Source organism: Bacillus sp. UMB0893 (assembly GCF_002858905.1).
Taxonomy (GTDB): domain Bacteria; phylum Bacillota; class Bacilli; order Bacillales; family Bacillaceae; genus Bacillus_P.
In genome coordinates, this window is sequence record NZ_PKLB01000001.1 from 979,945 (window position 1) to 1,037,615 (window position 57,671).

53 protein-coding genes and 1 pseudogene (2 of these 54 only partly in view) are annotated in these 57,671 nt (G+C 39.7%); 52 read left to right on the plus strand and 2 right to left on the minus strand.

Translation table 11 applies throughout. The features are described from left to right. The 20 genes from CYJ36_RS04985 to dapA form a co-directional block, all read left to right on the plus strand. Positions 1-870 carry the 3' portion of a PolC-type DNA polymerase III gene (locus tag CYJ36_RS04985; protein ID WP_101565353.1) on the plus strand. It extends 3,435 nt beyond the left edge of the window, so only the last 870 of its 4,305 coding nucleotides appear in the window; the start codon falls outside the window, past its left edge; it ends in the stop codon at positions 868-870. Positions 871-1,185: 315 nt separating this feature from the next. Next, entirely contained in the window at positions 1,186-1,659 is a 474-nt protein-coding gene (rimP, locus tag CYJ36_RS04990; protein WP_101565354.1) for a ribosome maturation factor RimP, read from the plus strand. 36 nt (positions 1,660-1,695) lie between these two features. Next, positions 1,696-2,829, plus strand: a complete 1,134-nt coding sequence (gene nusA, locus CYJ36_RS04995) for a transcription termination factor NusA (protein ID WP_224768296.1) — start codon at positions 1,696-1,698, stop codon at positions 2,827-2,829. Positions 2,830-2,842: 13 nt separating this feature from the next. Beyond that, positions 2,843-3,118 carry an RNase P modulator RnpM gene (gene rnpM / locus CYJ36_RS05000; protein ID WP_101565356.1) on the plus strand — a complete coding sequence of 92 codons (276 nt, stop codon included), beginning with the start codon at positions 2,843-2,845 and terminating at the stop codon, positions 3,116-3,118. Between the two features lie 4 nt (positions 3,119-3,122). After that, complete coding sequence (locus tag CYJ36_RS05005) at positions 3,123-3,425, plus strand: YlxQ family RNA-binding protein (protein ID WP_101565358.1); 303 nt, start codon at positions 3,123-3,125, stop codon at positions 3,423-3,425. Between the two features lie 19 nt (positions 3,426-3,444). Then, positions 3,445-5,640, plus strand: coding sequence for a translation initiation factor IF-2 (gene infB, locus CYJ36_RS05010; protein WP_101565360.1), 2,196 nt, complete (start codon positions 3,445-3,447; stop codon positions 5,638-5,640). Then, positions 5,637-5,915 carry a DUF503 domain-containing protein gene (locus tag CYJ36_RS05015; RefSeq protein WP_101565362.1) on the plus strand — a complete coding sequence of 93 codons (279 nt, stop codon included), beginning with the start codon at positions 5,637-5,639 and terminating at the stop codon, positions 5,913-5,915. Before infB ends, CYJ36_RS05015 begins: the two co-directional genes overlap by 4 nt. 15 nt (positions 5,916-5,930) lie before the next feature. Beyond that, on the plus strand, positions 5,931-6,287 hold the full coding sequence (gene rbfA / locus CYJ36_RS05020; protein WP_070877290.1) for a 30S ribosome-binding factor RbfA: 357 nt from the start codon (positions 5,931-5,933) through the stop codon (positions 6,285-6,287). A 71-nt stretch (positions 6,288-6,358) separates the two neighbouring features. After that, the gene (truB, locus tag CYJ36_RS05025; protein ID WP_308315266.1) at positions 6,359-7,276 is read left to right on the plus strand and encodes a tRNA pseudouridine(55) synthase TruB; all 918 of its coding nucleotides are present in this window, start codon (positions 6,359-6,361) and stop codon (positions 7,274-7,276) included. A gap of 39 nt (positions 7,277-7,315) precedes the next feature. After that, entirely contained in the window at positions 7,316-8,266 is a 951-nt protein-coding gene (gene ribF / locus CYJ36_RS05030) for a bifunctional riboflavin kinase/FAD synthetase (RefSeq protein WP_101565366.1), read from the plus strand. A 124-nt stretch (positions 8,267-8,390) separates the two neighbouring features. Beyond that, complete coding sequence (rpsO, locus tag CYJ36_RS05035; RefSeq protein ID WP_101565368.1) at positions 8,391-8,660, plus strand: 30S ribosomal protein S15; 270 nt, start codon at positions 8,391-8,393, stop codon at positions 8,658-8,660. A 186-nt stretch (positions 8,661-8,846) separates the two neighbouring features. Beyond that, positions 8,847-10,958 (plus strand): polyribonucleotide nucleotidyltransferase, encoded by a 2,112-nt coding sequence (gene pnp / locus CYJ36_RS05040; RefSeq protein ID WP_101565370.1) that lies wholly within the window; start codon positions 8,847-8,849, stop codon positions 10,956-10,958. Positions 10,959-11,084: 126 nt separating this feature from the next. After that, entirely contained in the window at positions 11,085-12,059 is a 975-nt protein-coding gene (locus CYJ36_RS05045; protein WP_101565373.1) for a polysaccharide deacetylase family protein, read from the plus strand. Positions 12,060-12,097: 38 nt separating this feature from the next. After that, complete coding sequence (locus CYJ36_RS05050) at positions 12,098-13,339, plus strand: M16 family metallopeptidase (RefSeq protein ID WP_101565375.1); 1,242 nt, start codon at positions 12,098-12,100, stop codon at positions 13,337-13,339. An 82-nt stretch (positions 13,340-13,421) separates the two neighbouring features. Further along, the gene (locus CYJ36_RS05055) at positions 13,422-13,679 is read left to right on the plus strand and encodes a YlmC/YmxH family sporulation protein (RefSeq protein WP_101565377.1); all 258 of its coding nucleotides are present in this window, start codon (positions 13,422-13,424) and stop codon (positions 13,677-13,679) included. Between the two features lie 210 nt (positions 13,680-13,889). Further along, on the plus strand, positions 13,890-14,792 hold the full coding sequence (gene dpaA / locus CYJ36_RS05060) for a dipicolinic acid synthetase subunit A (protein WP_101565379.1): 903 nt from the start codon (positions 13,890-13,892) through the stop codon (positions 14,790-14,792). After that, a complete protein-coding gene (gene dpaB, locus CYJ36_RS05065) occupies positions 14,786-15,388 on the plus strand; it encodes a dipicolinate synthase subunit B (protein ID WP_101565701.1) in 603 nt (200 codons plus the stop codon). Before dpaA ends, dpaB begins: the two co-directional genes overlap by 7 nt. Before the next feature lie 139 nt (positions 15,389-15,527). Next, positions 15,528-16,571, plus strand: a complete 1,044-nt coding sequence (gene asd, locus CYJ36_RS05070) for an aspartate-semialdehyde dehydrogenase (RefSeq protein ID WP_101565381.1) — start codon at positions 15,528-15,530, stop codon at positions 16,569-16,571. Between the two features lie 70 nt (positions 16,572-16,641). After that, positions 16,642-17,856, plus strand: coding sequence for an aspartate kinase (gene dapG, locus CYJ36_RS05075; RefSeq protein WP_101565383.1), 1,215 nt, complete (start codon positions 16,642-16,644; stop codon positions 17,854-17,856). Positions 17,857-17,889: 33 nt separating this feature from the next. Continuing rightward, positions 17,890-18,762 carry a 4-hydroxy-tetrahydrodipicolinate synthase gene (gene dapA, locus CYJ36_RS05080; protein ID WP_101565385.1) on the plus strand — a complete coding sequence of 291 codons (873 nt, stop codon included), beginning with the start codon at positions 17,890-17,892 and terminating at the stop codon, positions 18,760-18,762. Positions 18,763-18,845: 83 nt separating this feature from the next. Here dapA and CYJ36_RS24765 read toward each other — a convergent pair whose 3' ends face one another. Next, positions 18,846-19,067 carry an IS3 family transposase gene (locus tag CYJ36_RS24765; protein WP_101565386.1) on the minus strand — a complete coding sequence of 74 codons (222 nt, stop codon included), beginning with the start codon at positions 19,065-19,067 and terminating at the stop codon, positions 18,846-18,848. 291 nt (positions 19,068-19,358) lie between these two features. Here CYJ36_RS24765 and CYJ36_RS05090 point away from each other — a divergent pair, with 291 nt between their 5' ends. From CYJ36_RS05090 to CYJ36_RS05155, 14 genes and pseudogenes are all read left to right on the plus strand, one after another. Continuing rightward, positions 19,359-21,023, plus strand: coding sequence for a ribonuclease J (locus CYJ36_RS05090; RefSeq protein ID WP_101565388.1), 1,665 nt, complete (start codon positions 19,359-19,361; stop codon positions 21,021-21,023). A gap of 152 nt (positions 21,024-21,175) precedes the next feature. After that, a complete protein-coding gene (locus CYJ36_RS05095; RefSeq protein WP_101565390.1) occupies positions 21,176-21,931 on the plus strand; it encodes a ClpP family protease in 756 nt (251 codons plus the stop codon). Further along, positions 21,928-22,155, plus strand: coding sequence for a YlzJ-like family protein (locus CYJ36_RS05100; RefSeq protein ID WP_101565392.1), 228 nt, complete (start codon positions 21,928-21,930; stop codon positions 22,153-22,155). The genes CYJ36_RS05095 and CYJ36_RS05100 overlap by 4 nt, the downstream gene beginning before the upstream one ends. A 93-nt stretch (positions 22,156-22,248) precedes the next feature. Continuing rightward, the gene (locus CYJ36_RS05105; protein ID WP_101565395.1) at positions 22,249-24,594 is read left to right on the plus strand and encodes a DNA translocase FtsK; all 2,346 of its coding nucleotides are present in this window, start codon (positions 22,249-22,251) and stop codon (positions 24,592-24,594) included. A 267-nt stretch (positions 24,595-24,861) separates the two neighbouring features. Beyond that, positions 24,862-25,587 (plus strand): GntR family transcriptional regulator, encoded by a 726-nt coding sequence (locus CYJ36_RS05110; protein WP_101565397.1) that lies wholly within the window; start codon positions 24,862-24,864, stop codon positions 25,585-25,587. A gap of 104 nt (positions 25,588-25,691) precedes the next feature. After that, positions 25,692-26,738 (plus strand): BMP family lipoprotein, encoded by a 1,047-nt coding sequence (locus CYJ36_RS05115; protein ID WP_374702771.1) that lies wholly within the window; start codon positions 25,692-25,694, stop codon positions 26,736-26,738. A gap of 256 nt (positions 26,739-26,994) precedes the next feature. Beyond that, on the plus strand, positions 26,995-28,524 hold the full coding sequence (locus CYJ36_RS05120) for an ABC transporter ATP-binding protein (RefSeq protein ID WP_101565401.1): 1,530 nt from the start codon (positions 26,995-26,997) through the stop codon (positions 28,522-28,524). After that, positions 28,521-29,567, plus strand: a complete 1,047-nt coding sequence (locus CYJ36_RS05125; protein ID WP_101565403.1) for an ABC transporter permease — start codon at positions 28,521-28,523, stop codon at positions 29,565-29,567. The genes CYJ36_RS05120 and CYJ36_RS05125 overlap by 4 nt, the downstream gene beginning before the upstream one ends. A 15-nt stretch (positions 29,568-29,582) precedes the next feature. After that, the gene (locus CYJ36_RS05130) at positions 29,583-30,527 is read left to right on the plus strand and encodes an ABC transporter permease (protein WP_374702781.1); all 945 of its coding nucleotides are present in this window, start codon (positions 29,583-29,585) and stop codon (positions 30,525-30,527) included. 283 nt (positions 30,528-30,810) lie between these two features. Beyond that, positions 30,811-31,521, plus strand: a pseudogene (locus CYJ36_RS05135) (MFS transporter); the annotation flags it as partial. Between the two features lie 322 nt (positions 31,522-31,843). Then, positions 31,844-33,127 carry an EF-P 5-aminopentanol modification-associated protein YfmF gene (yfmF, locus tag CYJ36_RS05140; protein ID WP_101565408.1) on the plus strand — a complete coding sequence of 428 codons (1,284 nt, stop codon included), beginning with the start codon at positions 31,844-31,846 and terminating at the stop codon, positions 33,125-33,127. Next, positions 33,124-34,410 carry an EF-P 5-aminopentanol modification-associated protein YfmH gene (gene yfmH / locus CYJ36_RS05145; protein WP_101565410.1) on the plus strand — a complete coding sequence of 429 codons (1,287 nt, stop codon included), beginning with the start codon at positions 33,124-33,126 and terminating at the stop codon, positions 34,408-34,410. Before yfmF ends, yfmH begins: the two co-directional genes overlap by 4 nt. Before the next feature lie 49 nt (positions 34,411-34,459). After that, entirely contained in the window at positions 34,460-35,182 is a 723-nt protein-coding gene (gene ymfI, locus CYJ36_RS05150) for an elongation factor P 5-aminopentanone reductase (protein ID WP_101565412.1), read from the plus strand. A gap of 81 nt (positions 35,183-35,263) precedes the next feature. Beyond that, positions 35,264-35,521, plus strand: a complete 258-nt coding sequence (locus CYJ36_RS05155; RefSeq protein ID WP_101565414.1) for a DUF3243 domain-containing protein — start codon at positions 35,264-35,266, stop codon at positions 35,519-35,521. Positions 35,522-35,604: 83 nt separating this feature from the next. Here the strand turns inward: CYJ36_RS05155 and CYJ36_RS05160 are convergent, their stop codons facing one another. Continuing rightward, a complete protein-coding gene (locus CYJ36_RS05160) occupies positions 35,605-35,814 on the minus strand; it encodes a hypothetical protein (RefSeq protein WP_101565416.1) in 210 nt (69 codons plus the stop codon). A gap of 125 nt (positions 35,815-35,939) precedes the next feature. Between CYJ36_RS05160 and CYJ36_RS05165 the strand changes: the two genes are divergently transcribed. The 18 genes from CYJ36_RS05165 to mutL all read left to right on the plus strand — a co-directional run. Then, positions 35,940-36,725: a DUF3388 domain-containing protein gene (locus CYJ36_RS05165; RefSeq protein WP_374702782.1), complete on the plus strand. Its 786-nt coding sequence runs from the start codon at positions 35,940-35,942 to the stop codon at positions 36,723-36,725. 18 nt (positions 36,726-36,743) lie between these two features. Further along, positions 36,744-37,643 (plus strand): helix-turn-helix domain-containing protein, encoded by a 900-nt coding sequence (locus tag CYJ36_RS05170; protein WP_101565420.1) that lies wholly within the window; start codon positions 36,744-36,746, stop codon positions 37,641-37,643. A 75-nt stretch (positions 37,644-37,718) separates the two neighbouring features. Beyond that, on the plus strand, positions 37,719-38,297 hold the full coding sequence (gene pgsA, locus CYJ36_RS05175) for a CDP-diacylglycerol--glycerol-3-phosphate 3-phosphatidyltransferase (RefSeq protein WP_101565422.1): 579 nt from the start codon (positions 37,719-37,721) through the stop codon (positions 38,295-38,297). Between the two features lie 25 nt (positions 38,298-38,322). Next, positions 38,323-39,579: a competence/damage-inducible protein A gene (locus CYJ36_RS05180; RefSeq protein ID WP_101565424.1), complete on the plus strand. Its 1,257-nt coding sequence runs from the start codon at positions 38,323-38,325 to the stop codon at positions 39,577-39,579. Positions 39,580-40,011: 432 nt separating this feature from the next. Beyond that, a complete protein-coding gene (recA, locus tag CYJ36_RS05185) occupies positions 40,012-41,049 on the plus strand; it encodes a recombinase RecA (protein WP_101565427.1) in 1,038 nt (345 codons plus the stop codon). 371 nt (positions 41,050-41,420) lie between these two features. Then, a complete protein-coding gene (rny, locus tag CYJ36_RS05190; protein ID WP_101565429.1) occupies positions 41,421-42,983 on the plus strand; it encodes a ribonuclease Y in 1,563 nt (520 codons plus the stop codon). A 93-nt stretch (positions 42,984-43,076) separates the two neighbouring features. After that, complete coding sequence (locus tag CYJ36_RS05195; RefSeq protein ID WP_101565431.1) at positions 43,077-43,871, plus strand: TIGR00282 family metallophosphoesterase; 795 nt, start codon at positions 43,077-43,079, stop codon at positions 43,869-43,871. A 198-nt stretch (positions 43,872-44,069) separates the two neighbouring features. Continuing rightward, positions 44,070-44,330: a stage V sporulation protein SpoVS gene (gene spoVS, locus CYJ36_RS05200; RefSeq protein ID WP_029281188.1), complete on the plus strand. Its 261-nt coding sequence runs from the start codon at positions 44,070-44,072 to the stop codon at positions 44,328-44,330. Positions 44,331-44,480: 150 nt separating this feature from the next. After that, complete coding sequence (locus CYJ36_RS05205; protein WP_101565434.1) at positions 44,481-45,398, plus strand: dipeptidase; 918 nt, start codon at positions 44,481-44,483, stop codon at positions 45,396-45,398. 200 nt (positions 45,399-45,598) lie between these two features. Further along, positions 45,599-47,338 (plus strand): 2-oxoacid:acceptor oxidoreductase subunit alpha, encoded by a 1,740-nt coding sequence (locus tag CYJ36_RS05210; protein ID WP_101565436.1) that lies wholly within the window; start codon positions 45,599-45,601, stop codon positions 47,336-47,338. Beyond that, entirely contained in the window at positions 47,339-48,205 is an 867-nt protein-coding gene (locus tag CYJ36_RS05215) for a 2-oxoacid:ferredoxin oxidoreductase subunit beta (RefSeq protein ID WP_101565438.1), read from the plus strand. It begins immediately after the preceding gene. Between the two features lie 188 nt (positions 48,206-48,393). Beyond that, positions 48,394-49,434, plus strand: coding sequence for an L-threonine 3-dehydrogenase (tdh, locus tag CYJ36_RS05220; RefSeq protein ID WP_180850077.1), 1,041 nt, complete (start codon positions 48,394-48,396; stop codon positions 49,432-49,434). 24 nt (positions 49,435-49,458) lie between these two features. Beyond that, on the plus strand, positions 49,459-50,637 hold the full coding sequence (locus CYJ36_RS05225; RefSeq protein WP_101565440.1) for a glycine C-acetyltransferase: 1,179 nt from the start codon (positions 49,459-49,461) through the stop codon (positions 50,635-50,637). A 250-nt stretch (positions 50,638-50,887) separates the two neighbouring features. Further along, complete coding sequence (gene miaB / locus CYJ36_RS05230; protein WP_101565442.1) at positions 50,888-52,417, plus strand: tRNA (N6-isopentenyl adenosine(37)-C2)-methylthiotransferase MiaB; 1,530 nt, start codon at positions 50,888-50,890, stop codon at positions 52,415-52,417. Between the two features lie 3 nt (positions 52,418-52,420). Continuing rightward, the gene (locus CYJ36_RS05235) at positions 52,421-52,852 is read left to right on the plus strand and encodes a RicAFT regulatory complex protein RicA family protein (protein ID WP_101565444.1); all 432 of its coding nucleotides are present in this window, start codon (positions 52,421-52,423) and stop codon (positions 52,850-52,852) included. A 516-nt stretch (positions 52,853-53,368) separates the two neighbouring features. Next, positions 53,369-53,914, plus strand: a complete 546-nt coding sequence (gene cotE, locus CYJ36_RS05240; RefSeq protein ID WP_101565446.1) for an outer spore coat protein CotE — start codon at positions 53,369-53,371, stop codon at positions 53,912-53,914. Between the two features lie 368 nt (positions 53,915-54,282). Then, positions 54,283-56,871 carry a DNA mismatch repair protein MutS gene (gene mutS, locus CYJ36_RS05245; protein ID WP_101565448.1) on the plus strand — a complete coding sequence of 863 codons (2,589 nt, stop codon included), beginning with the start codon at positions 54,283-54,285 and terminating at the stop codon, positions 56,869-56,871. A gap of 15 nt (positions 56,872-56,886) precedes the next feature. Continuing rightward, on the plus strand, positions 56,887-57,671 hold the 5' end (the start) of the coding sequence (mutL, locus tag CYJ36_RS05250; RefSeq protein WP_101565450.1) for a DNA mismatch repair endonuclease MutL. The gene runs 1,060 nt beyond the window's last position; the window shows 785 of its 1,845 coding nt (coding positions 1-785); its start codon is at positions 56,887-56,889; the stop codon falls past the right edge of the window.

The following is a 57,671-nucleotide window of genomic DNA, read 5'->3' on the forward strand; positions in this document are numbered from 1 at the left end:
CCGGAATTTGGAACCCGCTTTGTCCGTCAAATGCTTGAAGACACAAAACCAACCACTTTCTCTGAGCTTGTGCAAATTTCGGGACTTTCACATGGAACGGATGTATGGCTTGGAAATGCGCAAGAACTCATTCACGACAATACGTGTACACTGAGCGAGGTTATCGGATGCCGTGATGATATCATGGTTTACTTGATTTATCAGGGACTTGAACCTTCATTTGCCTTTAAAATAATGGAGTCTGTCCGTAAAGGTAAGGGACTTACGCCAGAAATGGTGGAAGAAATGAAAAAGAACGAGGTGCCTGACTGGTACATCAGCTCGTGCCTTAAAATAAAGTACATGTTTCCGAAAGCCCATGCTGCAGCATATGTTTTGATGGCTGTTCGCATTGCCTATTTTAAAGTGCATCATGCCCTGCTTTATTATTCTGCTTATTTCACAGTACGTGCCGATGATTTTGACATCGAAACGATGGTAAAAGGATCTGAACCAGTTAAAGCAAAGATTGTAGAGATCAATCAAAAAGGTCTTGAGGCATCTCCTAAAGAAAAAAGTTTGCTGACAGTTCTTGAACTTGCGCTGGAAATGTGCGAACGCGGCTATTCTTTCCAAAAAGTAGATTTATACCGTTCAAGTGCAACAGACTTTTTAATCGACGGGAACTCTTTAATTCCGCCTTTCAATTCCATTCCAGGGCTTGGAACTAATGCAGCTATAAATATCGTGAAGGCAAGACAGGACGGAGAGTTCCTGTCCAAAGAAGACCTGCAGCAGCGCGGAAAGGTTTCAAAAACAATTATTGAGTATTTAGATAAGCAAGGGTGTCTTGAGGCGCTTCCTGACCAGAATCAGCTTTCTTTGTTTTGATCAAGTATGACAGAATTGTGAAAAGGGATATAATAACGGAAGAAAATCAGGATATATTTCTTGCATTTCCCTTTGAAATACCTTGCGTATACTGATTTTAATTTGCAAAAAATGGCCGGTTATGTTATATTTTTTATGGAAATGCTAACGATAGTTAGAGGCAGAGAGTGGGGCAACCCACTCTTTCGTATTGAGTAGAGATTTTGTCTCTTCAACCGGATCGTGTTGTGTACATACATTCCCTGCTCAATATGATGCAGGGTTTTTCAGCAGCTAATAGTGTCATATTTGCTTCTATCTACAAGGAGGAACAGGATGAGCAAAAAAGTTACTGAAATCGTAGCAGAATTAGCTTTGCCGATTTTAGATGAGTTAACATTAGAATTAGTGGATATTGAATTCGTAAAAGAAGGAAAAGAATGGTTTTTGCGCGTATTCATAGATTCAAGTGAAGGAATCGACATTGAACATTGTGCGATTGTGAGCGAAAAACTTAGTGAAAAATTAGATGAAACAGATCCAATTGAACAAAACTATTTTCTTGAAGTTTCATCACCAGGTGCCGAGCGTCCGCTAAAGAAAGATTCTGATTTTACGAAATCAATCGGCAAAAATGTTTTTATTAAAACATATGAACCTTTTGAAGGCTCTAAAGTATTTGAAGGCGAACTGACAGATTTTGATGGAGAGCATGTTATAGTGACTATTCTTATCAAAACGAGAAAAAAACAAGTTCAAATTCCATACGAAAAAATAGCCAGCGCCCGGTTAGCTGTAACGTTCAATTAAATTCTCTGTTAAATGGATAAGGGGGAAACTAAAAAAATGAGTAGTGAACTTTTAGATGCTTTAACAATTCTTGAAAAAGAAAAAGGCATCGGTAAAGAAGTGATCATCGAAGCCATTGAGGCTGCTTTGATTTCGGCATACAAACGCAATTTTAATCAGGCTCAAAACGTCCGTGTTGATTTAAATCGCGACACAGGAACGATGAGAGTGTTTGCTAGAAAAGATGTTGTTGATGAAGTATATGATCCGCGCCTTGAAGTTTCTGTAGAAGAAGCACAGCGCGTTAATCCAAGCTATCAGGTGAATGATGTGCTTGAAATGGAGGTTACTCCAAAAGATTTTGGGCGAATTGCAGCACAGACTGCAAAACAAGTGGTGACTCAGCGTGTTAGAGAAGCAGAGCGAGGAGTCATCTACTCTGAATTTGTAGATCGCGAAGAAGATATCATGACAGGAATTGTGCAAAGAATTGACTCTAAATTTATCTATGTCAGTCTTGGCAAGATTGAAGCATTGCTGCCTGTAAGCGAGCAAATGCCAAATGAAAAGTACAAACCGCATGACCGCATTAAAGTTTTTATTACGAAAGTAGAAAAAACAACGAAAGGACCTCAAATTTTCGTTTCCCGAACTCATCCTGGTTTATTAAAACGATTATTTGAAATTGAGGTTCCTGAGATATACGATGGCACTGTAGAAATTAAATCGGTTGCCCGCGAAGCTGGAGACCGTTCAAAAATTTCTGTACACTCTGAAAATCCTGAAGTGGATCCGGTCGGCTCATGTGTTGGACCAAAAGGCCAGCGCGTACAGGCAATCGTAAATGAATTAAAAGGCGAAAAAATTGATATTGTAAAATGGTCGAATGATCCAGTTGAATTTGTTGCAAATGCACTTAGTCCTTCAAAGGTGCTGGATGTAAATGTAAATGAGAACGATAAAGCTACAACTGTAGTTGTACCTGACTATCAATTATCACTTGCAATTGGAAAAAGAGGTCAAAATGCCCGTTTGGCAGCAAAGCTGACAAATTGGAAGATTGATATTAAGAGTGAAACGGATGCTTTGCAGATGGGAATTTATCCTCGTGCGGGCGCAAATGTACCGCTTGATGACAATGAAGATGATGGTCCGCTTTTTTCTTTCGATCAAGACGAATTAGACAAGTAAGAGGTGAGGCAATGTGAACAATCAAAGAAAAATTCCATTGCGCAAATGTGTTGCAACTGGAGAAATGAAACCGAAAAAAGAACTTGTTCGTATTGTCCGTTCAAAAGAAGGAGAAGTTTCTGTTGATCTGACAGGCAAGAAGAATGGTCGCGGAGCTTACCTCTCACTTGATAAAGACTGTATTTTACAAGCTAAGAAGAAGAATGTCCTGGCAAATCATCTGCAAGTTAAAATTGAAGATGACATCTACGAAGAATTGCTTCAGCTGGCTGAGAAGGAGAAGCATTAATGATATGATTAAGCATCAATGGATGTCCTTGTTGGGCTTAGCAAATCGAGCAAGAAAGATTGTCTCCGGAGAAGAACTTGTCATTAAAGAAGTAAGACAATCCCGAGCAAAGCTTGTGCTTCTCTCAAGCGATGCATCAGACAATACTGCGAAGAAGGTAACAGATAAGTGCAGTTATTATAGAATTCCTCTTGTTTCGGTCCCGGATCGCTACATGTTAGGCCAGGCGATCGGAAAAGATGCTCGAGTGGTTGTAGCAATTGTTGATGCAGGCTTCGCTGCTAAGATAAAAACCTTGCTCGATTAAAATTCTTGGGGGTGACCATATGACGAAAATGAGAGTTTACGAATATGCAAAAAAACAAAACATATCAAGCAAGGATGTAATTTCAGCCCTGCAAGGTATGAATGTTGAAGTCAGCAACCATATGTCAACGATTGATGATCAAATAATTGTAAAATTGGACGGAAAATACAAGGCAGATAATAAAGATACAAATAAAACAATTTCTGTCAAACAAAGGGAAGATCAGAAGACGCCTATGCAAAAACAAGAAAATACAAACAATACAAATAATACAAAATCAGCTAATCCTGCAAAGCCTGCGGCTAAAGGAGGAGGCAACAATAAGCCTTTTAACCAGCAAGGAAAAGCAAACCAAAATAACAGAAACAACAATAAGAAAAATTTCGGCAATAAGAAAAACAACAGCAATAACAATCACCGCAGGCCTCAAGGCCAGGCTCCTGTTCAGCCTAAAAAAGAAATGCCGAGCAAAATTACGTTTACCGGCAGCCTTACAGTCGGCGAATTAGCGGGAAAGCTGCATAAAGAGCCTTCTGAAATCATTAAAAAGCTGTTTATGCTAGGTGTCATGGCAACAATTAATCAGGATCTTGATAAAGATTCAATCGAATTGATTGCGGGCGAGTATGGTGTAGAAGTGGAAGAAGTCATCGTATTTGATGTGACTGAATTTGAAGGGTATGCGACAGAAGATCAAGAAGATCAGCTTCAAATCCGCCCGCCGGTTGTCACAATCATGGGACACGTTGACCATGGTAAAACAACACTTCTTGACTCGATCCGCAACACAAAAGTAACAGCAGGAGAAGCTGGCGGAATTACGCAGCATATCGGTGCATATCAGGTTGTTGTGAACAACAAAAAAATTACGTTCTTAGATACACCTGGACATGCTGCATTTACAACAATGCGTGCCCGCGGTGCTCAAGTAACAGATATTACGATTCTTGTCGTTGCAGCTGATGATGGTGTCATGCCGCAAACAGTTGAAGCAATCAGTCATGCTAAAGCTGCTGAAGTTCCAATTATTGTTGCGGTAAACAAAATGGATAAAGAATCAGCAAACCCTGATCGCGTGATGCAGGAGCTGACTGAATACGGTCTTGTATCTGAAGCATGGGGCGGGGACACAATTTTTGTTCCGCTTTCAGCTTTATCAGGCGACGGAATTGAAGAATTGCTTGAAATGATCCTGCTTGTAAGTGAAGTAGAAGAATGGAAAGCAAATCCTAACCGTGCTGCGACAGGAACTGTTATTGAAGCTCAGCTTGACAAAGGCCGCGGTTCAGTAGCAACACTTCTTGTACAAAATGGAACACTTCGTGTAGGTGATTCAATTGTAGTAGGTAATACATTTGGCCGTGTTCGTGCAATGGTCAATGACCTTGGGCGCCGTGTGAAAGAAGTAGGCCCTTCTACTCCTGTTGAGATCACTGGCCTGAATGATGTGCCGCTTGCAGGAGATCAATTCATGGTCTTTACTGATGAGAAAAAAGCACGTCAGGTTGGAGAAGCGCGTGCAAGCAAGCAGATTGATGAACAGCGTAAAGAAGGCGCGAAATTAAGCCTGGATGACCTGTTTGAACAAATTAAACAAGGCGATATCAAAGATATCAACTTGATCGTAAAAGCAGATGTTCAAGGATCAGCTGAAGCATTGGCTGCTTCACTCCAAAAAATTGATGTTGAAGGCGTTAAAGTTAAAATCATTCTGACAGGCGTTGGGGCAATTACAGAATCTGACATCATTTTAGCTTCTGCTTCAAATGCAATTGTTATCGGTTTTAACGTCCGCCCTGATGGGAATGCTAAGAGAACCGCTGATGCTGAAAAAGTAGACATTCGTCTGCATCGCATCATCTATAAAGTAATTGAAGAAATTGAAGCAGCAATGAAGGGAATGCTTGACCCAGAATTTGAAGAAAAAGTCATTGGTCAAGTTGAAGTCCGTCAAACAATTAAAGTTTCTAAAATCGGTACAATTGCCGGTTCATATGTGACAGACGGCAAAATCACCCGCGACAGCAGCATCCGTGTAATTCGTGACGGAGTCGTAGTATTTGAAGGTGAAGTAGACGTTTTGAAACGTTTTAAAGATGATGTAAAAGAAGTTGCGCAAAACTATGAGTGCGGTATTACAATTAAAAACTTCAATGATATCAAAGAAGGAGATATCATCGAAGCGTATGTTATGCAGGAAATTGAACGCAAGTGATTGGATATGCAGAGTGTGAGTGCATCATTTATGATGCGCAATCATTGAAAGACAAACGGGCTGTTTTGCAGCGCATTTTGATGAGACTGAAGCAGAGGCACAATGTCTCTGTTTCAGAAATCGATTTTCAGGATACATGGCAGAGAACCAAGATTGGCATCGTTGCCATCACATCAAATAAAGTTCAAACTGAAAAGGAATTGCATAAAGCGCTAGCTATGATTGATTCTTTTCCTGAAATTGAACGCACTGTAACCTCGTTTGATTGGCTTTAACAGTGAGGTGATAGCATGAGTTTAAGAGCAAACAGGGTTGGCGAACAAATGAAGAAGGAATTGGGCGAGATTATCAGCCGAAAAATAAAAGATCCCCGCATCGGGTTTGTAACAGTAACAGATGTAAGGGTTTCTGGAGATCTGCAAATTGCAAAAGTCTATATCTCCGTACTTGGAGATGAAGAAAAGAGAGAGAACACCTTAAAAGGCCTTGCAAAAGCCAAGGGGTTTATCCGTTCTGAAATTGGCCAGCGCATTCGACTGAGAAAAACACCTGAAATTCTTTTTGAATTTGACGAATCCGTTGATTATGGAAATCGGATTGAAACGTTAATCCACGAAATTAATCAAGAAAACAAGCAAGAAGATTAACAGGAGAGGATAGACATCAGTCTATCCTTTTCGTTTATGAATTCTTGTTTCCTCGGGAAGGCGGAAAGTGAATAATGGAAGGTGTTTTATTAATAAATAAACCTGTAGGGATGACATCTCATGACTGTGTAGCAAAAATGAGAAGAATCGCAAAAACAAAAAAAGTTGGCCATACTGGAACCCTTGATCCCGATGTTTCAGGTGTTCTTCCAGTATGTCTGGGAAGAGCAACGAAGATTGTAGAATATTTGACTGCGTCATCTAAAAGCTATGAAGCTGAAGTTACGATTGGATTCTCTACCACAACAGAAGATTCGTCTGGCGAAATTGTTGAGCAAAAAAAAGTGGATACTGTTATTTCTGAGAAAGATGTCTTGGAAGTGCTGAAGCGGCTGACAGGAGAAATCGATCAGGTACCCCCAATGTACTCGGCCGTAAAAATAAATGGGAAAAAACTGTATGAATATGCAAGAGCTGGACTTACAATTGAACGGCCTGCAAGGAAAATTACCATTCATGAGCTTACATTATTATCTGATGTCATCCAAGGTGAAGATACTGTTACGTTTCGTTTTCGGGTTCATTGTTCAAAAGGTACATATGTTAGAACGCTGGCAGTAATGATTGGTGAAGAATTAGGCTATCCCGCCCATATGTCATACTTAATTAGAACAGCTTCAGGTTCGTTTTCGCTTGATCAATGTTTGCATTTTGAGGAAATTGAAGAGTTGGCAGATCAAAATCGCCTGCAGAATATCCTCATTCCAATCGGAACGGCTCTAAATCATTTGCCCAAAATGGTCATTAATGATACATTAGCAGAGAAAGTGAAAAACGGCGCTCTGCTTGAGGTTCCAGAGGGTTATGAACAATACACACATGAGGATTCTATCGTTGTTTATGATGAAAAAGGTTCATGCCTGGCCATTTATAAGCGGCATCCTGAAAAACATCACTTTCTTAAACCTTCAAAAGTCCTTGCAATCTGACTTGTGAAGGAAAGAAGACAGAAAAGGTGAGAAACACGAGTGAAAACGATCAAACTAACGCATCCGCATTCTTTAAACGATCTTCAAATGCCTAAATTGGCAATGGCGCTAGGCTATTTTGACGGCGTTCATCGTGGGCATCAGGAAGTGATACTAACGGCAAAAAAAACAGCAGAAGAAAAAGGATTGAAAAGTGCAGTTATGACGTTTGATCCGCACCCATCTGTTGTATTAAGAAAAGAAATTCAGCATGTAGAAACCATTACAACGCTCGAAGATAAAATAGAATTAATCGGAAAATTGGGGATTGATTATCTTTTTGTCGTCCAATTTTCAGAGGAGTTTGCAGCTCTTTTGCCACAGGAATTTATTGACGAATACATAATACGATTAAATGTAAAGCATGTGATTGCCGGTTTTGATTATTCGTACGGAAGACTTGGAAAAGGGACGATGGAGACGATGCCATTTCATTCAAGAGGTGAATTCGAGCAGACAACCATCGCCAAGCAAACAGACCATGACCGGAAAATCAGCTCCACGCTTATTAGGGAAGTCTTAAGAAGCGGCGATGTGGCATATGCAGGACATTTGCTGAATCGTCCGCACAGAGTACATGGAACGGTCATACATGGTGACAAACGCGGCAGGACCATTGGTTTTCCAACCGCCAATATCGAACTTGACGGGGCGTATATCATTCCTCCTACAGGAGTTTATGCCGTACAGTTTCAATTAGATGGAGACACGTATAATGGCGTCTGCAACATCGGATATAAGCCTACGTTTTATGATGAAAAAAAAGTAAAACCGAGCATAGAAGTACACGTCTTTGAGTTTAATAAATCTATTTATGGGAAGAATGTTTCTATAATCTGGTATAAACGAATAAGAAGTGAGCAAAAATTCAATTCGATTGATGAATTAATTGTCCAAATCGGAAAAGATAAAGCTTCAGCAGAGGAATTTTTTCAGGATATGCAAGATTAGCACTTGCTATCTGAGCAGAATAATAGTATTCTAATAAATGTAACTTTTATAACCATTGCTTGGCAGAACGATTCACCAACGTTTGCTCGGTAATTGGGGTTTTTAAATGAAGGAGGTGAATAGGATGGCAATCACTCAAGAACGTAAGAATGAACTTATTGCTGAGTACAGAACGCATGATACGGACACTGGATCTCCAGAAGTTCAAATCGCTATCCTAACTGAGGATATTAACAATCTTAATGGACATTTACGTGTTCACAAGAAAGACCACCATTCACGTCGCGGTCTTTTGAAAATGGTAGGTAAACGCCGTAATCTTTTAACGTACCTACGAAATAATGACGTAACTCGTTATCGTGACCTGATCAACAAGCTTGGTTTACGCCGATAATCTTTGGAAAGCGGGAGTATTCCCGCTTTTTTAGTGTATTTAAATTGATATCTTAAATGAATAAAATAAGATTTTAACACGATCTATTTACATACCTGAATAACATTGATATGTTGAATTTAAATGGTTCATAATAATACATAATTGTATGTTGTGACTTAAATGAAGAGAGGAGTTCATTCTTATATGGGACAAGAAAAACAAGTGTTCTCCATTGATTGGGCTGGAAGAGAATTGACCGTTGAAGTAGGCCAGCTGGCTAAGCAGGCAAATGGCGCTGCTCTTATCCGCTATGGAGACACAGCTGTATTAAGTACAGCTACAGCATCAAAAGAACCTAAAACAGTTGACTTTTTCCCGTTAACTGTCAATTACGAAGAGCGCCTTTATGCAGTTGGTAAAATTCCTGGTGGATTTATTAAACGCGAAGGACGCCCAAGTGAAAAAGCCATTCTTGCAAGCCGTCTGATTGACCGTCCATTGCGTCCATTGTTTGCTGACGGTTTCCGAAATGAAGTACAAGTTGTAAGTATTGTGATGAGTGTCGATCAGGACTGTTCATCTGAAATGGCAGCAATGTTCGGTTCATCTCTTGCTTTAACTGTGTCTGACATTCCATTTGAAGGCCCGATTGCAGGTGTAGTTGTCGGCCGTGTGGATAATCAATTTGTGATTAATCCGACGGTTGAGCAAATGGATAAAAGCGATATCAACTTGATTGTTGCAGGCACAAAAGATGCCATTAACATGGTAGAAGCAGGAGCGAATGAAGTTCCTGAAGAAACGATGCTTGAAGCGATCATGTTTGGTCATAATGAAATCAAGCGTTTGATTGCATTCCAAGAAGAGATTGCTGCTCAAGTCGGGAAAGCAAAATCAGAAGTTAAACTGTATGTTCTTGATGCTGATCTTGAGACAAGCATTCGGGAAATGGCTGAAAAAGACTTGCTTTCAGCGATTCAAGTTCAGGAAAAACATGCACGTGAAGAAGCAATAAATGAAGTGAAGAAAACTGTAATTGCTCATTTTGAAGAGCAGGAGGCGGAAGCTGACACTCTTAAACAAGTGAAAGAAATCCTCTCTAAATTAGTCAAACAAGAAGTCCGCCGTCTGATCACTGAAGATAAAGTCCGTCCGGATGGACGTAAAATTGATGAGATCCGTCCTCTTTCATCTGAAGTCGGTTTGTTATCCCGTACACATGGTTCAGGTCTGTTCACACGCGGTCAAACTCAGGCGCTCAGCATTTGTACGCTTGGAGCACTAGGAGATGTGCAGATTCTTGATGGTCTTGGCCTTGAAGAAACGAAACGCTTCATGCATCATTACAATTTCCCGCTGTTCAGTGTAGGGGAAACTGGATTTATGCGCGGTCCAGGACGGCGTGAAATCGGCCATGGCGCGTTAGGCGAACGAGCTCTAGAGCCTGTCATTCCTTCAGAAAAGGATTTCCCGTACACAGTCCGCCTGGTATCAGAAGTTCTTGAATCAAACGGATCAACCTCCCAAGCAAGTATTTGTGCAAGCACGCTTGCCATGATGGATGCAGGAGTTCCGCTTAAAGCTCCTGTAGCAGGCATTGCAATGGGTCTTGTTAAATCAGGAGAGCATTACTCAGTGCTGACTGATATTCAGGGAATGGAAGATCATCTTGGAGATATGGACTTTAAGGTAGCAGGTACAGCTAAAGGCGTAACTGCCCTTCAAATGGACATAAAAATTGAAGGATTATCCCGTGAAATATTAGAAGAAGCACTTCTGCAGGCTAAAAAAGGCCGCATGGAAATCCTGGATTCAATGCTTGCGACGATTAAAACTCCTCGTACAGAGCTGTCTAAATATGCTCCTAAAATTTTAATGATGGCAATTAATCCTGATAAAATCCGTGATGTCATTGGACCAAGCGGAAAGCAAATTAATAAAATCATTGAAGAAACAGGCGTTAAGATTGACATTGAACAAGACGGAACCGTATTTATTTCATCAACAAATGAAGAAATGAATCAAAAGGCAAAACAAATCATCGAAGATATTGTCCGTGAAGTAGAAGTAGGACAAATGTATTTAGGTAAAGTGAAACGCGTTGAAAAGTTCGGTGCTTTCGTTGAAATATTCAATGGCAAAGACGGTTTAGTACACATTTCTGAACTCGCTGAAGAGCGCGTTGGAAAAGTCGAGGATGTTGTTAAAATCGGTGATGAGTTGCTTGTGAAGGTAACTGAAATTGATAAACAAGGTCGCGTAAATCTTTCCAGAAAAGCAGTTCTTCGTGAAGAAAAAGAAAAGCAAAATTCTTAAAGTGTAGAAGCCAGAGAAAGAATGCTGGCTTCTTTTTGCTTTTTTTAGGGTATACTGATGCAGCAGCAACATGTTCTACCTTGTCCCCTCTTTACATATTTTTTAGTAAAAAGGGGGAAGACAAACATGAAAAGATATCATTTTTTCAGCATTTTGCTGATTATCGCCTTCACTGCAGCTGCTACACAAAACCCATATACAGCGACATATGTCAGTATGATAAAAAATAAAGATATTTCTGCTGTGCAACAAGGGAATCAACTCTACCAAACGATTGCTGCAAAAGCGAAGGACTATGAAAAACCAGCCCAAGATGCTCATATACATACGGTATGGAAAGCAACACCAGGCTATAATGGCGTGACAGTCGATATTGATGAATCTTATAAAAGAATGAAGAAATCAGGAAGGTTTGATGAGAAAAAGCTTGTGTATAAACAGATTAAGCCAAATATCCATTTAGCTGATCTGCCGCCGGCTCCCATTTACAGAGGACACCCTGACAAAGAGATGGTTTCTTTTCTCATTAATGTCGCATGGGGTAATGAATTTCTTCCAGTAATGCTTGGCGTTCTAGAGGAAAATAAAGTAAAAGCTACCTTTTTTATTGAAGGCAGATGGGCAAAAGAAAATCCTGAGCTTGTAAAAAAAATTAAAGATTCTGGCCATGAAATTGGAAATCATTCCTATTCGCATCCGGATATGGCAAGAATTACGACAGATCAAATCCGCAGGCAAATAGGTTCGACAAATGAAGTTCTAAAAGAGATTACAGGTGAAACACCTGTCTGGTTTGCTCCTCCTAGCGGAAGCTTCAGACAGGATGTGATCACGATTGCAGATCAATACAAAATGGATACGGTATTATGGAGTGTTGACACCATTGACTGGCAAAAGCCTGAGCCCAGCGTATTAGTTGAACGCGTTCTCAAAAAGGTTCATAATGGTGCTATGATTCTCATGCATCCGACTGATTCCACATCAAGAAGCTTAGAAACGCTGATACAGTCTATTAAACAGAAGGGCTATTCTTTCGGTTCTGTTTCAATGCTCTTAGATGAAAAACGTCTGCCTTCATCCCAGCAAGAAAATTTCAAATAATCACGGAGTCTCGGAGCTTACAGATAGGAGGAACAAGTTTGATTAATAAATACACATGCCAAAATGGTGTAAGAATTGTGCTCGAAAACATCCCGCACGTAAGATCGGTTGCAATCGGGGTTTGGATTGGAACGGGCTCAAGAAATGAAAATGAAAAAAACAATGGGGTTTCCCACTTTTTAGAGCATATGTTTTTTAAAGGCACAAAAACAAGATCTGCAAGAGATATTGCAGAATCATTTGACAGTATCGGAGGACAAGTAAACGCCTTTACTTCAAAGGAATACACATGCTACTATGCTAAGGTGCTTGATGAACATTCAAATTTTGCCCTTGAAGTGCTTGGAGATATGTTCTTTAATTCAACCTTTGATGAGATCGAATTGAAGAAAGAAAAAAATGTAGTTTATGAAGAAATTAAAATGTATGAAGATACACCTGACGATATCGTCCACGATTTGCTGAGTAAGGCGACATATGGAGATCATCCCCTTGGGTATCCGATTTTAGGAACTGAGGAAACGCTTAGAGAATTTGAAAGCGACACATTAAGGGAGTATATGGATCAATATTACACTCCTGAAAATGTTGTAATCTCTGTAGCAGGAAACATTACAGAAAGCTTTATTTCCGAAGTGGAAAATCTGTTCGGATCATTTGAAACGTCTCAAAAGGGCGTGGAAATCGCTCCTCCTGCATTCATGGATCAGAAGCTTGCCCGCACTAAAGATACAGAACAAGCTCACCTTTGCATTGGATTTGACGGTCTTCAGGTCGGCCATGAGCAGATCTATGATTTAATCGTATTAAATAATGTTCTTGGAGGCAGTATGAGCTCACGATTGTTTCAGGATGTTCGTGAACAAAAAGGACTTGCCTATTCCGTTTTCTCATATCATTCATCCTACAAGGATAATGGCATGCTGACGATTTACGGGGGAACAGGCCGTGCGCAGCTTGATGTTTTGTTTGAAACCATTCAGGAAACACTTTCGAATTTCAAAAAAGAAGGCATTACCTCAAAAGAACTGTCAAACAGCATTGAACAAATGAAAGGCAATTTGATGCTTTCGCTAGAAAGCACAAATAGCCGTATGAGCCGAAATGGAAAGAATGAGCTTCTGCTTGGGCGTCATCGGAGCCTGGATGAAATGATCGAGAAAATAAATGAAGTGACAGCTGACAATGTCAATGCACTCGCAAAACAATTATTCACAGATAATTACTCAGTGGCACTAATTAGCCCAGACGGAAAATTACCATCTGCTTTAAGAGGATAACAAATCCAGGAACCTGTAAGATTTTCTTGCAGGTCTTTTTTATTTTTGGATGGATATACATGATAAAAAGGATGGTGGTTTTATGAGGCTGAGCGAGCTAAGCGGGAAAGAAATCGTTGATGTGAAAAGAGCGGAGAGATTAGGAGTTTTAGGTCAAACGGATCTGGAAATAGATGAACAATCCGGTCAAATTACAGCTCTTGTTATACCATCGACTAAGTGGTTTGGATTTAGAAAGCAAGGAGACGATATCAGGGTCCCATGGCAGCATATTAAAAAAATTGGATCAGATATGATTATATTGGATATTGAAGATAATCAAATAAAGCTGATTGAGTAAAAAGCGATGGAGGATCCATCGCTTTTTTTTATTGAATGCCTAATGGCTTCAAGTCTATATGCAGATTAGGTGCAATTCCGTACCGTTTAATTATATCCGTCAAAGACTATCACCCTGAAGGCTGATTTTACATAAGATGTTTAAGTAAGATCACTCAGGAATACATCAAAATGAATATATACATCGCGAAAAAGTAGGTGAAAGGATCGTATGTTAACAGGGCTGAACATAGCAGTCATTGGAGGAGATGCCAGGCAGCTGGAGGTTATTCGTAAATTAACTGAACTCGATGCCAAGCTTTTTTTAGTCGGTTTTGACCAGCTTGATCATGGGTTTACAGGAGCCTCGAAATTAAAGCTTGCCGAAGTGCGTTTTGAAGAAATAGATGCCATCATTTTGCCTGTTCCCGGAACGAATTTGGAAGGTCATGTCGATACCATTTTCTCCAATGAAGAAGTAGTGTTAACGGAGGAGATCTTTGCGAAGACACCGCCTCATTGCATTATTTATTCCGGAATAAGCAATTCATACTTAGACGGAATAATTGATATTGCAAATCGTGAATTAGTCCAGCTTTTTGAAAGAGATGATGTGGCCATTTACAATTCGATTCCTACAGTTGAAGGAACGATTATGATGGCGATACAGCATACAGACTTCACGATACATGGCTCTAAAGTAGCAGTACTGGGTCTCGGCCGTGTAGGAATGAGTGTTGCACGAACATTTTCAGCACTTGGAGCCAGAGTAAAGGTTGGGGCAAGAAAATCTTCGCATATTGCAAGAATTATTGAGATGGGGCTTGATTCCTTTCAGCTGGAAGACTTAGATAAGGAAGTTTCTCAAATCGATATTTGCATTAATACAATTCCTCATCACATTGTTACCGCAAAAGTAATTTCTAAAATGCCTGCACACACACTGATTATTGACCTTGCTTCAAAACCGGGAGGAACCGATTTTAAATATGCTGAAAAACGAGGCATTAAAGCATTGCTGGCACCAGGGCTTCCTGGGATTGTCGCTCCAAAAACGGCTGGACAGATCGTAGCAAATGTTTTAGCCGTTTTGCTGACAGAAGAATACTCCAGATGGAAGGGGTCATCATCATGAAGGTTAAAGGAAAACGAATCGGTTTTGGTTTAACCGGATCTCACTGCACATATGATGCAGTTTATCCGCAAATTAAAAGATTAATTGACGAAGGTGCAGATGTAATGCCCGTAGTCACATTTACAGTCCAATCAACAAATACAAGGTTTGGCGAGGGTGAAGAATGGATCAAAAAGATTGAAGATTTAACAGGACATAAAGTGATTGACTCGATTGTAAAAGCAGAACCGCTCGGACCGAAAATCCCCCTTGATTGTATGGTTGTGGCACCTATGACAGGAAATTCTATGAGCAAGCTTGCAAATGCAATGACAGACTCTCCGGTGTTAATGGCAGCAAAGGCTACTCTAAGAAATCATCAACCGATTGTACTTGGAATATCCACCAATGATGCACTTGGTTTAAATGGCATGAATTTAATGAAGCTGATGGCTACAAAAAATATATATTTTATTCCGTTTGGCCAAGATGCACCATTTAAAAAGCCAAATTCATTAGTGGCGAAAATGGACTTATTATTAGAGACGGTTGAGGCAGCACTTGATCACTCGCAATTTCAGCCAGTCCTTATCGAAAAATTTCGAGATGACGAATAGAAGACTTCTTGATAGAATAGAAGGCAAGAAAAAATCATAGTTGTATAATGAATGGACCTAGTCTATGATAAACTAATATGTAATATGATATGAAGTTAATCAGGCAGCAGCCGGATAATCGCGGAAGGAGTTTTGAAAAATGAATACAAATGGATATCATGTTGCCGTTGTTGGAGCCACAGGTGCAGTAGGACAGCAGATGCTGCAAACTTTAGAAGAGCGTGATTTTCCAATCTCTAAGCTTACTTTGTTGTCTTCTGAGAGATCAGCAGGCAAAAAAGTAACTTTTAAAGGGAAAGAATATGTGGTTCAAGCTGCAAAGCCTGAAAGCTTTGAAGGTGTACAGATTGCGCTATTCAGTGCAGGCGGCAGTGTTTCTAAAGAGCTTGCCCCGGAAGCAGTTAAGCACGGTGCTATTGTTGTTGATAATACAAGTGCCTTCCGCATGGATGAAAATGTTCCGCTTGTCGTTCCGGAGGTAAATGCGGAAGATTTAAAAGAACATAATGGAATTATTGCAAATCCAAACTGCTCTACAATCCAAATGGTGGTTGCACTTGAACCGTTGCGCAAGGCTTTTGGATTAAACAAAGTAATCGTATCGACTTACCAGGCGGTATCAGGCTCCGGTGCTGCAGCGATTGAAGAATTGAAAAGTCAATCAGAAGCTATTTTGGCCGGAAAAGAGTTCACACCTGAAATTCTTCCTGTAAAAGGCGATAAAAAGCATTTCCAAATAGCATTCAATGCCATTCCTCAAATTGATAAGTTTGAAGAAAACGGCTTTACATTTGAAGAAATGAAAATGATGAATGAAACGAAAAAAATCATGCACATGTCAAATCTGGAGATTGCAGCCACATGTGTGCGCATTCCAGTTGAAACGGGCCATTCTGAATCTGTCTATATCGAATTGGATTCAAATCCTGGTTCAGTGCAAGACATTCATGCTTTATTAAAAGATGCACCAGGTGTAACCCTGCAGGATGATCCGCTCACACAAACATATCCAATGCCGGCAGACTGCGTCGGAAAAAATGATGTTTTTGTCGGACGCATCCGCAAAGATCCAGATCGAGCAAATGGCTTCCATTTATGGATTGTGTCTGATAACCTTTTAAAAGGTGCAGCATGGAATTCCGTTCAAATTGCAGAAAGCCTTGTTAAATTGAAACTAGTTTAAGCAACATCGAAGAGAGCGAGGGTACATAATACCTGCTCTCTTCTCTTACGTATAGAGTCGGGGTGTAAGAATGAAAATAATCGTTCAAAAATTCGGCGGGACGTCTGTAAAAGATGATCACGGCCGCAAAATGGCGCTAAAACATATTAGAGATGCATTAAAAGAGAAGTATAAAGTCGTTGTAGTCGTTTCTGCAATGGGCAGAAATGGAGATCCATATGCAACAGATTCCTTATTAAATCTTCTGTATGGAGGAATTGCATCCATTTCAAAACGCGAACAGGATATGCTTTTATCATGCGGTGAAACCATTTCTTCTGTTATTTTTACCAGCATGCTGCAGTCGGAAGGAATTGCAGCAACATCAATGAGCGGAGCACAGGCAGGATTTTTAACCAATGAAGATTACACAAATGCTAAAATCCTTGATATGCGATGCGAACGTCTCAGAAGTGAGCTCGAACACTATGATGTAGTTGTCGTAGCCGGCTTTCAGGGTGCAACTAAAAATGGTGACATTACAACGATAGGCAGAGGCGGAAGTGATACTTCAGCTGCAGCCCTAGGTGCAGCACTTGAATCTGATTTCATCGACATTTTTACTGATGTTGAAGGTGTTATGACAGCTGATCCACGCATTGTAGAAAGGGCAAAGCCGCTGACTATGGTAACATATACAGAAATTTGCAATTTGGCTTATCAGGGTGCTAAGGTTATTCATCCAAGAGCAGTAGAAATTGCGATGCAGGCTAAAGTGCCAATCAGAATACGTTCAACCTATTCTGAAGGACTCGGCACACTTGTCACATCACATCACTCGGAAAATTTGGGAAGTGACATCCATGACCGTCTCATTACGGGGATTGCCAATGTTTCAAATGTCACTCAAATTAAAGTAACTGCAAAAGAAGGTCAATACGAAGTCCAGGCTGAAGTATTCAAGGCTATGGCTCGCGCAGGGATCAGTGTTGATTTCTTCAACATTACGCCAAGAGCAGTCATTTATACGGTTGCTGAAGAACTCACAGATCAAGCTGTCGAAATTTTAAGAGGTTTGGATTATGAACCTGGCGTAAAAAGACATTGCGCTAAAGTTTCAACAGTCGGAGCGGGTATAGCAGGAGTCCCTGGTGTAACAGCTAAAATTGTAACAGCTCTGTCAGAACAAGGCATTCAAATTCTTCAATCTGCTGATAGTCATACGACAATTTGGGTATTGGTAAGAGAAGAGGATATGATAAATGCAGTAAATGCTTTACACGATGCATTTGATCTTTCAAAATGAGCTTGATCTTGAATGAAAAAGAGGAGTGTCACTATGATTGACTTTGGAAAGATTTCAACCGCAATGGTTACCCCATTTGATAAAAATGGAAACATCGATTTTACGAAAACATCACAGCTTGTCAACTATTTAATACAAAATGGATCTGATTCACTTGTTGTTGCTGGTACGACAGGAGAATCTCCAACACTAACAGTTGAGGAAAAAGTAGCATTGTTTAAGTTTATTGTTGCTGAAGTAAATGGAAGAGTGCCTGTCATTGCAGGGACTGGAAGCAACAATACGAAAGCATCAATCGATTTAACTAAAAAAGCAGAAGCGGCGGGTGTTGATGCTGTTATGCTTGTTGCACCTTATTATAATAAGCCTAATCAAGATGGCCTTTATCTGCATTTTAAAACCATCGCAGAATCAACGAGCCTTCCTGTTATGATTTATAACGTTCCAGGACGCACCGTAGTCAGCATATCTCCTGATACGATTGCAAGACTTGCTGAAATACCGAATGTGGCAGCTGTGAAAGAGGCAAGCGGAGACCTTGATGCAATGTCAGAAATCATTTCAAGAACGCCCGAAGATTTTGTACTGTATTCAGGTGATGACGCCTTAACTCTTCCTGTTTTGGCAATAGGAGGAACAGGAATTGTATCTGTTGCATCCCATGTTATCGGAAATGAAATGCAGGAAATGATTGCAGCCTTTCAATCAGGTGAAACTGTAAGAGCAGGCGCCATTCACCGACAGCTGCTTCCAATAATGAAACAGTTATTTAAAGCACCAAACCCTGCACCTGTAAAAACAGCACTTCAGTTAAGAGGCCTTGATGTTGGACCTGTAAGACTGCCTTTGATTTCTTTAACTGAAACTGAAAGAAGCGAATTAACGAAAGTGTTGACTTCCTTGTAAGAACAAAAGCAGTGGTTCCTTGCATAGCTGCAGCTATTAATAATTGCTTGAAATTATTTATATTCAATTAATAAAAAAGAGACTTAAGCAGCTAGTAAATGACCCCGGTATTGAGCCGGGGTCATTTTTTCTAGTCCCCATTGATAACGATGATGATTATACTCTTCCATAAACAGATCAACTTCTTGCTTTAACTGGTGGTAGTTGTCACAGGCTTTGTAATTAACATGATCCTTAAAATGACCAAAGAAGAATTCCCAATAAGATGATATTTCCCTGATGCACCATTTAACGTCGTTCTTCAGTGCCTGCCTCTTTCTTCGTTCAAATTAATGATTTAATTATAAACGGGTTCACTCGTTTAGACATAGAAAAACTGAATAAGGGGCACTTTTTATTAAGTGTCCATTATTCGGGAAGTAGTTCACATCTGATTGGCCATTTTTATTTGCGGAAATATGAGAATTTAATTGCTTTGTTATCATTAAATAATTTCATGGATTTTAGTTATAAGAGATTATTTCCTTGTATTCCATTTCTTTCATCAGTTATAATAATCATTAGTTGTATTGGACGGGTTCAGGGAGGATTACCAATTGAATAAACAGACAGAAAACATCAAGATTATTGCCCTAGGCGGAGTCGGAGAAATTGGCAAGAATATGTATGTCATTGAAATCGATCATAACATCTTTATCGTTGATGCTGGATTGATGTATCCAGAAGCTGGGATGTTAGGGATTGATATGGTCATTCCTGATATTACATACTTGCGTGAAAATGCAGACCGAGTGAAGGGCATCTTTTTAACACACGGTCACGACGAGAATATTGGCGGCGTTTTCTACGTTCTTAGACATTTATCGGTACCTGTTTATGGGACAAAACTGACGCTTTCCTTAGTTTCTCAAAAAGTAAAAGAAGTAAATCCAAAGCAAAAAGCAGACTATCAGGAAGTTGATTCTTCAACTGTTCTTGAATTTGATGGTGTCAACGTATCATTCTTCAGAACGATTCACAGCATACCTGACTCTGTCGGCGTTTGCTTTCACACATCACTTGGCTCGATTGTTCATACTGGAGACTTCAAATTTGATGCCACACCTGTCTTGAATACAAGCTCAGATTTAGGGAAAATGGCATTGATTGGCGAACAAGGCGTATTGTGTCTGCTCTCAGATAGTACAAATGCTGAGCGTCCAGGTTTTACAGCATCTGAGACTGTAGTCGGGGAAGAAATTTCTGACGCCATGTATACAGCTGAAGGCAGAACGATTGTTGCGATTTTTGCATCGAATATTAACCGTATTGTCCAGGTGATCCAAGCGGCATCTGAGAATAAAAGAAAACTTGTTCTGCTTGGAAACTCAATTAAAAACGTTTATGAAATAGCAGAAAAATTAGGATACATCATTGATAGTGAGAATTTAATCATACCCGTCCAAGATATCGATAAATATCCTAAAAATGAAGTAGCTATTTTGACAACAGGCCATCAAGGTGAACCGCTTACTGTTTTAACTCGAATGGCAAAAGGTGCTCATAAACAAATAAGAATTGAAAAAGATGATACCGTAATTATCTCTGCAACACCTGTTCCAGGGAATGAACTCCAATTTTCAAAAACAGTCGATTTGTTATACCGTGCTGGCGCAAATGTTATTTTTGGGCAAAAGCAAATCCATGTTTCCGGCCATGGCAGCCAGGAAGAATTAAAACTAATGCTGACTATGATGAAACCAAAGTATTTTATACCAGTCAATGGTGAATATAAAATGCAAAAAGCACATGCCAAGCTTGCACAATCTGTTGGAATAGAAAAAGAAAATATTTTTGTTGTGGAAAAAGGCGATGTCGTTGAATTTAACCAGCAAAAAGTAAGATCCATTTCGAAAGTTCCTTCTGGAAATGTGTTAATAGATGGACTTGGTGTCGGTGATATCGGAAATATTGTGCTGAGAGACCGCAGGCTCCTCTCACAGGACGGAATATTAATTGTTGTTGTCACGCTAGATCGATCCAAAAAAACAATGATCTCAGGGCCTGAAATCATTTCTAGAGGATTTGTATATGTGCGTGAATCTGAAGAGCTCATTTTAAAAGCATCTGAAATCGTATCTGAAATCGTTGAAAAAAGCATGCAGGGTCATGGCATTGATTGGTCCGCATTAAAATTAAATATCCGTGAAGCGCTGAATCGATTCTTATTTGAACAAACGAAGCGCAGACCAATGATTCTGCCGATCATTATGGAAATCTAAGCAAAAGAGCCTTTTAAAGGGCTCTTTTTTACTTTATCAAAAAACAGTTTCGATTGTTTTTTCTGCAAGTTCTAATATTTACAGCCCGTTCGAATGTTTTCAAGAAGTCCTGAGAATAATAAAAGCATTCATGAAAGGAAGGATGAAGCCATATGAGCAAAGATTCCAGCTACATACAAGCTAACCCGGAACCAAATCAGGACAAACAAGAGGGCAAAGAACCTTCACTAGTTGAAAAAATCCAGCAGCTTGGATCAACGAACGTTCCTCAATTGTCGCAGGATTCAAGAATCCACTGTCTGACAATTATCGGGCAAATCGAAGGGCATATTCAGCTGCCTCCTCAAAATAAAACAACAAAATACGAACATGTCATACCGCAAATCGTCGCAATTGAACAAAATCCTAAAATAGAAGGTTTGCTTATAGTTCTAAATACAGTCGGAGGAGACGTAGAAGCAGGATTGGCAATAGCTGAAATGCTTGCATCACTCTCAAAACCGACTGTATCAATTGTTTTAGGCGGCGGCCATTCTATCGGAGTTCCAATTGCTGTCTCCTGTGACTATTCATTTATTGCAGAAACGGCAACCATGACCATTCATCCAGTTCGATTAACGGGACTAGTTATTGGGGTACCGCAAACTTTCGAGTATTTAGACAAAATGCAAGATCGAGTAGTAAACTTTGTTACGAAACATTCAAATATTACGGAAGAAAAGTTTAAAGAACTTATGTTTTCCAAAGGCAATTTAACCCGCGATATTGGAACGAATGTGGTCGGGAATGATGCCGTTGATTATGGTCTGATTGATGGAGTCGGCGGCGTCGGACAAGCGATCATGAAATTGAACGAACTAATTGGAAATACTCATGACGAAACAAGCAAGGAGAATATGCTGCAATGATTCTATACACTTCAATGCCTGAAGAACTCATTTTCCCAGTGCAATCTTCTGACTATGAGAGTGTATCAACTATTGAAGTGAACGGGTTGCAAATGGTTGTCAGGCAAGCAGAACAAAACCAATACGAAATCGTCAGAATATTAAGTACAGATCCGCAGCACTTTTTAAATGAAAACTATTCGCCGGGACAAAAAATATCTATGACATTCTCGTTTTCATCATAATGTGCTATACTATTTTTACACAAACATGTCCGCAGCCTGCATTTGGCTGCTTTCTTTGTTTATCAAGCAAAATTCATACATAGGTGATAATAAATGGCAAAACAAAAACGGAGACAAAAGAAAAAAAATGATGACTGGAAACACACGTTAAAATTTGAACTAATAGGCTTAGTACTGATGGCTATATCGCTGATAGCGATTGCTCATCTAGGGTTTGTCGGGAAAACATTCGTCTTTTTATTCCGATTTTTTATCGGTGAATGGTTTATGGCTGCCTTGATAGGAATGCTTGTTTTATCTGCATACATCATGTGGAACAGAAGGTGGCCTTCATTATTTTCACGGCAAATCGTAGGATTGTATTGTATCTTGTCAGCTATCCTATTGCTGAGTCATGTTACATTGTTTCAAATGCTTACAAAACAAGGAGTTCTTTCTTCACCTAGTGTCATCTCAAATACGTGGGAACTTTTTCAGCTTGAAGTAAAAGGAGAGATCCGCACACCGGATTTAGGAGGCGGAATGATCGGAGCCATTCTTTTTGCAGCATCATATTACTTGTTTGCGGCAGCAGGATCACGCATTATTTCATTTATTCTAATCCTGATTGGAATTGTTCTGATTACAGGCAGATCCTTAAGCACAACACTTGGAAAAATGATAAGACCATTTGGGAGTTTTATGAAATCACAGGCAATTGCGTTTTTTGAAGATATGAAAAACCTGCCGCAATCCTTTAAAAATGCTAAAAATACTCAAAGATCCAAACCGAAAAAAATAAAAAAAGAACCGAAGCAACAAGATGATCAAGTGGAAGAAGAAGGTGAAATGGTTCATATTGAGCCAATCATTTCAAGCTTCGCTGATAGAACTGAGCCAGAAATCAAGGTGTTTGATCAGGAGCAGGAAAGACCTGCTCCAAAGGAAAGAACACCAAAGAAGAAAGACGAAACGGTATCTCCTGAGGAAACGAAGACGCCGCCGATTACGTTTACCGAAGTAGAAAATAAATCATATCTCTTGCCTTCGCTGGATTTATTATCTCAGCCAAAAGTCAACAGCCAGCAAACAGATAAAAAGAATATTTATGAAAATGCAAGAAAACTTGAAAAGACGTTTCAAAGTTTTGGTGTAAAGGCTAAAGTGACTCAAGTTCATTTAGGGCCTGCAGTTACAAAATATGAAGTATATCCTGATGTTGGGGTAAAGGTAAGCAAAATTGTCAACCTAAGTGACGATTTAGCTCTTGCACTTGCCGCAAAAGATATTCGGATTGAAGCGCCAATTCCAGGAAAGTCAGCGATTGGCATTGAAGTGCCAAATTCAGAGATTGCCATGGTATCCTTGAGGGAAGTATTAGAATCAAAAGCGAATGACCGTCCGGATGCAAAGCTGCTGATGGGTCTTGGCAGGGATATTTCAGGTGATTCGGTATTGGCTGAAATGAATAAAATGCCGCATCTTCTAGTGGCAGGATCTACTGGAAGCGGGAAAAGCGTCTGTATTAATGGCATCATTACCAGTATTTTAATGAGAGCAAAACCTCATGAAGTAAAGATGATGATGATTGATCCTAAGATGGTAGAGCTGAATGTTTACAATGGAATTCCTCATTTGCTCGCTCCTGTTGTAACGGATCCTAAAAAAGCATCACAGGCGTTAAAAAAGGTAGTTAATGAAATGGAGAGAAGATATGAACTCTTTTCCCATACTGGAACACGGAATATTGAGGGTTATAATGAATATATAAGAAGATCTAACTTGGAAGAAGGAACAAAAAATCCTGAGTTCCCGTATATTGTTGTCATTGTCGATGAGCTCGCTGATTTAATGATGGTTGCTTCTTCTGATGTGGAAGATTCAATTACCCGCTTATCACAAATGGCACGTGCTGCAGGGATACATTTAATAATTGCAACACAGCGTCCTTCAGTCGATGTCATTACAGGCGTCATAAAAGCAAATATACCTTCAAGAATAGCGTTCAGCGTTTCGTCTCAGACGGATTCAAGAACGATCCTTGATATGGGCGGTGCAGAGAAGCTGCTTGGCAGAGGAGATATGCTGTTTCTTCCTGTAGGAGCATCGAAGCCTGTCAGGGTGCAAGGCGCATTTTTATCAGACGAAGAAGTGGAGCATGTTGTATCTTATGTCATCTCACAGCAAAGAGCTCAATATCAAGAGGAAATGATTCCTACTGAAACTGCTGAGGTAAAAGAAGAGATCAGTGACGATCTTTATGATGATGCAGTTCAATTAGTTTTAGAAATGCAAACTGCTTCAGTCTCCATGCTGCAGCGCCGTTTCAGAGTCGGATATACTAGAGCTGCAAGACTGATTGATGCAATGGAAGACCGTGGCGTTGTTGGCCCATATGAAGGCAGCAAACCTCGTGAGGTCTTGCTTTCAAAAGATCATTATGACGAAGTAAGTTCGTAAAGAAAGGCACTGTTGCCTTTCTTTTTTTGCGTAAATACAAATTAGAAATAAAAATAGTAAATAAAGTATAGAATAAACAAACACTCTGTGTGCAAAAATCTCTAGAAAAGAAACACTTGTAGTGAGAAAGGGCTATCAATTTTCGACAAAATTTATAAATTTCTATTTATTTATTTTTAAATACATGGTATATTATTTTCGATTAGAGAAAGGGTATAACATCAGATGTCTGATCTCTGGATTGAAACGATTAGACGGAGGCAAAATATGACCATAAAAATAGATAACCGTCATTTATACTTACAAGTTATTGATAAAATTAAAAAAGATATTGAGAATGGTATTTATGTTGAGAAAGAAAAACTTCCTTCTGAGTTTGAACTTTCAAAGAAGCTAGGGGTAAGCCGCGCAACATTGAGAGAAGCATTACGCATACTTGAAGAAGAGAACGTTATCATCCGCCGCCATGGCGTAGGAACTTTCATTAACTCCAAACCGCTCTTCACATCTGGAATTGAACAGCTGAATAGTGTAACAGAAATGATTGAACAGGCAAACATGGTTCCTGGAACCATCTTTTTATCCTCTCAAGTAAACAGCCCAACAGAAGAAGATGTAAAACGTTTTAAATGCCAGGCAAGTGATGATATTTTCTTGCTTGAACGTGTCAGAACAGCAAACGGCAAGCCTGTCGTCTACTGCTTGGACAAGATTCCAAGACATATACTGCCGCAGTCATTTATTCATGAGCAAGAATCATTGTTTGAATTGCTGCAGGATGAAGCAGGGCGCTATATTTCGTATGCTGTCACACATATAGAGCCAATCGGATACCACGAAAAGATTTCTCCAATTCTTGAATGTGATCCTGAAACCGCACTTTTATGTTTAAAACAAATGCATTTTGATGAAAAAGACCAGCCTGTTTTATATTCACTGAATTACTTCCGCGCTGATCAGTTTAGTTTCCATGTTGTAAGAAAGCGCTTGTAATAAATGTTTGAAACCATAAGGAGGTGGTTCAAAGGACGAAGGTGTTTTGGACATAGGCTCTTATAAACCAATCATTTCATATTAATTTTAGGGGGAAAATGAAAGTGAAGAAACGTTTAGGATTAACATTGTCACTAGTTCTTGCTGCAGGTACATTGCTTAGCGCTTGCGGATCATCTGAAGATAAAGATAATGCAGGTGGAAGCAAAAAAGACGGCTACTCAGTTGCAATGGTAACAGACACAGGCGGTGTAGATGATAAATCATTCAACCAATCTGCATGGGAAGGCATTCAGTCTTTCGGTGAGGAAAATGGTCTTGAAAAAGGGACTGGAGGATTTGACTATCTTCAATCTCAAAGTGACGCAGACTATGAAACAAACTTAAATAAACTAGTTCGTCAAAAATTCGACTTAGTTTACGGTATCGGATACTTAATGACGGATGCTGTTACAAAAATTGCTGATCAGCAAAAAGATGCTAATTTTGCAATTGTTGACAGTGTAGTAGACAAGCCAAACGTAGCAAGCATTACGTTTAAAGAGCACGAAGGCTCATTCCTAGTAGGTGTTGCAGCTGGACTTTCAACAAAATCTAACAAAGTAGGATTTGTTGGCGGAATCGAAGGCTCATTAATCAAGAAGTTTGAAGTTGGTTTTGTAGAAGGCGTTAAAGCAGCAAACCCTGATGCTGAAGTAATCGTTCAATACGCTGGTACGTTCAGTGATGCAGCTAAAGGTCAGCAAGTAGCTGAAATCATGTATGGTCAAGGTGCAGACGTTATTTATCACGCAGCAGGCGGAGCTGGAAACGGCGTATTCACTGCAGCTGTTGATTTGAAAACAAAAGATGCAAGTAAAGATGTATGGGTTATCGGTGTTGACCGTGATCAGCACGAGCTTGGTGAAGGTGATGGCTTCAACGTAACATTAACTTCTATGGTAAAAGGCGTAGATGTAGCAGTTAAAGACTTAGCCGAAAAAGGTAAAGATGGCGACTTCCCTGGCGGAGAAATCATTGAGTACGGTCTTAAAGAAAACGGTGTAGGCATTGCTCCTACACAAGATAATCTTTCTGAAGACGTTATTGCTAAAATTGATGAATTTAAACAAAAAATCATCGACGGTGAAATCAAAGTACCATTCGAGTAAGTTTTAAAACATATTACTGATAAAAAGGCTAGGAAGAACTAGCCTTTTTATTAGCCTGAAAAGTCGCCTGACTAAAAGTCTATAAACAAAAGATAGGCCATTTTGCATATGAAAACAGTGCAGATTATAGATTTTTAGTTGGTGATTTTAAAAGTATAAAGGGAGTCAATTAAATAATTTATATAATACAAAATAAAATTTCCTAACATCTATCATCTTAATCATCAATGAGCTTCAGGAAAAAGGAGTGATCATGTTGGAATATGTAATTGAAATGCTCGGAATCCGCAAAGAATTCCCGGGAATCGTCGCAAATGATAATATTAACCTTCAAGTAAAGAAGGGTGAAATTCATGCGCTTCTTGGTGAAAATGGTGCAGGGAAATCGACGTTAATGAACGTTTTATTCGGTTTATATCAGCCTGAAAAAGGCGAGATACGTGTAAAGGGAAATGCTGTTAATATAACAAATCCAAACATCGCAAATGATCTAGGAATTGGTATGGTACACCAACATTTCATGCTTGTCAACAATTTTACTGTTACAGAAAATATTATTCTAGGAAATGAACCTACTAAAACTGGAAAAATCAATTTGAAGGATGCAGAGAAGCAAGTAAAGGAAATTTCGGAAAAGTATGGACTTGCTGTGAACCCTTCTGCTAAAATCAGCGACATTTCTGTAGGAATGCAGCAGCGTGTGGAAATACTGAAAACACTCTATCGCGGAGCTGAAATTTTAATATTTGATGAACCTACCGCTGTGCTGACACCTCAAGAAATAAAAGAATTGATCACGATTATGAAAGCATTAATTAAAGAGGGCAAATCAATTATTTTGATTACTCATAAATTAAAGGAAATCATGGAAGTGTGTGACCGTGTAACGGTAATCCGAAAAGGAGAAGGCATCGGAACTGTTAATGTTGCTGAGACAAATCCGAACGAGCTTGCAGCACTGATGGTTGGAAGAGAGGTTCTTTTTACTACTGAGAAAATGGAAGCTCATCCTAAAGAAGAAGTTCTGAAGATTGATAATCTTGTAGTGAAGGACAGCCGCAATGTGACAGTGATTGATTCTTTGAATTTATCTGTTAAAGCTGGTGAAATTGTCGGTATTGCAGGTGTGGATGGAAACGGTCAGTCAGAATTAATTGAGGCTATTACGGGTTTGATGAGTTCAGAATCAGGATCGATTCTTTTGAACGGAAAGGATATCAGCAATCAGCGTCCTCGCAGCATCACAGAAGCCGGAGTTGGCCATATTCCACAGGATCGCCACAAGCATGGATTAGTGCTGGATTTTCCAGTAGGAGAAAACATGGTATTACAAACATATTATAAAAAACCGTTTTCAAAAAATGGTGTCCTGAATTTCAAAGCAATTTATGAAAAAGCAGAAAAGCTGATTAAAGAATTTGATGTGCGAACTCCTAGCAGTTCTACGCTTGCCCGCGCTTTATCAGGGGGAAATCAGCAAAAAGCTATTATTGGACGCGAAGTTGACAGAGATCCTGATCTATTGATCGCTGCTCAGCCCACTAGAGGTCTTGATGTAGGGGCAATTGAATTTATTCACAGACGTTTAATTGAGCAAAGAGATAAAGGGAAAGCCGTTCTTCTTATTTCATTTGAACTGGAAGAAATAATGAATGTCAGCGACCGGATTGCGGTTATATATGAAGGGAAAATCGTTGCAATTGTGAATCCAAAAGAAACAACAGAGCAGGAGCTTGGTTTGCTTATGGCAGGAAGCAGCCGCAAGGAAGCAGGTGCAACATCATGAAAATAGCACGTTATTTTAATATTATTGTACCCGTTATTGCTGTGTTGCTAGGGTTAATTTGCGGTGCAATTATTATGCTTATTACAGGTTACGACCCAATTGCAGGTTATTCGGCACTCTGGAGTGGAATTTTTGGAGAGTCCTACTATATCGGGGAAACGATCCGTCAGTTAACGCCATATATTTTTGCTGGACTTGCTGTAGCATTTGCATTTCGTACAGGCCTCTTTAACATCGGGGTTGAAGGGCAGCTGATCGTAGGATGGTTTGCAGCTGTATGGGTTGGCGTAGCGTTTGAACTTCCAAAGATCATTCATCTGCCGCTTGCGATTGCAGTAGCTGCAGTGGCAGGAGCTCTCTGGGGATTCATCCCAGGATTATTAAAAGCGAAATTTAAAGTTCATGAAGTTATTGTTACAATCATGATGAATTACATTGCCTTATATTTAACGAATCATTTAATTCAATATGTTTTATCTGATAAAGGGGATAAATCAGAAAATATTTTCCCTTCAGCTTCCTTAAGCTCAGAATTCTTCCAGACAATGACGGATTATTCTAGAATGCATTATGGGATTTTCCTTGCATTAATTGGAGCATTTGTCATGTGGTTCCTCCTTGAAAAGACGACAAAAGGCTATGAGCTTCGGTCAGTTGGGTTTAACCAGGATGCGGCTCAATACGCAGGAATGAACGTCAGCCGCAACATTATCCTTTCAATGGTCATCTCTGGAGCCTTTGCTGGAATAGCAGGTGCAATGGAAGGACTTGGCACATTCCAATATGTATCTGTAAAAGGCGGATTTACCGGAGTCGGATTTGATGGTATCGCAGTAGCGCTTTTAGGCGGAAATACTGCTCTCGGCATTATCTTTGCCGCTGCTCTATTTGGCGGTTTAAAAGTAGGAGCGCTGAACATGCCTTCTATGGCTGGAGTGCCTTACGAGCTTGTTGAAATTGTCATCGCCCTTATCATTCTATTTGTAGCATCAAGTTATTTCATTCGCTGGATTTTACTTCGTTTCAAGAAAGAGGGGAAATAAGTGAGCTTACTTCATATGCTAGAACTCATCATCCCTACAGCTTTATTTGTCGCAGCTCCGCTTATTTTCACTGCACTTGGAGGCATGTTCAGTGAACGTTCTGGGGTCGTCAATATTGGACTTGAAGGATTAATGGTCATTGGAGCTTTCGTTGCCATCGTTTTTAACTTATCATTTGCTGATACACTTGGCAGTGCAACACCGTGGATTTCAATTTTAGCTGCTATGGCTGCTGGAGCATTGCTGTCTGTCCTGCATGCTGTTGCTTCTATTACGTTTCGCGCCGACCAGGTTGTAAGCGGAGTAGCAATAAACTTTTTGGCAATCGGTCTTTCGCTTTTCCTTGTCAAATTATTTTATGGAAAAGGCCAGACAGATCGAATTAGTGAAAGCTTTAATAAAATCGATATTCCGTTATTGAGCGATATCCCGGTTATTGGACCATTATTTTTCTCAAATGGCTATATTACAACGTACCTTGCAATTATTGTTGCATTTGCTGTTTGGTTTGTTATGTATAAAACACCATTTGGCCTTCGAATAAGATCAGTCGGAGAGCATCCAATGGCTGCTGATACAATGGGAATCAATGTTGTAAAAATGCGCTATATTGGAGTCATTCTGAGCGGTGCATTTGCAGGAGTCGGCGGAGCTGTTTATGCTACAATCATTGCACGTGATTTCAGCCATGCTACAATCAGCGGACAAGGATTCATGGCACTTGCTGCGTTAATCTTCGGTAAGTGGCATCCGCTGGGTGCAATGGCAGCTGCGATTTTCTTCGGTCTTGCTCAAGGATTAAGTGTAATAGGCGGACAGCTCCCGCTTCTGGAAGGTATTCCGACGATGTACTTGTTAATTACGCCATATGTATTAACAATATTAGCTTTAACTGGATTTATTGGACGTGCAGATGCTCCAAGGGCACTCGGCACACCGTATGAAAAAGGAAAACGCTGATTTTAATTTGCGGCCAATGCAGACTTTTAGTTAGTCTGCATTGGCCGCTTTTTTGTTGTATAGATAATAAAAGTTAATTAATCTGCTTCAAGTGCAGCGCATGTGATTTTGTTCTAAGAATTATTCTCTTCTTCGTCTATTTGGAGATTCAAGGTCAGCGCATAGTTTTGTTATTTTGGAGGCAAAATTTTAACATTGCAAGAAAATATGAAACATAGGTGAACAGCATGGGTGCAAAAAAAAGCAGCTTGATCTAATTGCATTGTCATCCGTACCATTAGTGATGTCATTAGGTAATTCAATGTTAATTCCTGTTTTGCTCTTAATTGAGAAACAAATAGGGATCTCTTCCTTTCAAGTGTCTCTCATTATTACCGTTTATTCTGTTGTCGCTATTTTGCTTATTCCTGTTACAGACTATCTATCTGACCGTTTCGGCAGAAAAATTGTGATGGTGCCATGCCTGCTGATTGCCGGTTCCGGCGGAGCGGTATCAGGATGGGCCTCATGGACAATGGAGAATCCTTTCATGATCATCTTGCTTGGACGTGTTCTGCAGGGAATTGGCTCAGCTGGTGCCGCTTCTGTCGTCATACCTCTAATCGGAGATATGTCTGAGAAAAATAAAGAAGTAAGTTCAGGTCTTGGTCTGATCGAGACAGCAAATACAGCAGGGAAAGTTCTGAGCCCGATCATCGGACCTATTCTTGCATCCTTTATTTGGTTTTTGCCATTTTGATTCATTCCTTTTTTCAGCTTCATCAGTGTAGCACTTGTCTTTTTTTTAGTGAAAATTCCGAAGCAAGAAAAAGAAAAGCAGTCATTTATAGAGTTTCTGGGCTGCGTTAAATCAATTTTTAAAGAAAAAGGCAGATGGCTGTATGCGATATTTGCCATTGGCTGTTTTATCATGTTTATCTTATTTGGAGTTTTGTTTTATCTTTCTGAAACTCCAGAAAAGCAATATGGCATTAAAGGCGTTTATAAAGCAGCTCAATGCGTTTTATTGGTGTTTGCTGCCGGACCGCCGGTTTATGCTTACATCATGTCGATTGGAGATCATCTTGTTAATAATGTTTCAGCTGGTGGCACCCTTTTAGCAGTATTCGTTGTCCTTTTTTTCATAAAGCCTACAAAGGAAGAGAAACCGGCTTAATGCGAATGGCGCAGTGAAAGTTTTGCGTCTTTTCATATTTGATTTTGCATAACATTTCCTTAATTATCCTAAAGTTGATATAATTACTAGAATGTATCCATACGCTAAAATATAAAACAGGAAAAAATAAAAACAATCTGTTTTCGCAAGGAGGGTCACCATGGAGTTTTTAAAAGAACAAATTGAAACAATCAATGGATTAACTTTACACACGGTGCAAACGAATAAATTTAAAACGAACTCACTCGTGTTTAAGATGCTCGCACCATTAAATGAGGAGGATGTCACATTCCGGGCACTTCTTCCCTACGTATTGCAGCGGGGCACTAAATCATTTCCAACGAGCACAGAATTAAGAAAGCATCTAGATGAACTTTACGGTGCAACATTATTTGTTGATTTATCGAAAAAAGGCGATCATCACATCATTTCCATCCGGATTGAGGTGGCAAATGAACGTTTTTTGTCTGATCAAACCCCATTGCTGGAAAAAGCACTGAAACTGCTCTCAGACATAATCCTTTCTCCGGTGATAAAAGATGAGTCCTTTCCGGACGAAATCATTAATCAGGAGAAAAGAACACTAAAACAGCGGATTCAAGCGGTTTATGATGATAAAATGAGATATTCAAATTTAAGACTTGTGCAAGAAATGTGCAAAGATGAACCGTATCGACTCCATGTAAACGGGGAGATTGATCATCTTGAACAAATTACGCCAGCAAGCTTATATGAATATTATAAAAAAGCTCTAAAAGAAGACAAAATGGATTTATATGTAGTTGGTGATGTGTCAGCTAATGAAGTGAGCGAATACACAAAGACGTTTTTCAGTTTTTCTGAAAATTCTCATCAAAGTGTGGAGCAATCGATCACTGAAAGGGAGATTAAACAGCCTAACGAAGTAATTGAAGATCAGGATGTAAAGCAAGGGAAACTTAACATAGGATATCGAACAAACTGCACATATGGAGACCCGGCTTATTACGCTCTTCAAGTGTTCAATGGTATTTTTGGCGGATTTTCTCATTCTAAGCTTTTCATAAACGTCCGTGAAAAAGAAAGCCTGGCATACTACGCAGCTTCAAGAATCGAAAGTCATAAAGGACTGCTGATGGTTATGTCAGGAATTGAATTTGCGAATTATGAACGCGCGGTTACGATTATCAAAGAACAGCTCGAAGCCATGAAAAATGGAGATTTTACTGATAAAGAAATCGAACAGACAAAAGCAGTCATCAAAAATCAATTACTGGAAACAATTGATACATCTTACGGGTCTGTTGAAGTCCTTTACCATAATGTTATCTCGAATGTGAATGAACCTTTCGATAAATACATGGAAGGCATAGAAAAGGTAACGAAAGATGAAATTATCGCTGCTGCCAAAAAAATTGAGCTTGATACGATCTATTTCTTAAAAGGAATGGAGGGTGAACAATGACAAAATCGATAAAGTTTGAACAGCTTCAAGAAGAACTCTTCTACGAAAAAATGGAAAATGGACTTGATGTTTACGTTCTTCCAAAAAAAGGATTCAATAAAACATATGCAACTTTTACAACGAAATATGGTTCTATCGACAACCAGTTTGTTCCGCTTGATGGAAACGAAATGATAGCTGTACCAGACGGGATTGCCCATTTTCTGGAGCATAAGCTATTTGAAAAAGAAGATGGGGATGTCTTTCAGGATTTCAGCAAACAAGGTGCTTCATCAAATGCATTTACTTCTTTTACACGAACTGCTTATTTATTTTCAAGCACTTCAAATGTTGAAAAGAACTTAGAAACGCTTGTTGATTTTGTGCAGGAGCCATATTTTTCAGAAAAATCCGTTGAAAAAGAAAAAGGTATTATCGGCCAGGAAATTAATATGTATGATGATAATCCTGACTGGAGGCTCTATTTTGGCTTAATTCAAAATATGTTCCAGAAGCATCCGGTCGGTATTGATATTGCTGGAACTGTTGATTCAATCTCCAAAATTACGAAGGATTTGCTTTACGAATGCTACCATACTTTTTACCATCCGAGCAATATGCTGCTATTCGTTGTGGGGCCAATCGATCCGGAGAAAATATTGACTCAGATCAGGGATAATCAGGCTAAAAAAGAGTTTAAACCTGAATCTGAGATTAAACGTGCTGAAATAAATGAACCGGATGCAGTAGCTAAACCACTCGAAAAATTGAAAATGAATGTTCAATCTTCAAAGTGTTTAGTCGGATTAAAGGCAAAGCAGGCTGACCGATCTGGAGAAGAACTGTTAAAACACGAACTGTCAATGAATCTTATCTTGGATATGCTATTTGGAAAAAGCTCTGAAAAATATACGGAGCTTTATGAAAATGGGCTGATTGATGATACATTCAGCTATGATTATACGGAAGAGAGCGGCTTTGGGTTTGCCATGATCGGAGGAGATACAGAACAGCCTGATCAGCTGGCTGAAGAGATTAAAAGTACTTTGCTTCAAGCAAAACGAGACGGCATACCTGCTAATCGATTAGAAAATGCCAAGAAAAAGAAAATCGGGTCCTTTTTACGGGCAATTAATTCTCCTGAATATATTGCGAACCAGTTTACACGCTATTCTTTTAACGAAATGAACTTATTTGATGTCGTCCCAACTCTTGAAAAATTGACAAATGACGATATCCATCATACGCTGAATGAAATGATAGATGAGAATTTATTTTCAGTCTGTCAAGTCGTACCGAAGTAAAGCATCCTTTTTAGGATGTTTTTTTATCGCTTGAATAAAGGAGATACACATGAAGAAAGTAGCATTGATTACGGGTGCAAGCGGAGGTATTGGCAAAGCAATCTCGAAGAAGCTTGCATCGGAAGGTTATATCTTATATCTGCATTATCATCAAAATGAAAAAAGCATCAATCAGCTTATCCATCAGCTTTCGGACAAGACAGAATGCATGATAGTGAATGCAGATTTATCTGTACAGGATGGTGTAAAAAAACTCATTAGTCAGCTTAATCACAAGGTTGACCTGCTGATTTTAAACAGCGGGAAGAGTTATTATGGGTTAATGACAGATATGAGCGAAGCAGAAGTGCAGCAAATGGTTCAGCTGCAAATCACAAGTCCCTATATGCTGGCTAAAGAAATCATCCCTTCAATGGTAAATAAAAGAGATGGAAATATTATCGTAATTTCTTCCATTTGGGGGATTGTCGGAGCTTCTTGTGAAGTCCTTTACAGTATGGTTAAAGGCGGGCAAAATTCTTTTGTAAAGGCACTGGCGAAAGAAGTAGCCCCTTCTGGCATAAGAGTCAATGCGATAGCTCCGGGAGCTGTGGAAACAGATATGCTTCATTCTTTTACAAATGAAGAGCTAATAAATCTTGCTGAAGAAATTCCTTTAGGACGAATTGGACAGCCTGATGAGATTGCTGATGCAGCTGTTTTCCTGTCATCAAAAAAAGCTGGCTACATTACTGGTCAGGTGCTTTCAATCAACGGGGGATGGCATGCTTAATTTTTTTCGGAAAACTGCCGTATAAAACAGAACATGCAAGACAAACTAACATTGTATTCCACATAATTAGGAGGGGTTATAATGTCTGTTTTAGATAACTGGGATCAATGGAAAAACTTCCTTGGCGATCGCATGCACCACGCTGAAGGAGATGGAATGAAAACAGAAGCTGTGAATGACTTAGCTTATGAAATCGGCGATTACTTAGCAAAACAGGTTGATCCAAAAAATGAACAGGAAAAAGTACTTGCAGATCTTTGGAGTGTAGCTTCTAAAGAAGAGCAGCATGCAATCGCAAACATGATGGTTAAGCTTGTGCAAAACAACGGCACAAGATAAGAGGGGACGCAGGTCCTCTCTTTTTTCTATTCATTTTTTATTAATGAGGATTTTGAGCCTCTTCCTCTCGTTCATCTCCTCGGTTAAAATGTTTCATCAGAAAAAGCAAAACTGTCTTTTTCTGTCGGATCCTTTTCTGCCATGCCTGAGCTAAACAGGCGGTTCCACATTTCGTATTGTCCAGCTCCACCGCCTAACCCCTCGGTCAGAACGGCTCCGCCAGTAAAGTCAAAACCGGACTTTTCTGTCGGATCCTTTTCTGCCATGCCTGAGCTAAACGTGTGATTCCACATTTCATAGGACCGCATACCTTGTTTTAGGATGTCAAGGAATTGTTCTTTCTTCTTTCATGAAAATGCTTTATGATAAGGGTATAGGTGTAATAGACCTGGTTATTGAAGGGGGTCCTTTTTTGGAGATGCACGAATGGTACTTCGAATACGAAATTCAAAAAAACCGTCCTGGTTTGCTTGGGGATATTTCTTCGCTGCTCGGGATGCTTTCTATAAATATTGTGACGATAAATGGTGTTGATGACAGCCGCAGAGGGCTGCTGCTGAAATGCCAAAACAATGAACAAATTCAAAGACTAGAATCAATCCTGAACACTATGGATCATATAAAAGTAACGAAATTACGAAAGCCTAAATTAAGAGATACTCTGGCGGTTCGCCACGGGAGATACATACAGCGTGATGCAGATGATAAAAAAACATTCAGATTTGTAAGAGATGAGCTTGGGCTTCTTGTTGATTTTCTTGCTGAATTATATAAACAGGAAGGTCATAAACTCATTGGAATCCGAGGCATGCCGCGGGTCGGCAAAACCGAATCAATTGTCGCTTCAAGTGTATGTGCCAACAAGAGGTGGCTTTTTGTTTCATCTACGTTATTAAAGCAGACGATACGAAGTCAGCTGATTGCAGATGAGTACAGTGTGGATAATGTATTTATTATCGATGGCATTGTATCTACAAGAAGAGGTTCGGAAAAGCATTTGCAGCTTGTGAGAGAGATCATGAGGCTCTCTGCGACAAAAGTTGTTGAGCATCCAGATATGTTTGTGCAAAATACAGAGTATACACTCGATGATTTTGACTATATAATTGAACTTCGAAACGATCCGGATGAAAAGATCACATATGAGGAAGCATCTGGAACACAGATGTTTGACGAATCAGGTTTTTCCGGATTTGATTTTTAGATATGGAAGGTGTTATGGTTGAGTGAACTAGGGAATCGACTAAAACAAGCGCGGGAAGAGCGAAGCATAAGTCTTGACGATCTCCAGGCAATGACAAAAATTCAAAAGAGATATTTAATTGGCATTGAAGAAGGCAATTACAGCATTATGCCCGGCAATTTCTATGTGCGTGCGTTCATAAAGCAGTATGCTGAAGCGGTAAGGCTGGATCCAGATCGTATTTTTGACGAGTTCAAGAACGAAATACCGGTCGTGCATACCGAAGAAGCTCCAGAGCTTTCAAGGGTAAAAACGCATAAAGAACTTCCTAAGTCTGCTTCAAAGGCTTTGGAGATTTTGCCGAGAATTTTAATCATTGTATTGCTTTTGCTGGTGGCTGTCGTCATTTGGATTTTTGTGCAAAAGGACAAGCCAAACGGAGCTGAAGAGAATTCCAGCCGGGGTCAGCAAATTTCCAGCGGGGAAAATGAGTATGATTCAATTGAGAATGATGAGAAAGCATCTGATGGCACAAAAGAACAGGAAGAAAAACAACAAGCTGATGATACTGGCAAGACAGATGACAAGGCAGCAGAAGAAAAACCTGCTGAATCTGTTCAAGAATTGACGTTTAAAGAAAAAACGGCCAGAAAAGCTGTGTATGAATTGAAAAAAGCGGATAAATTCCAGCTCGAAGTTACCTCTAAGGGAGAAACCTGGATTGAAATCCGAAATGCCGAAGGAAAAAAATTCTACAGCGGCATGCTTCAGAAGGATCAGACTGAAGCCCATGATTTTACAAATGAAACAGAAGCATTTATTGTGATTGGAAATGCTTCTGCTGCAGAGGTTAAAGTAAATGGACAGCCTGTAGAATATCAAATTGATCCTAAAAAAACAGTAAGACAAGATATGCAGATTGTATATACTAAGGAGTAAAGTCATCTTCAAGATGGCTTTTTCTTTCTTTTATATTTTCTGATACATACTTTTACATTTCTGGAGGAAAAAAAGATGAATTTACCTAATCGCATCACCGTCTCAAGAATCCTTTTAATCCCAGTTTTTATGGTGATAATGCTCGCTCCGTTTGATTGGGGCATCGTGACTATAGCTGACTCTTCCATTCCAGTCACCCATTTAGCAGGAGCACTATTATTCATAATAGCCTCTACTACGGATTGGATTGACGGGTATTACGCAAGGAAGCTGAATATGGTCACAAATTTGGGAAAATTTTTAGATCCGCTTGCAGATAAGCTTCTTGTTTCTGCTGCACTGATTATTTTAGTGGAGCTTGGGCAAGCGCCAGCTTGGATCGTGATTATTATTATCAGCCGTGAATTCGCTGTGACAGGACTGCGTCTTGTTCTTGCAGGTGAAGGTGAAGTGGTTGCGGCAAACATGCTCGGAAAAATTAAGACATGGGCTCAGATTATTGCGATCTCCGCCTTGCTGCTGCATAACATTCCATTTACTTTTATTTCATTTCCGTTTGCAACAATTTCTTTATGGGTAGCACTATTCTTTACTGTTTATTCAGGGTGGGACTATTTTGCAAAGAACAAAGCAGCATTATTAAATTCAAAGTAATTCTTCATTATCAGGGGGAGTAAAAGTGGAGACTAAAACTGAAATCATTGCAGTCGGTTCAGAATTGCTTTTGGGACAAATTGTGAATTCAAATGCACAGTTTTTATCCCAGCAGCTTGCCGAAAATGGGCTTAATGTTTATTATCACACTGTTGTCGGCGATAACCCAGCCAGGCTTGAGCAGGCAGTGAATATTGCAAAACAGCGTTCAAATATTATTATTTTTACAGGCGGTCTTGGCCCAACGAAGGATGATTTAACGAAAGAAACGATTGCAAATATACTGGGCAGAAAACTTGTGACTGATCAAGAGGCATTATCAAGCATTGAAGATTACTTTGTCAGAGTGAAAAGAAGCATGTCTGAAAATAACAAAAAACAAGCTCTTGTCCTTGAAGGATCCCATATATTGAAGAATGAGCACGGGATGGCACCGGGAATGGCAATAGAAGCTGATCAGAGCATCTATATGCTTCTCCCTGGCCCGCCAAGCGAGATGAAGCCAATGTTTCTGAACTTTGGCCTGCCTTATTTTAGAGAGAAGCTTGGTCAGAATGAAAAAATCATTTCAAGAGTTTTACGTTATTTTGGTATAGGCGAATCGCAGCTTGAGACGGATATTCAGGATTTGATTGATGCCCAAACCAACCCCACAATTGCTCCGCTCGCAGGTGATGGGGAAGTGACGCTGAGATTAACGGCACGCCACCAAAATGAAGCTGAAGCAGTCCGTCTGATTAATGAGATGGAGAAAACGATAAACAGCAGGGCTGGCACTTATTTTTACGGGTACGACCAGACTACGCTTGCTGATGAATTGCTCAGACATCTCAGACAAAGGGACATGACTATATCAGCTGCGGAAAGTTTGACTGGAGGCCTTTTTTCAGATCACCTAACAGCCGTTAAAGGTACATCTGATGTTTTTAAAGGGACAATTGTCTGCTACACAAACGAAGTAAAGCAATCCATCTTAAAGGTTTCTAAAGAGACACTTGAAAACCACGGAGCTGTAAGTGAGCAATGTGCAAGAGAAATGGCAGAACAGATTAGAAAAATGACAAACAGTGATATCGGCATCAGCTTTACCGGCATTGCAGGTGAAGATCCTGTGGAAGGAAAAGAGCCGGGTACGGTGTACATTGGCTTATCTTTTGCAAATCAGCCAGCCAAGTCTGTACTTCTTCATCTTGCGGGACACCGGAACAGCATAAGAAAACGCACTGTAAAATATGGATGTTACTTGCTCATAAAAGCTTTAATGGAAAATACAGCAAAATAAGCTGTATTTTTCTTTTTAAGAAAAGGCTCTTTTCGTAAAGTTTGTTGCTTTTAGAAAAAATGATTAAAAACTTTAGTGGATTGAGCGGAAAGCACTTGACTCCTGCGGGAAATAGAGGGGAATGGGAGACCACACAGGCATAGCCGAGGAGGCTCCCATCCCTCCCCAGGGAAAGTATGTGCCTGCAGCGGAAATCTACGGGTGAACTTTATAACCAAAAACAACATTCATTGCGAAAACAGCCTAAGAAAATCAATAATCATATTTTAGCAGAGTAAAAGATGTTCAAAATCTCTTTTTCTATTAGAGAAAATCATATTTTCAAGCTATTTCCTAACGTAAAAAAACCGAATAAATGTTCGTTTTTTACTTGTCAAACGTTAAAATAAAAGGTATATTATTAATAGGTTGATAACTAAAGGAGGAAACTCAGTGAGTGATCGTCAAGCTGCCTTAGAAATGGCACTGAAACAAATAGAAAAGCAATTTGGTAAAGGTTCAATTATGAAGCTCGGTGAACAGACTGACCGGAAGATCTCTACATCTCCAAGCGGTTCGCTGGCACTTGATACAGCACTTGGTGTTGGCGGATATCCGCGTGGAAGAATTATAGAAATCTATGGACCTGAAAGTTCAGGTAAAACAACTGTTGCTCTTCATGCCATTGCAGAAGTTCAGCAGCAGGGCGGACAAGCAGCATTTATTGATGCTGAACATGCACTTGATCCTGTTTATGCACAAAAATTAGGTGTTAACATAGATGAGCTGCTGCTTTCTCAGCCTGATACAGGAGAGCAGGCGCTAGAAATTGCAGAAGCTCTTGTTCGAAGCGGAGCAGTTGATATTTTGGTCATTGACTCTGTTGCAGCTTTAGTTCCAAAAGCTGAAATTGAGGGTGAAATGGGAGATGCTCATGTTGGTTTGCAAGCGCGTCTTATGTCCCAGGCATTGCGTAAACTTTCCGGAGCAATCAGCAAATCAAAAACAATTGCCATCTTCATTAACCAAATCCGTGAAAAAGTCGGAGTCATGTTCGGTAATCCTGAAACAACTCCAGGCGGACGCGCATTGAAGTTCTATTCCTCTGTACGTTTAGAAGTTCGCCGTGCTGAAACATTGAAACAGGGAAATGAAATGGTCGGAAATAAAACAAAGATCAAAGTCGTTAAAAACAAGGTAGCTCCGCCGTTCCGTGTTGCTGAGGTTGATATTATGTACGGAGAAGGAATTTCAAAAGAAGGCGAAATCGTTGATCTTGGAACTGAAATTGATATCGTTCAAAAGAGCGGGTCATGGTATTCTTATAACGAAGAACGCCTAGGTCAAGGAAGAGAAAATGCGAAAATTTTCTTAAAAGAAAATCCAAGCATCCGTCTTGAAATACAAGAGAAAATCCGCAGCCACTATGGCTTGGATGCGGACGTTACAGTTCCTGAAGGTCAAGAAGAACTGGATCTGTTAGAAGATTAAAAAGAGGCGATATTCGCCTCTTTTTTGTACGCAATCATATGGTTATATTATCAATGTCTATTAAGCAATCCTGACATTTCCTGTTTAAGAAATGAAAGTCAATACCTGAAAATTCTCAATTGCTCTAAAAACGCCAGAATGGCAGGCTTGACAAGAAAATTTCACACATTTACAATTAGGGTGTATTATTATTTTGTTAGAACTTTTAGCGAGGCACTATGAAAGCAAATGTTGACAGCTGCAAACGGATAGTTGCAGAGTCTCCATGAAACCCTTAAGCTTTGTGCTGTATGTTGAAGAACTTTGTACAATATACATGCCGACACTTAAATCTAGCAAGAAACAAGTTCATAGCAAGAGGAGGTGAAATGATGGATCCCATTACAATGATCATCTCCATTTTGCTTGGCCTAATCGTCGGTGCAGTTGTTGGCTATTTTGTTCGTAAATCCTTTGCAGAAGCGAAAATTGCCGGTGCGAAAGGAACAGCTGAGCAGATTCTTGAAGAAGCGAGGCGTGATGCTGAAGCAACGAAGAAAGAAGCGTTGCTGGAAGCTAAGGACGATATTCACAAGCTTCGAACAGAAGCAGAGCAAGAAATTCGTGAACGGCGAAATGAGCTGCAAAAACAAGAAAATCGCTTATTACAAAAAGAAGAGAATCTTGATCGTAAGAATGAATCTTTAGACAAGCGTGAGAACATGCTTGAGAAAAAGGAAGATTCTCTAAATGAAAGACAACAGCATATTGAAGAGATGGAAAGCAAAGTGGACGAGATGGTGCGCAAACAGCAAGCAGAGCTTGAACGTATTTCCAGCTTGACTCGTGAAGAGGCTAAGCAGATCATTCTCGAAAAAGTTGAAAATGAACTTTCACATGATATCGCGGTAACAGTTAAAGAAAGCGAAAACCGTGCGAAAGAAGAATCGGATAAAAGAGCGAAAGAAATTCTTTCCCTTGCCATCCAGCGTTGTGCAGCTGATCATGTAGCTGAAACAACCGTATCTGTCGTTAACCTGCCTAACGATGAGATGAAAGGCCGAATTATCGGACGTGAAGGACGTAACATACGTACACTTGAAACGCTTACTGGGATAGATCTGATTATTGATGATACGCCAGAGGCTGTTATCCTATCTGGTTTTGATCCAATTCGCAGGGAAACCGCCAGAATTGCACTGGACAAGCTTGTTCAAGATGGACGCATCCATCCGGCACGTATTGAAGAAATGGTTGATAAATCTCGCCGCGAGGTTGATGAGTACATTCGTGAAGTTGGTGAGCAGACAACATTTGAAGTTGGTGTTCACGGGCTCCATCCAGATTTAATCAAGATCATGGGCCGGTTGAAGTTCAGAACGAGCTACGGTCAAAATGTTCTAAAGCATTCCATGGAAGTGGCCTATCTATCAGGGCTCATGGCTGCAGAACTGGGTGAAGATGTTACACTTGCCAAACGGGCAGGCTTATTGCACGATATTGGAAAAGCGATTGACCATGAAGTAGAAGGAAGTCATGTTGAAATCGGAGTGGAACTTGCTACTAAGTACAAGGAACATCCAGTGGTCATCAACAGTATTGCTTCCCATCATGGCGATCAAGAGCCAACTTCAATCATTGCGGTTCTGGTTGCTGCAGCAGACGCGTTGTCAGCAGCTCGTCCAGGTGCAAGAAGTGAAACGCTCGAAAACTATATTCGACGTTTAGAGAAGCTAGAAGAGATTTCAGAGTCATACGAAGGTGTCGAAAAATCGTTTGCCATTCAGGCGGGTCGTGAAGTCCGTATCATGGTTAAACCAGATACAATTGACGATCTTCAGGCACACCGATTAGCACGTGATATCCGTAAGCGCATTGAAGAAGAATTGGATTATCCTGGTCATATTAAAGTAACAGTTATCCGTGAAACGAGAGCTGTTGAATATGCGAAATAAAGCGGTGCACTCTGCATCGCTTTATTTTTTTTGCAAACTATGCAAAACTTAAAGCTATGCACACACCATTTCTGAGAGAAGGTTTTATGAAAAATGAAATTATTATTTGTAGGGGATGTAGTTGGATCTCCAGGCAGAGATATGATAAAAGAATATTTGCCAAAGCTTAAGAGAAAATACAGACCTGCACTTACCATCGTAAACGGTGAAAATGCAGCGCATGGCAAAGGGATAACAGAGAAAATCTATCATGAATTGAACCAGGCAGGCGCTCAGGTTGTTACGATGGGAAACCACACATGGGATAAACGTGAAATTTTCGAATTTATTGATGCTTATCCAAATTTAATTCGTCCTGCGAATTTTCCTGAAGGTACGCCTGGCAATGGAATTGCGTATGTTACTTGCGATGGCAAAGAAATTGCAGTCATTAATTTGCAGGGACGAACATTCCTTGCGCCAATTGACTGTCCTTTTAAAAAGGCGGATGAATTAATAGCAGAAGCAAAGAAGAGAACATCGATCATCTTTGTTGATTTTCACGCAGAAGCAACGAGCGAGAAGCAGGCAATGGGATGGTATTTGGATGGTAAAGTGACAGCTGTAGTTGGAACCCACACTCACGTACAGACTGCAGATGAGCGTATTCTTGATCAAGGTACAGCCTTTATTACTGATGTAGGGATGACAGGGCCGTATGATGGCATATTAGGCGTGGAAAGAGACGCAGTGATCAAACGGTTTCTAACAAGCCTTCCCGTTCGCTTTGAGGTAACAGAAGGCAAAACACAGCTCTCTGCTGTTGTCATTGATGTACACGATAAATCGGGAAAAGCCAAGAAAATTGAACGGGTTTTAATCAATGATGATCATATGTTTTTTGAATAGTATATATATTTCAAAATTTTCGAAAAAATGAAGAAACAAGCAGGAATACTAGTTCCCTCTAGTGAATATAGTATCAATGGAATGACTGTGAAAGAGGTTCAGAAGGTTTCAAAAGGGGATGGGCCATCTGAACAGACCTAATAAAGCATGTTCCAATGAACATTCACAATCCATTGAACAATAAGGGGGATACTAGAAATGGAAATATTAAAAGTTTCAGCAAAATCCAATCCTAATTCTGTAGCCGGAGCATTAGCAGGTGTCCTACGTGAAAGAGGTGCAGCGGAAATCCAGGCAATTGGAGCCGGAGCACTGAACCAGGCTGTAAAAGCTGTTGCGATAGCCAGAGGATTTGTGGCGCCAAGCGGAGTAGACTTAATCTGCATTCCTGCCTTTACTGATATTCTTATCGACGGAGAAGAACGAACGGCTATTAAATTAATTATTGAGCCACGTTAAATAGACGAATATTCAACCTGTTTGCTGTCCGAGCAAACAGGTTTGTTTTATATTCTGCAACTCGTGCAGTGCATGAGAATTATTGGAAAGAATGATCCGTATGCTGGCGATTGTCCTTGCGCTTTTCAAATTCGATGGGGGTAATAAGAAATGCGCATATTTGATGCTCATTGTGATTTGCTGTATCAGCTATGGAGAAACACTGAGGTCAGTGAATGGAATAATCATTCGCTGCATGTCACCATCGAAAAATTGTTTCAATTTGGTGCGAAGGTACAGTGTTTCGCTATATTTGTTCCAGTAGAAGCAACAAATAAATTAGAAGCTGCTTTAGCACAGGCAGCCATATTTTTTGAATGTATCGTAAACCGCTATGAAAAAATTAAGCATATTCGTACAAAGCAAGATATTCTGACGTTAAAAAATGATGAAATAGGAGCCATCCTAACGCTAGAGGGCTGTGAAGCGATTGGGCACGATCTAAGCCTGCTTACCATTTTTCATCAGTTCGGAGTCAGAGGCGCTGGCTTGACTTGGAATTTTGCGAATTTACTTGCTGATGGCGCGTTAGAGATTAGAGACTCTGGCTTATCATTGAAAGGAAAACAAATGATTAAGAAAATGAATGATTTTCAAATGTGGACAGACGTATCCCATCTTTCTGAAAGAAGCTTTTGGGATGTCATTCAGTTAGCAAACCACCCAATTGCGAGTCATTCAAATTCGTATACCCTTTGTCCGCATCCAAGAAATCTGAGAGATGATCAAATTCGTGCCCTAGTTCAAAAAAAGGGAATAATCGGGATAACCTTTGTTCCTCAATTTATATCTACCGAGAAGCCTGCAGTGATGAAGAATGTTTTAAATCATGTGGATTATATATGCGGATTGGCAGGAAGTGACGCTGTCGGCTTTGGATCTGATTTTGACGGAATTGAAGAAACGGTAGAAGGGCTTGAAGGGTATGAACAATACTCTTACTTAATAAACACTCTTTTAAAACACTATTCAGAAAGTCAAGTCCGCAAATTGATATACTCAAATTTCGTAAATTCTGTACCTTTTTAAATGAGTTAATCTAAAATTTAAAAAAATTAAAAAAATAACAGCGAAGAACGTGATTATTTCCTTGAAAAGCTTGTTTTTTTTTTGTGAAAGTTCTACAATTGTAAACGTTTAGTACATAATTCTAACAATTTAATCCGTGTGAACGTGTCCTTTTTTGGGCGAAAAATATATGAGTGTTTTTAAGAAGGGGTGTAAGGCACATGATCAGTCAACTTTCATGGAAAGTTGGGGGACAGCAAGGTGAAGGTATTGAAAGTACAGGAGAAGTGTTTTCAATTGCGTTAAACAGAATGGGCTATTATCTATATGGATATCGTCATTTTTCTTCACGAATCAAAGGCGGTCATACTAATAATAAGATAAGGGTCAGTACGACACAAGTCCGTGCGATTTCAGATGATCTTGATATTTTAATAGCTTTTGATCAGGAAACAATAGATGTAAATGTCTATGAACTTCGTAAAGAAGGTCTTGTTATTGCTGATTCCAAGTTCAATCCAGTTATCCCAGATGACTGTAATGCTACATTATTTTCAGTTCCTTTTACTGAAATTGCGACTGAGCTTGGTACATCTTTAATGAAAAACATGGTTGCCATCGGTGCAACCAGCGCTGTACTCGATCTCGGCATTTCACAATTTCAAAATGTCGTACAGGAAATTTACGGCCGAAAAGGGCAGCAAATCGTTGAAAAGAATTTAGAAGCCATTAATAAAGGCTCACAATATATGAAACATGAATTGAATTTTTCACGTGACGATATGTTCCTTGAAAAAGCAGACGGGCAAAAACGAATGTTTATGATTGGGAACGATGCGATTGCTTTAGGGGCAGTCGCAGGCGGAGCTAGATTTATGGCTGCCTATCCAATAACGCCGGCATCTGAAATTATGGAATATCTCATTAAAAAGCTCCCTGATTTTGGCGGAACAGTCATTCAAACTGAAGATGAAATTGCTGCATGTACGATGGCCATTGGTGCAAACTATGCCGGTACCCGCACATTGACAGCTTCTGCAGGACCTGGTTTGTCCCTTATGATGGAAGCGATTGGCCTTTCTGGAATTACAGAGCAGCCTCTTGTAATCATTGATACACAGCGCGGCGGTCCAAGTACAGGACTGCCAACGAAACAGGAGCAATCTGACTTGATGGCAATGATTTACGGAACTCATGGAGAGATTCCAAAGATCGTGATGGCACCGAGCACTGTTCAGGAGGCATTTTACGATACAATTGAAGCTTTCAATCTGGCCGAAGAATATCAATGTCCTGTTATTTTGCTGACAGATCTTCAGCTTTCTTTAGGCAAGCAAACTGTAGAGCCTCTTGAATACGGCAAAATCAAAATTCGCAGAGGAAAGCTTGTACAGGGCGAAGAGCTTCCTGAAATTGATAATAAAGGATACTTTAAGCGATTTGAAGTAACAGAAGATGGCGTTTCACCGCGTGTGGTGCCAGGAATGAAGAATGGCATTCATCATGTAACTGGTGTTGAGCATGACGAAACAGGGAAACCGTCAGAGGTAGCTGTGAACCGCAAAGCGCAAATGGACAAACGTCTTCGGAAGCTTTCGGATATTAGGTTTGACACACCGGTATATCAAAATCTTACTCACGCTGAGCCAGATGTTTTGTTTGTGGGCTTTAATTCCACTAGAGGCACAATTGAAGAAGCCATGATCCGCCTGGAAAATGACGGAGTAAAAGTAAATCATGCTCACGTTCGTTTGCTGCATCCTTTCCCGGCAAAGGAAATGCTGCCGCTTGTAAAGGCAGCTAAAAAAGTTGTTGTCGTCGAGAATAATGCGACTGGACAGCTAGCAAGTCTTATAAAAATGAATGTTGGTCATGCAGAGAAAATTTCCAGTATACTTAAGTATGATGGAAATCCCCTCTTGCCGCATGAAGTTCATTCAAAATGCAAGGAGTTGTTCTAAATGGCTACGTTTAAAGAGTTTAGAAACAATGTAAAACCTAACTGGTGTCCTGGCTGCGGTGATTTTTCCGTTCAGGCTGCGATTCAGCGGGCTGCTGCAAATGCAGGCCTTGAACCAGATCAGCTGGCTGTTGTATCTGGAATCGGCTGTTCCGGACGGATTTCAGGATACATTAATGCGTACGGATTTCATGGCATTCATGGCCGTTCTCTTCCAATTGCCCAAGGGGTTAAAATGGCAAATAAAGACTTAACTGTTATTGCTTCAGGGGGTGATGGCGATGGATTTGCGATTGGAATGGGCCATACCATACATGCCATCAGAAGAAATATTGATGTCACTTATATCGTGATGGACAATCAGATTTACGGTTTAACGAAAGGCCAAACCTCCCCGCGCAGTGATGTCGGATTTAAAACAAAGAGCACGCCTAAAGGTTCGATTGAATCATCATTATCTGTGATGGAAATGGCCCTTACAGCTGGCGCAACGTTTGTAGCTCAAAGCTTTTCAACTGATTTAAAAGACTTGACTTCCATTATCGAAGCAGGTATCAATCATAAAGGGTTCTCATTAATCAATGTTTTCAGTCCTTGTGTAACCTATAATAAAATCAACACATATGACTGGTTTAAAGAAAATCTTACAAAGCTTAGTGACATTGAAGGCTATGATCCATCTAACCGTATGATTGCAATGCAGACACTGATGGAGAGAAACGGACTTGTAACAGGCTTGATCTATCAAAATAAAAATCAGCCATCTTATCAGGAGCTTGTTCATAATTATAGTGAAACACCACTTTCCCAGGCAGATCTTCAAATCAGTGAAGAGAAATTTAATGAATTACTTTCAGAATTTATGTAACAAACGAAAACGTCTATCCGTTTGATAGGCGTTTTTTTACTTTTCATAAAAAAAAAACGAGTTTTTACCTCATGTGTTCATCTGTCTTTTTGAGATGGACATCCCGCTTTACACCATTATTTTTGGATGATAGAATTTCATATGTAATCATAAAAAATGATGGTTCTTGGAGCAAGGGAGTGTTCGTTGTGAATGGAAAAATGAAAGCGATCGTTAAGCATCACAGAGGTTTTGGTGCTCAGCTGCAAATGGTAGACATCCCTCAAATAAAAGAAAATGAAGTATTGATAAAAGTAAAAGCTACTTCAATCTGCGGCACGGATGTTCATATATATACATGGGATGCATGGTCGGAAAGCAGAGTAAATCCGCCATATGTTTTTGGACACGAATTTTCGGGAGAAGTTGTTGAAATTGGAAGTAAAGTAACAAATGTTGAATTAGGAGATTTTGTTTCTGCTGAAACACATTTGGTTTGCTACGCATGTCCGCAATGTTTAACAGGCCAGTATCATATTTGTAAAAATACGAAAATTATCGGTGTTGATACAAATGGCTGTTTTGCGGAATATGTAGCTTTACCTGCAGTGAATCTTTGGAAAAATCCAAAAGAAATGCCGTTTGATGTAGCATCTATCCAAGAACCGATGGGTAATGCAGTGCACACGGTATTAGCAGGAGATGTTGCCGGTAAAAGTGTGGCAGTGATCGGCTGCGGTCCGATTGGGATTATGGCTGTCGGCGTTGCAAAAGCAGCAGGTGCTTCTCAAGTCATTGCGCTTGATTTAAACGATTACCGTTTAAATTTGGCGAAGGAAATGGGAGCAACTACTGTCATTAATTCGAAAAATGAAGATCCATTAGCGAAAATCAATGAATTAACAGATGGCAACTTCGTTGATGTCGTCTGCGAAATGTCAGGTCATCCAATCGCAATGGATCAAGGCTTTAAAATGGTGACAAATGGCGGGCGTGTTTCTATACTGAGCCTTCCTGTCCGTCCGGTTGAAATCGATATTACGAATGATATTGTATTTAAAGGAATTACAGTACAAGGAATTACAGGCAGAAAAATGTATGAAACATGGCAGCAGGTTTCACGATTACTAAAATCTGGACAGGTCGATGTAACCCCATTAATTACGCATCATTTCTCCTTAGAAGATTTTGAAAAAGGCTTCGATTTAATGATTGAAGGAAAATGTGGTAAAGTCGTTTTACACCCATAAAAGAATGAATTTGGAGGGGCTATTATGAAAGGTTTCGAATACTTGCAGGCAGAACTGGACGAAATGAAACAGCAAGGAACATTTCGAACACTGATTCCGCTTGAATCTGACCAGGCTTCAAAAGTTGTTATCGATGGAAAAGAATTAATCCAGTTATCATCAAACAACTACTTAGGCTTAACTACACATTCTCGACTAGTAGAAGCATCAATTAAAGCTGCAGAAAAATTTGGAGCGGGAACAGGTTCTGTACGAACGATTGCAGGCACTTTTACCATGCATGAAGAGCTGGAAACAAAGCTTGCTGAATTTAAGCATACAGAAGCAGCCCTTGTTTTCCAATCAGGATTTACGACAAATCAGGGTGTCCTTTCTTCCATTTTAACAAAAGAAGATGTCGTCATCTCTGACTCTCTGAATCATGCCTCAATCATCGATGGCATCCGTCTGACAAAGGCTGCACGCAAAGTGTATAACCATGTGGATATGGAAGATTTAGAAAGAGCATTAAAAGAATCTGCTGATTACCGAGTTCGTTTAGTTGTAACAGACGGCGTCTTCTCAATGGATGGAAATATTGCTCCGCTTCCTGAAATTGTTGAACTTGCAGAAAAATACGATGCACTTGTGATGGTAGATGATGCACACGCTTCAGGAGTTCTTGGACAAAACGGACGCGGGACGGTAAACCATTTTGGACTTGATGGTCGTGTGCATATCCAGGTTGGAACTTTGAGCAAAGCGGTTGGAGTTTTAGGCGGTTACGTGGCCAGTACCCGGACTCTTATTGATTACCTTATCCAAAAAGGACGTCCATTTCTGTTCAGTACGTCTCATCCTCCAGCAGTTACAGCTGCATGTATCGAAGCGATCAACGTGCTGATTGAAGAGCCTGAACTGATTGAAAAGCTTTGGGAAAATGCGAAATTCTTCAAAAAGGGACTTGAGGACTTAGGATTTGATACAGGAAAAAGCGAAACTCCTGTAACACCAGTTATTGTCGGTGACGAAGCATTATCTCATCGATTCTCAGATAAATTGAGAGAATATGGTGTATTTGCACAAGGCATTGCATTCCCGACAGTTGCAAAAGGTCATGCAAGAGTCAGAACAATTGTAACGGCTGAGCATTCGAAAGAAGAATTGCAAACCGCTTTAGATATTTTTGAAAAAGCGGCAAAGGAATTAAATATTTTAAAATAAGCTTTTTATTAAAAAGAGGGAGTTCCTCTCTTTTTTTATCTCTAGGAGTTTAGTTGCGCTGAATATAGGTTAACCAGTTGGCTCTGCTTATCTTATTCATTTGTTTATTTCCTAGGATTGTTTTACTATAGATATATGTCCTTTCTTGAAATGTATATTGTTTTGTTCATTAGGAATATATATACTATAAAATTGGTATACTCTCACTCCGAGAGTCAGGTTAGAAGGGTTTGAAAGGAGACTGTTTTACATGAATGAAAAGCAGCGTTTGGAATATACGCAAGTAACACCAGCGGACAAAAAATCCGAAAAGGATTACAGCAAGTATTTTCAGGCCGTATACATGCCTCCTTCCTTAAAGGATGCAAAAAAGCGCGGCAAAGAGGAAGTCAAATACCAAAATGATTTCAAAATTTCAGAAGAGTTCAGAGGTTTGGGAAATGGGAAGAAATTTCTCATTCGCACTTATGGATGTCAAATGAATGAACATGACACTGAAGTTATGGCAGGAATCTTTATTGCACTTGGCTATGAGGCAACAAATACTACTGAAGATGCAGATGTTATTCTTCTGAATACGTGTGCGATCCGTGAAAACGCCGAAAACAAAGTTTTTGGAGAAATTGGTCACCTAAAATCTCTTAAAAGAGAGAAACCAGGTCTTCTGATTGGTGTTTGCGGATGTATGTCACAAGAAGAATCTGTTGTAACAAGAATTATGAAAAAGCATCAGCACGTCGATATGATCTTTGGAACACATAACATTCACCGCTTGCCTAACATTTTAAAAGACGCATATATGTCGAAGGAAATGGTTATTGAAGTTTGGTCCAAAGAAGGAGACGTCATTGAAAACCTTCCAAGAGAACGAAAAGGAAATGTCAAAGCATGGGTGAACATCATGTTTGGCTGTGATAAGTTCTGTACGTACTGCATCGTTCCTTACACTCGCGGAAAAGAAAGAAGCAGACGCCCTGAGGAGATTATTCAGGAAGTCCGTCAATTAGCTGCGAGCGGATATAAAGAAATTACACTTCTCGGTCAAAATGTAAATGCATATGGAAAAGATTTTGAAGACATTTCATACGGCCTCGGAGATTTAATGGATGAAATCCGTAAAATCAATGTTCCACGCGTCCGTTTTACAACAAGTCATCCGCGTGATTTTGACGATCATCTGATCGAGGTGCTGGCTAAAGGCGGAAACTTGCTTGATCATATCCATTTGCCGGTTCAGTCAGGCAGCTCTGAGATCCTAAAGCTGATGGCGAGAAAATACGATCGCGAGAAATATATGACGTTAGTCAAAAAAATTAAGGAAGCGATTCCAACAGCTTCATTGACAACTGATATTATTGTCGGTTTTCCAAATGAAACAGATGAGCAATTTGAAGAAACGCTTTCCATGTATCGTGAAGTAGAATTTGACAGTGCATACACATTCATATACTCTCCGCGTGAAGGCACACCTGCAGCAAAAATGCAGGATAACGTTCCAATGGAAGTAAAGAAAGCACGTCTTCAAAAACTGAATGATCTTGTAAAAGAAATTTCAGCTAAGAAAATGATGGAGTATGAAGGTCAGGTTGTCGAGGTTCTAGTAGAAGGCGAAAGCAAAAATAACCCAGATGTATTAGCGGGATATACATCTAAAAGCAAGCTTGTAAACTTTGTAGGTCCTAAATCTTCAGTCGGTCAAATTGTTAAAGTGAAAATCAAAAAAGCAAAAACGTGGTCTTTAGATGGGGAAATGGTAGAAGAAGCGATAGAGGTGAAATAAGGGATGTCATTATATACTAAAGAAGAAATCGTAGCAAAAGCCCGTGAATTAGCACAAATGGTTGCAGACACTAAAGAAGTTGAGTTTTTCAAAAAAGCGGAAGCTCAAATCAATGAAAACCAAAAAATCCGCGAAAAGGTTGCAAGTATTAAAAGTCTTCAAAAACAAGCTGTAAACTTCCAGCATTACAGTAAACAAGAGGCATTGAAGCAAGTAGAAGATAAAATTGATAAAATTCAGGAAGAATTGGATGAACTTCCAATTATTCAAGAATTCAAAGAATCTCAAGTTGAAGTGAATGATATGCTTCAATTGATCGCTGTTACCATTTCAAATCATGTAACAGATGAAATTATCCGTACAACTGGCGGAGATTTGTTAAGCGGTGAAACGGGTTCAAAACTAAATAATTCACCAGGCTCTGCCTGTCACTAAAGAAGAGCACACTGTTTTAAACAGTGTGCTTTTTTATATGGTTAGACGAGCAGAATCGAAATCCAGCAGCGCCAGTAATAAGCGGCTGTCTTGGATGAAAATGGGTTAGAGCCTGATCATCAGAAAAAAGGTCCTGATAAAAATTAAATAGAGACCGATAAATATTGGTGCTCAGCTTTCTATCTCCATTTGCAGAAAGAATCACTTCAAAAATAGCCATCATATAATTAAATTATCTATTTAAACTATGTTCTAAATAATCATCAATGACAATAATACTGGCAGCAAAGGCAAAAACGCCTTTACTGCCAAAACCTTTGTGCCTAACTGACCTTAATGTGCGATTCCGCTTTTCTTTTTAAATTTTAGGCACATATCTGGGCGTACACGCATACAATGAATTATACCGATTCATGTATTGGTGGAACATATTATTTATTCCTTTATATTAGTAGCACAAACCATACTAGCCCAGCATAGGATTAAATGAAGATTGATTGAGGAGGGTATGTACGAATGGCTGAATACAGAGAAATAATCACCAAAGCGGTAGTTGCGAAAGGCAAAAAGTTTACTCAATCCACACACAGTATTTCTCCTTCGCAAAAACCAACGAGCATTCTAGGCGGCTGGTTGATCAACCATAAATATGATGCGAAAAAGGTTGGCAAAACAGTCGAAGTTGAAGGTACTTACGACATCAACGTATGGTATTCGTATGCCGATAATACGAAAACAGAAGTTGTCACTGAAAAAGTTTCTTATGTGGACGTCATCAAGCTAAAATATAAAGATAATAACTTTTTAGACGATGAGCATGAGGTCATTGCAAAAGTCATGCAGCAGCCAAACTGCATGGAGGTAAATATTTCGCCAAGCGGAGGCAAGGTTGTTGTTTCAGCAGAACGCGAATTTCTTGCTGAGGTGGTTGGAGAGACAAAAGTTGTCGTCTCTATCAATACAGAAGCGTTTACAGAATCAGATGATGACTGGGAAGAAGATCTGGATGAAGAATTTGAAGATCTAAATCCTGAATTTTTAGTCGGCGATGATGAAGAATAAAAGGAAACTAGGGAGAATTCATCTTCCTGGTTTTTTTCTTTGGCTGTGTTCGCATTGATTGTTGCTTTTGATTATAAACGTTGTCCGTTGCTTTCCGCTGCAGGCACTTGCTTTCCGCGGGGAGGGTGGGAGCCTCCTCGGCTATGCCTTTTGGGTCTCCAATTTCCCTCTATTTCCCGCAGGAGTCAAGTGCCTGCAGCGTAGATCCACTTAAGGTTTAAACATCTAGTCTAAAAAGCAACAATATTTACGAAAACAGCCTTTCTTTATTAAAAAGAGTTTCAAAGTTTAGCTAAAGCATGAAAACCCCTAGTTATGTTATAATAAAGCTTGTTTTGGAACGTATGCAAATGCAATGGGGGATTACAATGGCTACATATACGCCGATGATACAGCAATATTTAAAAATTAAGGCAGAGTATCAGGATGCCTTTTTATTTTTTCGTTTAGGCGATTTTTATGAAATGTTTTTCGAAGATGCGAAACGTGCATCTGCTGAACTTGAAATTACTTTAACAAGCAGAGATGGAGGTGGCGCTGAACGAATTCCTATGTGCGGCGTACCGTATCATTCTGCTCCAGGATATATAGAAGCACTAATTGAAAAAGGCTACAAAGTAGCTATTTGTGAACAAACTGAAGATCCAAAACAGGCTAAAGGTGTTGTTCGGCGTGAAGTCGTCCAGCTGATTACACCAGGAACCGTAATGAACGGAAAAGGACTTCAAGAACGTGAAAATAATTACTTGGCGTCAGTTACAGCATTCCCTTCTAAGTTTGGTTTTGCCCTTACAGATTTATCAACTGGTGAAAATCAATTGGCTTTGTTAAACAGTTTAGATGATATCATCAATGAAATGTACTCTATGGGAGCAAAGGAACTGGTAGTTGACCATGGATTTCCAGAACAATGGATTAAAAAAATAACTGAGAGATCAAAAATTACGATATCGTTTGAGGGAGAAACGAATACGGATGATTTTGCACCGATAATTGATCATCTTGAGGATTTGAGATTAAAAGAAACGTTTGGCAGACTGCTGAACTATTTGCAAAAAACCCAGAAACGAAGCCTGGATCATCTACAGAAAGTGAAAATTTATCAGCTGCACGACTTTATGAAAATGGACTTGTATTCAAAAAGAAATCTGGAGCTTACTGAAACGATTCGATCTAAAGGAAAAAAGGGTTCGCTGCTGTGGCTGTTAGATGAAACAAAAACGGCAATGGGGGCAAGAATGCTTAAGCAATGGATTGACAGGCCGCTGCTTTCTGAGCAGGAAATAGAAAATCGCCTTCAAATGGTGCAAACCCTGCTTGATCACTATTTTGAACGTGAAGACCTAAGAGAACGATTAAAAGAAGTATATGATCTAGAACGGCTTGCAGGCAGGGTAGCGTTCGGAAATGTAAACGCAAGAGATCTTATTCAATTGAAGAAATCGCTTGAGCAGGTGCCGGCCATACAAGCCGTATTAACCTCTATTAAACAAGAACGTATGAATGAAATAGCCGAGAACATTGATTCTTGTTCAGACCTAACTGAGCTGCTAGAAGCGGCATTAGTAGAAAATCCGCCTCTTTCTATTAAAGACGGTAACATTATGAAAGACGGTTTTCATGAACAGCTTGATCAATTTCGTGATGCGAGCCGAAATGGAAAGTCATGGATTGCCGAGCTTGAACAGCAGGAACGAGTTCGGACAGGCATAAAATCTTTAAAAATAGGCTTTAACCGTGTTTTTGGCTACTATATCGAAGTGACAAGGGCAAATATCCATCTTCTTGAAGAAGGAAGATATACACGCAAACAAACGTTAACAAATGCAGAAAGATTTATCACACCTGAACTGAAAGAAAAAGAAACGCTTATCCTTGAAGCAGAAGAAAAAATGGTGGATATTGAATATGAATTGTTTGTTAACCTCCGTGAACAAGTGAAGCAGTATATTCCAAGATTGCAGGCTTTATCTAAATGCATTAGCGAATTAGACGTGCTTCAGTGCTTTGCCGTGATTAGTGAAAAGAGACACTATTCAAAGCCTTCTTTTTCTAATCAAGAATTATTAATCAAAGAAGGAAGACATCCCGTTGTGGAAAAAGTGATGAATTCACAAGAATATGTTCCTAATGATTGTTCTTTTTCTAAAGAACGCGGGATGCTCCTAATTACGGGCCCTAATATGTCAGGGAAAAGTACGTATATGAGACAGGTTGCGCTAACTGCCATCTTAGCTCAAATCGGCTGCTTTGTTCCTGCAGAAGAGGCTGTTCTGCCGATTTTTGATCAAATTTTCACGAGAATTGGAGCGGCAGATGATCTGATTTCTGGACAAAGCACATTTATGGTAGAAATGCTTGAAGCAAAAAACGCAATCGTTCATGCAACAGAAAATAGCTTAATTCTATTTGATGAAATCGGCCGAGGAACATCGACATATGATGGAATGGCGCTTGCTCAGGCAATTATTGAACACATACATCACTATATCGGAGCAAAAACACTGTTTTCGACACACTATCATGAACTGACAAGTCTATCGGATGAATTACCGCAGCTTCAAAATGTACATGTTTCTGCAATTGAGGAAAACGGAAAGGTTGTTTTCCTTCATAAGATTAAAGAAGGTCCGGCAGACAAGAGCTATGGTATTCATGTAGCAGAGCTTGCAGAGCTGCCTGAAGAGCTGATCAGCAGGGCTAAAGAAATCTTAAAAAGTCTTGAAGCGGAGCAGACAGTGAAGGTACCGCCTGCTGTGATGGTTAATGAAGAAGCATTTAAAAATGATGAAACACAGCTTTCCTTTTTCAATGAAATGCCTAAAAAGAAAGAAAACAAGCAGGTTCCGAAAAAGGACATGCAAGTACTCGACCAAATCCGCTCGATTAATTTGCTTGAAATGACGCCGCTTGATGCAATGAACGAACTCTATCAAATTCAAAAAAAATTAAAATAAAGCTGGGGTAAAAACATGGGGAAAATTATTCGCCTTGACGATTCGCTCTCAAATAAAATTGCTGCCGGAGAAGTAGTCGAACGTCCTGCATCCGTTGTCAAAGAGTTAACGGAAAATAGCATAGATGCCGGCAGCTCTGTTATCGAAATTCATATTGAAGAAGCGGGATTAAGCAAGATCCGGATTATTGATAATGGGGATGGCATTGAGCCGGAGGATTGTTTAAATGCCTTTCACAGACATGCTACAAGTAAAATTAAAGATGAAAATGACCTTTTCAGAATCCGCACGCTTGGTTTTAGAGGCGAGGCATTGCCTAGTATTGCATCTGTCTCTCATGTTGAATTGAAAACAAGTACAGGAGCTGATGCTGGGACAAGAATGGTGCTTTCTGGAGGGAAAGTTGACATTCATGAATCCGCCTCAAGCAGAAAAGGCAGCGATCTTACTGTAACAAATTTGTTTTTTAACACGCCTGCACGATTGAAATACGTGAAAACGGTTCACACTGAGATTGGCAATATCACGGATGTCGTAAATCGGCTTGCACTCTCTAATCCTTCTATCTCTTTTAAGCTTACACATAACGGAAAGCAAATGCTGCATACAAGTGGAAACGGTGATGTACGTCAGGTAATAGCGGGCATTTATGGAATGGCAATTGCTAAGAAAATGATTCCGATTAACCTTCAGTCTCTCGATTTTGAAGTAAAGGGTTTTATTTCCCTGCCTGAAATTACACGTGCATCAAGGAATTATATTTCCACGATTGTGAACGGGCGGTTTATTAAAAATTATCC

Coding starts and splice junctions, on each gene's coding strand:
- dapG (WP_101565383.1), top strand. CDS start 16,642: ATGAAAATAATCGTTCAAAAATTCGGCGGGACGTCTGTAAAAGATGAT.
- dapA (WP_101565385.1), top strand. CDS start 17,890: ATGATTGACTTTGGAAAGATTTCAACCGCAATGGTTACCCCATTTGAT.
- CYJ36_RS05210 (WP_101565436.1), top strand. CDS start 45,599: ATGATCAGTCAACTTTCATGGAAAGTTGGGGGACAGCAAGGTGAAGGT.
- pnp (WP_101565370.1), top strand. CDS start 8,847: ATGGGACAAGAAAAACAAGTGTTCTCCATTGATTGGGCTGGAAGAGAA.
- CYJ36_RS05205 (WP_101565434.1), top strand. CDS start 44,481: ATGCGCATATTTGATGCTCATTGTGATTTGCTGTATCAGCTATGGAGA.
- rpsO (WP_101565368.1), top strand. CDS start 8,391: ATGGCAATCACTCAAGAACGTAAGAATGAACTTATTGCTGAGTACAGA.
- miaB (WP_101565442.1), top strand. CDS start 50,888: ATGAATGAAAAGCAGCGTTTGGAATATACGCAAGTAACACCAGCGGAC.
- CYJ36_RS05155 (WP_101565414.1), top strand. CDS start 35,264: ATGTCTGTTTTAGATAACTGGGATCAATGGAAAAACTTCCTTGGCGAT.
- rny (WP_101565429.1), top strand. CDS start 41,421: ATGGATCCCATTACAATGATCATCTCCATTTTGCTTGGCCTAATCGTC.
- CYJ36_RS05095 (WP_101565390.1), top strand. CDS start 21,176: ATGAGCAAAGATTCCAGCTACATACAAGCTAACCCGGAACCAAATCAG.
- CYJ36_RS05100 (WP_101565392.1), top strand. CDS start 21,928: ATGATTCTATACACTTCAATGCCTGAAGAACTCATTTTCCCAGTGCAA.
- CYJ36_RS05045 (WP_101565373.1), top strand. CDS start 11,085: ATGAAAAGATATCATTTTTTCAGCATTTTGCTGATTATCGCCTTCACT.
- CYJ36_RS05130 (WP_374702781.1), top strand. CDS start 29,583: ATGCTAGAACTCATCATCCCTACAGCTTTATTTGTCGCAGCTCCGCTT.
- CYJ36_RS05235 (WP_101565444.1), top strand. CDS start 52,421: ATGTCATTATATACTAAAGAAGAAATCGTAGCAAAAGCCCGTGAATTA.
- CYJ36_RS05125 (WP_101565403.1), top strand. CDS start 28,521: ATGAAAATAGCACGTTATTTTAATATTATTGTACCCGTTATTGCTGTG.
- rbfA (WP_070877290.1), top strand. CDS start 5,931: ATGAGTTTAAGAGCAAACAGGGTTGGCGAACAAATGAAGAAGGAATTG.
- ymfI (WP_101565412.1), top strand. CDS start 34,460: ATGAAGAAAGTAGCATTGATTACGGGTGCAAGCGGAGGTATTGGCAAA.
- mutS (WP_101565448.1), top strand. CDS start 54,283: ATGGCTACATATACGCCGATGATACAGCAATATTTAAAAATTAAGGCA.
- yfmH (WP_101565410.1), top strand. CDS start 33,124: ATGACAAAATCGATAAAGTTTGAACAGCTTCAAGAAGAACTCTTCTAC.
- CYJ36_RS05225 (WP_101565440.1), top strand. CDS start 49,459: ATGAAAGGTTTCGAATACTTGCAGGCAGAACTGGACGAAATGAAACAG.
- yfmF (WP_101565408.1), top strand. CDS start 31,844: ATGGAGTTTTTAAAAGAACAAATTGAAACAATCAATGGATTAACTTTA.
- spoVS (WP_029281188.1), top strand. CDS start 44,070: ATGGAAATATTAAAAGTTTCAGCAAAATCCAATCCTAATTCTGTAGCC.
- CYJ36_RS05165 (WP_374702782.1), top strand. CDS start 35,940: ATGCACGAATGGTACTTCGAATACGAAATTCAAAAAAACCGTCCTGGT.
- CYJ36_RS05195 (WP_101565431.1), top strand. CDS start 43,077: ATGAAATTATTATTTGTAGGGGATGTAGTTGGATCTCCAGGCAGAGAT.
- CYJ36_RS05160 (WP_101565416.1), bottom strand. CDS start 35,814: ATGTGGAATCACACGTTTAGCTCAGGCATGGCAGAAAAGGATCCGACA.
- pgsA (WP_101565422.1), top strand. CDS start 37,719: ATGAATTTACCTAATCGCATCACCGTCTCAAGAATCCTTTTAATCCCA.
- CYJ36_RS05215 (WP_101565438.1), top strand. CDS start 47,339: ATGGCTACGTTTAAAGAGTTTAGAAACAATGTAAAACCTAACTGGTGT.
- CYJ36_RS05005 (WP_101565358.1), top strand. CDS start 3,123: ATGATTAAGCATCAATGGATGTCCTTGTTGGGCTTAGCAAATCGAGCA.
- rimP (WP_101565354.1), top strand. CDS start 1,186: ATGAGCAAAAAAGTTACTGAAATCGTAGCAGAATTAGCTTTGCCGATT.
- infB (WP_101565360.1), top strand. CDS start 3,445: ATGACGAAAATGAGAGTTTACGAATATGCAAAAAAACAAAACATATCA.
- CYJ36_RS05055 (WP_101565377.1), top strand. CDS start 13,422: ATGAGGCTGAGCGAGCTAAGCGGGAAAGAAATCGTTGATGTGAAAAGA.
- cotE (WP_101565446.1), top strand. CDS start 53,369: ATGGCTGAATACAGAGAAATAATCACCAAAGCGGTAGTTGCGAAAGGC.
- nusA (WP_224768296.1), top strand. CDS start 1,696: ATGAGTAGTGAACTTTTAGATGCTTTAACAATTCTTGAAAAAGAAAAA.
- asd (WP_101565381.1), top strand. CDS start 15,528: ATGAATACAAATGGATATCATGTTGCCGTTGTTGGAGCCACAGGTGCA.
- CYJ36_RS05105 (WP_101565395.1), top strand. CDS start 22,249: ATGGCAAAACAAAAACGGAGACAAAAGAAAAAAAATGATGACTGGAAA.
- dpaA (WP_101565379.1), top strand. CDS start 13,890: ATGTTAACAGGGCTGAACATAGCAGTCATTGGAGGAGATGCCAGGCAG.
- CYJ36_RS05110 (WP_101565397.1), top strand. CDS start 24,862: ATGACCATAAAAATAGATAACCGTCATTTATACTTACAAGTTATTGAT.